The 57,671-nt window shown below is 42.4% G+C and carries 59 protein-coding genes (2 of these 59 running past the window's edge); 2 read left to right on the forward strand and 57 right to left on the reverse strand.

Annotated features, from left to right (window positions below):
• The 39 genes from nuoH to ACIQAA_RS09835 all read right to left on the reverse strand — a co-directional run.
• On the reverse strand, nucleotides 1-573 hold the 5' portion of the coding sequence (gene nuoH / locus ACIQAA_RS09645; RefSeq protein WP_402618212.1) for an NADH-quinone oxidoreductase subunit NuoH. 432 nt of this gene lie to the left of the window's left edge; the window shows 573 of its 1,005 coding nt (coding positions 1-573); it begins with the start codon at nucleotides 571-573; its stop codon lies beyond the left edge, outside the window.
• Nucleotides 573-1,673 carry an NADH-quinone oxidoreductase subunit D gene (locus ACIQAA_RS09650; protein WP_179598638.1) on the reverse strand — a complete coding sequence of 367 codons (1,101 nt, stop codon included), beginning with the start codon at nucleotides 1,671-1,673 and terminating at the stop codon, nucleotides 573-575. Before ACIQAA_RS09650 ends, nuoH begins: the two co-directional genes overlap by 1 nt.
• Before the next feature lie 3 nt (nucleotides 1,674-1,676).
• Nucleotides 1,677-3,176, reverse strand: coding sequence for an NADH-quinone oxidoreductase subunit C (locus tag ACIQAA_RS09655; protein ID WP_402618215.1), 1,500 nt, complete (start codon nucleotides 3,174-3,176; stop codon nucleotides 1,677-1,679).
• A 3-nt stretch (nucleotides 3,177-3,179) separates the two neighbouring features.
• Nucleotides 3,180-3,692, reverse strand: coding sequence for a NuoB/complex I 20 kDa subunit family protein (locus ACIQAA_RS09660; RefSeq protein WP_063254614.1), 513 nt, complete (start codon nucleotides 3,690-3,692; stop codon nucleotides 3,180-3,182).
• Entirely contained in the window at nucleotides 3,683-4,057 is a 375-nt protein-coding gene (locus ACIQAA_RS09665; RefSeq protein WP_179599056.1) for an NADH-quinone oxidoreductase subunit A, read from the reverse strand. Before ACIQAA_RS09665 ends, ACIQAA_RS09660 begins: the two co-directional genes overlap by 10 nt.
• 1,020 nt (nucleotides 4,058-5,077) lie before the next feature.
• Nucleotides 5,078-5,845, reverse strand: coding sequence for a GntR family transcriptional regulator (locus tag ACIQAA_RS09670; RefSeq protein ID WP_402618220.1), 768 nt, complete (start codon nucleotides 5,843-5,845; stop codon nucleotides 5,078-5,080).
• 130 nt (nucleotides 5,846-5,975) lie between these two features.
• Complete coding sequence (locus ACIQAA_RS09675) at nucleotides 5,976-6,803, reverse strand: PfkB family carbohydrate kinase (protein ID WP_402618223.1); 828 nt, start codon at nucleotides 6,801-6,803, stop codon at nucleotides 5,976-5,978.
• 7 nt (nucleotides 6,804-6,810) lie between these two features.
• A complete protein-coding gene (locus tag ACIQAA_RS09680) occupies nucleotides 6,811-7,689 on the reverse strand; it encodes a carbohydrate ABC transporter permease (RefSeq protein WP_402618226.1) in 879 nt (292 codons plus the stop codon).
• A 1-nt stretch (nucleotide 7,690) separates the two neighbouring features.
• Nucleotides 7,691-8,575 carry a carbohydrate ABC transporter permease gene (locus tag ACIQAA_RS09685; RefSeq protein WP_402618228.1) on the reverse strand — a complete coding sequence of 295 codons (885 nt, stop codon included), beginning with the start codon at nucleotides 8,573-8,575 and terminating at the stop codon, nucleotides 7,691-7,693.
• A 92-nt stretch (nucleotides 8,576-8,667) separates the two neighbouring features.
• Nucleotides 8,668-9,945: an ABC transporter substrate-binding protein gene (locus tag ACIQAA_RS09690; RefSeq protein WP_402618231.1), complete on the reverse strand. Its 1,278-nt coding sequence runs from the start codon at nucleotides 9,943-9,945 to the stop codon at nucleotides 8,668-8,670.
• A gap of 212 nt (nucleotides 9,946-10,157) precedes the next feature.
• Nucleotides 10,158-11,132 carry an SIS domain-containing protein gene (locus tag ACIQAA_RS09695; protein ID WP_402618234.1) on the reverse strand — a complete coding sequence of 325 codons (975 nt, stop codon included), beginning with the start codon at nucleotides 11,130-11,132 and terminating at the stop codon, nucleotides 10,158-10,160.
• Nucleotides 11,133-11,300: 168 nt separating this feature from the next.
• Nucleotides 11,301-11,942, reverse strand: a complete 642-nt coding sequence (locus ACIQAA_RS09700; protein WP_402618237.1) for an HAD family hydrolase — start codon at nucleotides 11,940-11,942, stop codon at nucleotides 11,301-11,303.
• A gap of 18 nt (nucleotides 11,943-11,960) precedes the next feature.
• Nucleotides 11,961-12,686 (reverse strand): GntR family transcriptional regulator, encoded by a 726-nt coding sequence (locus ACIQAA_RS09705; protein ID WP_402618240.1) that lies wholly within the window; start codon nucleotides 12,684-12,686, stop codon nucleotides 11,961-11,963.
• A gap of 553 nt (nucleotides 12,687-13,239) precedes the next feature.
• Nucleotides 13,240-13,404 carry a hypothetical protein gene (locus tag ACIQAA_RS09710; RefSeq protein WP_402618242.1) on the reverse strand — a complete coding sequence of 55 codons (165 nt, stop codon included), beginning with the start codon at nucleotides 13,402-13,404 and terminating at the stop codon, nucleotides 13,240-13,242.
• A gap of 16 nt (nucleotides 13,405-13,420) precedes the next feature.
• Nucleotides 13,421-14,569: a Ger(x)C family spore germination protein gene (locus ACIQAA_RS09715; RefSeq protein ID WP_402618245.1), complete on the reverse strand. Its 1,149-nt coding sequence runs from the start codon at nucleotides 14,567-14,569 to the stop codon at nucleotides 13,421-13,423.
• Nucleotides 14,570-14,598: 29 nt separating this feature from the next.
• Nucleotides 14,599-16,161 (reverse strand): spore germination protein, encoded by a 1,563-nt coding sequence (locus ACIQAA_RS09720; protein ID WP_402618248.1) that lies wholly within the window; start codon nucleotides 16,159-16,161, stop codon nucleotides 14,599-14,601.
• A gap of 28 nt (nucleotides 16,162-16,189) precedes the next feature.
• A complete protein-coding gene (locus ACIQAA_RS09725) occupies nucleotides 16,190-17,287 on the reverse strand; it encodes a GerAB/ArcD/ProY family transporter (protein WP_402618251.1) in 1,098 nt (365 codons plus the stop codon).
• A 142-nt stretch (nucleotides 17,288-17,429) separates the two neighbouring features.
• Complete coding sequence (locus ACIQAA_RS09730; RefSeq protein ID WP_402618254.1) at nucleotides 17,430-17,840, reverse strand: F0F1 ATP synthase subunit epsilon; 411 nt, start codon at nucleotides 17,838-17,840, stop codon at nucleotides 17,430-17,432.
• Nucleotides 17,841-17,861: 21 nt separating this feature from the next.
• Nucleotides 17,862-19,283 carry a F0F1 ATP synthase subunit beta gene (atpD, locus tag ACIQAA_RS09735; RefSeq protein WP_402618256.1) on the reverse strand — a complete coding sequence of 474 codons (1,422 nt, stop codon included), beginning with the start codon at nucleotides 19,281-19,283 and terminating at the stop codon, nucleotides 17,862-17,864.
• 162 nt (nucleotides 19,284-19,445) lie between these two features.
• On the reverse strand, nucleotides 19,446-20,303 hold the full coding sequence (atpG, locus tag ACIQAA_RS09740; RefSeq protein WP_402618259.1) for an ATP synthase F1 subunit gamma: 858 nt from the start codon (nucleotides 20,301-20,303) through the stop codon (nucleotides 19,446-19,448).
• A 134-nt stretch (nucleotides 20,304-20,437) separates the two neighbouring features.
• Nucleotides 20,438-21,946: a F0F1 ATP synthase subunit alpha gene (gene atpA, locus ACIQAA_RS09745; protein ID WP_402618265.1), complete on the reverse strand. Its 1,509-nt coding sequence runs from the start codon at nucleotides 21,944-21,946 to the stop codon at nucleotides 20,438-20,440.
• A 24-nt stretch (nucleotides 21,947-21,970) separates the two neighbouring features.
• On the reverse strand, nucleotides 21,971-22,507 hold the full coding sequence (locus ACIQAA_RS09750; RefSeq protein ID WP_402618268.1) for a F0F1 ATP synthase subunit delta: 537 nt from the start codon (nucleotides 22,505-22,507) through the stop codon (nucleotides 21,971-21,973).
• Nucleotides 22,504-23,031, reverse strand: coding sequence for a F0F1 ATP synthase subunit B (locus tag ACIQAA_RS09755; protein WP_402618270.1), 528 nt, complete (start codon nucleotides 23,029-23,031; stop codon nucleotides 22,504-22,506). Before ACIQAA_RS09755 ends, ACIQAA_RS09750 begins: the two co-directional genes overlap by 4 nt.
• Nucleotides 23,032-23,191: 160 nt before the next feature.
• Nucleotides 23,192-23,404 carry a F0F1 ATP synthase subunit C gene (gene atpE / locus ACIQAA_RS09760; protein ID WP_335457511.1) on the reverse strand — a complete coding sequence of 71 codons (213 nt, stop codon included), beginning with the start codon at nucleotides 23,402-23,404 and terminating at the stop codon, nucleotides 23,192-23,194.
• Nucleotides 23,405-23,480: 76 nt separating this feature from the next.
• Nucleotides 23,481-24,191 carry a F0F1 ATP synthase subunit A gene (gene atpB, locus ACIQAA_RS09765; protein ID WP_402618273.1) on the reverse strand — a complete coding sequence of 237 codons (711 nt, stop codon included), beginning with the start codon at nucleotides 24,189-24,191 and terminating at the stop codon, nucleotides 23,481-23,483.
• Nucleotides 24,192-24,214: 23 nt separating this feature from the next.
• Nucleotides 24,215-24,589 carry an ATP synthase subunit I gene (locus ACIQAA_RS09770; RefSeq protein ID WP_402618276.1) on the reverse strand — a complete coding sequence of 125 codons (375 nt, stop codon included), beginning with the start codon at nucleotides 24,587-24,589 and terminating at the stop codon, nucleotides 24,215-24,217.
• Between the two features lie 7 nt (nucleotides 24,590-24,596).
• The gene (locus tag ACIQAA_RS09775; protein ID WP_402618278.1) at nucleotides 24,597-24,818 is read right to left on the reverse strand and encodes an AtpZ/AtpI family protein; all 222 of its coding nucleotides are present in this window, start codon (nucleotides 24,816-24,818) and stop codon (nucleotides 24,597-24,599) included.
• A gap of 327 nt (nucleotides 24,819-25,145) precedes the next feature.
• A complete protein-coding gene (locus ACIQAA_RS09780) occupies nucleotides 25,146-27,335 on the reverse strand; it encodes a S8 family serine peptidase (RefSeq protein WP_402618281.1) in 2,190 nt (729 codons plus the stop codon).
• The gene (locus ACIQAA_RS09785) at nucleotides 27,332-28,345 is read right to left on the reverse strand and encodes a nuclease-related domain-containing protein (protein WP_402618283.1); all 1,014 of its coding nucleotides are present in this window, start codon (nucleotides 28,343-28,345) and stop codon (nucleotides 27,332-27,334) included. Before ACIQAA_RS09785 ends, ACIQAA_RS09780 begins: the two co-directional genes overlap by 4 nt.
• Nucleotides 28,346-28,614: 269 nt before the next feature.
• Nucleotides 28,615-29,244: a uracil phosphoribosyltransferase gene (upp, locus tag ACIQAA_RS09790; RefSeq protein ID WP_402618285.1), complete on the reverse strand. Its 630-nt coding sequence runs from the start codon at nucleotides 29,242-29,244 to the stop codon at nucleotides 28,615-28,617.
• 114 nt (nucleotides 29,245-29,358) lie between these two features.
• Nucleotides 29,359-30,600: a serine hydroxymethyltransferase gene (gene glyA, locus ACIQAA_RS09795; RefSeq protein ID WP_402618287.1), complete on the reverse strand. Its 1,242-nt coding sequence runs from the start codon at nucleotides 30,598-30,600 to the stop codon at nucleotides 29,359-29,361.
• A 197-nt stretch (nucleotides 30,601-30,797) separates the two neighbouring features.
• The gene (locus ACIQAA_RS09800) at nucleotides 30,798-31,364 is read right to left on the reverse strand and encodes a TIGR01440 family protein (RefSeq protein ID WP_402618289.1); all 567 of its coding nucleotides are present in this window, start codon (nucleotides 31,362-31,364) and stop codon (nucleotides 30,798-30,800) included.
• Nucleotides 31,365-31,373: 9 nt separating this feature from the next.
• Entirely contained in the window at nucleotides 31,374-31,814 is a 441-nt protein-coding gene (rpiB, locus tag ACIQAA_RS09805) for a ribose 5-phosphate isomerase B (protein ID WP_283865780.1), read from the reverse strand.
• A gap of 78 nt (nucleotides 31,815-31,892) precedes the next feature.
• Nucleotides 31,893-32,327, reverse strand: a complete 435-nt coding sequence (locus ACIQAA_RS09810; RefSeq protein ID WP_402618292.1) for a low molecular weight protein arginine phosphatase — start codon at nucleotides 32,325-32,327, stop codon at nucleotides 31,893-31,895.
• Between the two features lie 86 nt (nucleotides 32,328-32,413).
• Nucleotides 32,414-32,971 (reverse strand): manganese efflux pump MntP, encoded by a 558-nt coding sequence (locus tag ACIQAA_RS09815; protein ID WP_402618294.1) that lies wholly within the window; start codon nucleotides 32,969-32,971, stop codon nucleotides 32,414-32,416.
• 225 nt (nucleotides 32,972-33,196) lie between these two features.
• Nucleotides 33,197-34,240, reverse strand: a complete 1,044-nt coding sequence (locus tag ACIQAA_RS09820; RefSeq protein WP_402618297.1) for an L-threonylcarbamoyladenylate synthase — start codon at nucleotides 34,238-34,240, stop codon at nucleotides 33,197-33,199.
• Nucleotides 34,241-34,414: 174 nt separating this feature from the next.
• Nucleotides 34,415-34,861 (reverse strand): GNAT family N-acetyltransferase, encoded by a 447-nt coding sequence (locus ACIQAA_RS09825; RefSeq protein ID WP_402618300.1) that lies wholly within the window; start codon nucleotides 34,859-34,861, stop codon nucleotides 34,415-34,417.
• 154 nt (nucleotides 34,862-35,015) lie between these two features.
• On the reverse strand, nucleotides 35,016-35,957 hold the full coding sequence (gene spoIIR / locus ACIQAA_RS09830; RefSeq protein WP_402618303.1) for a stage II sporulation protein R: 942 nt from the start codon (nucleotides 35,955-35,957) through the stop codon (nucleotides 35,016-35,018).
• 140 nt (nucleotides 35,958-36,097) lie between these two features.
• Nucleotides 36,098-36,301 carry an alpha/beta-type small acid-soluble spore protein gene (locus tag ACIQAA_RS09835; RefSeq protein ID WP_402618306.1) on the reverse strand — a complete coding sequence of 68 codons (204 nt, stop codon included), beginning with the start codon at nucleotides 36,299-36,301 and terminating at the stop codon, nucleotides 36,098-36,100.
• Nucleotides 36,302-36,464: 163 nt separating this feature from the next.
• Here ACIQAA_RS09835 and ACIQAA_RS09840 point away from each other — a divergent pair, with 163 nt between their 5' ends.
• Nucleotides 36,465-36,590 carry a hypothetical protein gene (locus tag ACIQAA_RS09840; protein ID WP_257029233.1) on the forward strand — a complete coding sequence of 42 codons (126 nt, stop codon included), beginning with the start codon at nucleotides 36,465-36,467 and terminating at the stop codon, nucleotides 36,588-36,590.
• Nucleotides 36,591-36,664: 74 nt separating this feature from the next.
• On the opposite strand, the gene prmC is transcribed toward ACIQAA_RS09840, so the two are convergent.
• The 10 genes from prmC to ACIQAA_RS09890 form a co-directional block, all read right to left on the reverse strand.
• Entirely contained in the window at nucleotides 36,665-37,507 is an 843-nt protein-coding gene (gene prmC, locus ACIQAA_RS09845; RefSeq protein ID WP_402618310.1) for a peptide chain release factor N(5)-glutamine methyltransferase, read from the reverse strand.
• A complete protein-coding gene (prfA, locus tag ACIQAA_RS09850) occupies nucleotides 37,500-38,573 on the reverse strand; it encodes a peptide chain release factor 1 (protein WP_307193292.1) in 1,074 nt (357 codons plus the stop codon). The genes prmC and prfA overlap by 8 nt, the downstream gene beginning before the upstream one ends.
• Nucleotides 38,574-38,730: 157 nt before the next feature.
• Entirely contained in the window at nucleotides 38,731-39,174 is a 444-nt protein-coding gene (locus tag ACIQAA_RS09855) for a hypothetical protein (protein ID WP_402618313.1), read from the reverse strand.
• Nucleotides 39,175-39,275: 101 nt separating this feature from the next.
• A complete protein-coding gene (locus ACIQAA_RS09860) occupies nucleotides 39,276-39,887 on the reverse strand; it encodes a thymidine kinase (protein ID WP_402618315.1) in 612 nt (203 codons plus the stop codon).
• Between the two features lie 116 nt (nucleotides 39,888-40,003).
• A complete protein-coding gene (rpmE, locus tag ACIQAA_RS09865; protein WP_045515911.1) occupies nucleotides 40,004-40,225 on the reverse strand; it encodes a 50S ribosomal protein L31 in 222 nt (73 codons plus the stop codon).
• A gap of 345 nt (nucleotides 40,226-40,570) precedes the next feature.
• Nucleotides 40,571-41,836, reverse strand: a complete 1,266-nt coding sequence (gene rho / locus ACIQAA_RS09870) for a transcription termination factor Rho (protein WP_402618318.1) — start codon at nucleotides 41,834-41,836, stop codon at nucleotides 40,571-40,573.
• Between the two features lie 279 nt (nucleotides 41,837-42,115).
• Nucleotides 42,116-43,078 carry a class II fructose-bisphosphatase gene (glpX, locus tag ACIQAA_RS09875; protein WP_402618320.1) on the reverse strand — a complete coding sequence of 321 codons (963 nt, stop codon included), beginning with the start codon at nucleotides 43,076-43,078 and terminating at the stop codon, nucleotides 42,116-42,118.
• A gap of 79 nt (nucleotides 43,079-43,157) precedes the next feature.
• Nucleotides 43,158-44,447 carry a UDP-N-acetylglucosamine 1-carboxyvinyltransferase gene (locus tag ACIQAA_RS09880; protein ID WP_402618323.1) on the reverse strand — a complete coding sequence of 430 codons (1,290 nt, stop codon included), beginning with the start codon at nucleotides 44,445-44,447 and terminating at the stop codon, nucleotides 43,158-43,160.
• A gap of 470 nt (nucleotides 44,448-44,917) precedes the next feature.
• Nucleotides 44,918-45,775 (reverse strand): class II fructose-bisphosphate aldolase, encoded by an 858-nt coding sequence (locus ACIQAA_RS09885; RefSeq protein ID WP_402618326.1) that lies wholly within the window; start codon nucleotides 45,773-45,775, stop codon nucleotides 44,918-44,920.
• Between the two features lie 232 nt (nucleotides 45,776-46,007).
• Nucleotides 46,008-46,379 carry a response regulator gene (locus ACIQAA_RS09890; RefSeq protein ID WP_179598722.1) on the reverse strand — a complete coding sequence of 124 codons (372 nt, stop codon included), beginning with the start codon at nucleotides 46,377-46,379 and terminating at the stop codon, nucleotides 46,008-46,010.
• 167 nt (nucleotides 46,380-46,546) lie between these two features.
• Between ACIQAA_RS09890 and ACIQAA_RS09895 the strand changes: the two genes are divergently transcribed.
• The gene (locus ACIQAA_RS09895) at nucleotides 46,547-47,044 is read left to right on the forward strand and encodes a DUF2529 domain-containing protein (protein WP_402618330.1); all 498 of its coding nucleotides are present in this window, start codon (nucleotides 46,547-46,549) and stop codon (nucleotides 47,042-47,044) included.
• 218 nt (nucleotides 47,045-47,262) lie between these two features.
• Here the strand turns inward: ACIQAA_RS09895 and ACIQAA_RS09900 are convergent, their stop codons facing one another.
• The 8 genes from ACIQAA_RS09900 to ACIQAA_RS09935 form a co-directional block, all read right to left on the reverse strand.
• A complete protein-coding gene (locus ACIQAA_RS09900) occupies nucleotides 47,263-48,858 on the reverse strand; it encodes a CTP synthase (RefSeq protein WP_402618333.1) in 1,596 nt (531 codons plus the stop codon).
• Between the two features lie 237 nt (nucleotides 48,859-49,095).
• The gene (gene rpoE, locus ACIQAA_RS09905; RefSeq protein WP_402618335.1) at nucleotides 49,096-49,683 is read right to left on the reverse strand and encodes a DNA-directed RNA polymerase subunit delta; all 588 of its coding nucleotides are present in this window, start codon (nucleotides 49,681-49,683) and stop codon (nucleotides 49,096-49,098) included.
• Between the two features lie 130 nt (nucleotides 49,684-49,813).
• Nucleotides 49,814-50,023 carry a hypothetical protein gene (locus ACIQAA_RS09910; protein WP_402618337.1) on the reverse strand — a complete coding sequence of 70 codons (210 nt, stop codon included), beginning with the start codon at nucleotides 50,021-50,023 and terminating at the stop codon, nucleotides 49,814-49,816.
• A gap of 327 nt (nucleotides 50,024-50,350) precedes the next feature.
• Nucleotides 50,351-53,617, reverse strand: coding sequence for a fused isobutyryl-CoA mutase/GTPase IcmF (gene icmF, locus ACIQAA_RS09915; RefSeq protein ID WP_402618339.1), 3,267 nt, complete (start codon nucleotides 53,615-53,617; stop codon nucleotides 50,351-50,353).
• 26 nt (nucleotides 53,618-53,643) lie between these two features.
• Entirely contained in the window at nucleotides 53,644-54,300 is a 657-nt protein-coding gene (locus tag ACIQAA_RS09920; protein ID WP_402618342.1) for a TetR/AcrR family transcriptional regulator, read from the reverse strand.
• Nucleotides 54,301-54,439: 139 nt separating this feature from the next.
• The gene (locus tag ACIQAA_RS09925) at nucleotides 54,440-55,579 is read right to left on the reverse strand and encodes an acyl-CoA dehydrogenase (RefSeq protein WP_402618345.1); all 1,140 of its coding nucleotides are present in this window, start codon (nucleotides 55,577-55,579) and stop codon (nucleotides 54,440-54,442) included.
• A 221-nt stretch (nucleotides 55,580-55,800) separates the two neighbouring features.
• The gene (locus tag ACIQAA_RS09930; RefSeq protein ID WP_402618348.1) at nucleotides 55,801-56,931 is read right to left on the reverse strand and encodes an acyl-CoA dehydrogenase; all 1,131 of its coding nucleotides are present in this window, start codon (nucleotides 56,929-56,931) and stop codon (nucleotides 55,801-55,803) included.
• A gap of 15 nt (nucleotides 56,932-56,946) precedes the next feature.
• On the reverse strand, nucleotides 56,947-57,671 hold the 3' portion of the coding sequence (locus ACIQAA_RS09935; RefSeq protein WP_402618351.1) for a 3-hydroxybutyryl-CoA dehydrogenase. 127 nt of this gene lie beyond the right edge of the window; the window shows 725 of its 852 coding nt (coding positions 128-852); its start codon lies beyond the right edge, outside the window — the gene reads right to left on this strand; it ends in the stop codon at nucleotides 56,947-56,949.

The raw sequence follows: 57,671 nt of genomic DNA on the forward strand, positions 1-57,671 counted from the left end.
GCCATGCTCCTGCTGTAGTACGATATCAGATAAATTCAAGCTTCCTGTTAATAAAATGACACCCAAAACGGACATAACAAGCGGAATTTCGTAGGAAATCATCTGTGCGCCTGCACGCATGCCCCCTAGGAGCGCATATTTATTGTTGGACGCCCAGCCGCCGAGGACCATTCCAAATACGGTCATCCCAGAAACAGCGATATAATAGAGCAAGCCAACCCCGATATCGGCAAATTGAAATTTGTCAGTGAATGGGATAGTTGCGAGTACCATAAAGGCTGGAGTAAAGGCAATGATTGGCGCCAGGATAAATAACGGCCTGTCGGCTGCCTTCGGAATAACGTCTTCTTTTAATAAAAGTTTAAGAACGTCCGCTACCGTCTGTAATAATCCCCATTTACCGCCAAGCTGGTTAGGACCGTGACGGGCCTGCATGTATCCTAAAACCTTTCGCTCTGCTAATATGGCATAGGTTACGAAACCTAAGACTACTAATAGTAAGACAACGGCAAGTAAAAAGAAGATTCCAAAGTTCATCAAGCCTGGACTGGATTGGAGTAAATCCTCTACCATTAGCCGTCCACCTCCCCAAGGACAATGTCAACTGCCCCTAAAATCGCAATCAAGTTTGCAATATTTTCGCCTACTAATAATTTCGGAAGAATTTGCAGATTATAGAATGAAGGTCTTCTAAACTTCAAGCGATACGGTTCTTTTTTACCATCGCTTGAGATGTAGCAGCCGATTTCTCCACGCGGAGATTCAATTCTTACAAAAGCTTCCCCTTTTGGTGCTTTGATAATCTTTGGCACTTTAGCCATAATCTCACCTTCAGCAGGGAATTGTTCACATGCCTGCTCAAGGATTTTCAATGATTCTTCGATTTCTTCAAGGCGTACATGGTAACGGGCCAAACAATCCCCTTCGTCCCTTGTGACGACATTAAAGTCGAAACGGTCATAGATTGAATATGGCTCATCTTTACGAAGGTCCCATTTCACGCCTGTACTGCGCAGGTTTGGACCGCTGAGTGAGTAATTGATAGCGTCCTCTTTTGAATAAACGCCAACCCCTTTTACACGGTCTAAAAAGATTTCATTTCCAGAAACGAGGTTATGATAACCCTTCAGCTGTTCACGCAAATAAGGAACAAATTCCCTTACCCCGTCAACCCAGCCTTCTGGAGCGTCCCACTTTACCCCGCCAACACGCATATAGTTGAAGGTCAAACGAGCACCTGATAGTTCGTTTAGCATGTTAATGATCATTTCACGGTCGCGGAACGCATAAATGAACGGGCTTGTCGCACCAAGGTCGAGGATATAAGTTCCCCATGCTACCAGGTGGCTGGCAATACGTCCTAATTCCATCGCCATGACACGAAGGAAATCGGCACGTTCCGGAACTTGGATTCCCATCATGGTTTCGACGGCATGGCAGATGACATAGTTGTTTGTCATCGCGGACAAATAGTCCATCCGGTCCGTATAAGGGATAATCTGTGTATATTGCAGGTTCTCTGCCAATTTTTCCGTTCCGCGGTGTAAATAACCGATGACTGGGGTTGCTTCGGTAATGATTTCCCCATCAATCTTGACAACCAGCCGGAATACTCCGTGCGTACTTGGATGCTGAGGACCGACGTTTAGCAGCATTTCTTCTGTTCTGATCACTGGTTACACCTCCACATCAAACGGTTCATAATCTTTACGCAGTGGATGGCCAACCCAATCTTCTCCTAGCATAATCCGATGTAAATTCGGATGTCCGGTAAACTTAATTCCTAGTAAATCATAAGCTTCGCACTCAGGCCAGTTAGCGCCTGCCCAAATAGGCTGCAAGGACTCGATTGTTGGTTCATCGCGGTCAATCTTCACTTTTAACGCCACTGATTGGCGATTTTTGTATGAGAATAAGTGAACATATACTTCCATATGTGTTACAAAATCAGTTCCATGCAGCTCAGAGAGATAATCGAACCCTAGGAGCTCATTGTATTTTAAAAATTGAGCTACCTTGAAATATGTATCTTTCTTTGCAACAAGTGTTGGAACATCTTTCGATAATTTATTAATATAAGAATCTTCTAAAACATCAGAGCCTAAGTTTTCCTCAATAACCTTTCTGTACTTGTCTAAGAAAGGCTGATTTGGTGATGGTTGATCGACCGTATCGGCTGGCGATACGTCGCCACCTTTTGCAGTGCCTGCTGCTTTTGCCTTCGCTGCTGCTGCCGCTTTCGCTTTGGCAACTGCTGCTGCTTTCGCTTTCGCTTTTTCATCATCGCCAGTCGCCGCAGTGTCTGCCTCACCGGTTCCAGCTGCCTTGGCTTTGGCCGCTGCTGCTGCCTTTGCCTTCGCTGCCGCCGCTGCTTTCGCTTTGGCTGCTGCTGCCGCTTTTGCCTTAGCGTCATCTCCTGCAGGTTCTTCCGCTGATGCACTTTCACCTGCAAGCTCCATTGCTTTACGCTTCGCCGCTGCCGCTGCTTTCGCTTTTGCTACTGCTGCTGCTTTTTTCTTCGCAAGGTCGTCTCCATCCTCTGAGGCTTCTGCTGCTGGTGTTTCGTCTGCCGGCGCATTGCCTGCAGCTAACTCCATCGCTTTCCGCTTCGCTGCCGCCGCCGCTTTTGCCTTTGCTACTGCTGCTGCTTTTTTCTTCGCAAGGTCATCACTGTCATCGCTTGCTTCAGCTTCCGCTGCTGGTGTTTCTTCTGCCGGCGTATTACCTGCAGCTAACTCCATCGCTTTCCGCTTTGCCGCGGCGGCCGCTTTTGCCTTTGCTACTGCTGCAGCTTTCTGTTTTGCAAGATCGGCTCCATCCTCTGGCGCTTCAGATGCTGCTGGAGTTTCTTCAACTGCTTCAACAGGAGCAGGAGCTTCTTCCTCCACAATACCTTCACGCTTTTTCTTTGCGAGTGCAGCCGCCTTTGCCTTCGCCGCCGCTGCTGCTTTTTTCTTCGCAAGGTCCGCACCATCTTCTGCTGGTGTTCCCGCTGGCTGCTCTGGTTGGGCCGGCTTATCATCCTGATTAAGCGCTTGTTCAGCAGGTTTGTCCTCCTGTTTCGGAGTACCTTGAGATTCTCCTGCTGCCTTCGCCTGACGCTTCGCTAACGCTGCCGCCTTCGCTTTCTCAGCCGCTTCTCTTTTTAATTGATCGAGATCCTTCTCCCCGCTCATCGGTTAGATCACCTTCTTCCCAGTCTTCGCCTCATAGCGAATCTTTTCCTTTAATTTATTGATTCCATAAATTAATGCGGCCGGGTTTGGCGGGCATCCAGGGATATAAACATCAACAGGGACGATTTGATCGACACCCTTAACAACAGAATAAGACTTCACATACGGACCTCCTGCAGTTGCGCAAGACCCCATCGCAATAACCCATTTCGGCTCTGGCATTTGATCATACAAACGGCGGACAATCGGCGCCATCTTCTTCGTAACCGTACCGGATACAATCATGCAATCTGATTGCCTTGGAGACGTACGGAAGATGGTCCCAAATCGGTCAAGGTCATAGTTAGCTCCGCCCGTACCCATCATTTCAATCGCACAACAAGCCAGACCAAATGTCATCGGCCACAATGAATTACTGCGTGCCCATGCTTTAATTTGCTCCAGCGTCGCAAAAAACACATTTCTTTCTAACTCTTTCATTTCCTGTGGTGAAAGGTCATCTAGTTTTAAGTCCATCGTAGCACCTTCTTCTTCCAAGCGTAGATTAAGCCAATCAACAGCATAATGACGAAAATCAACATCTCAATTAACGCAAAAACTCCAAGCTTATCATAGGCAACCGCCCATGGATATAAAAATACAGTCTCTACATCAAAAATAACAAACATAAGGGCAAAAATATAATAGCGGACATTGAACTGTACACGGGAATCGTGAAATGGATCAATACCGCTTTCATATGTGGTATACTTCTCGACACTCGGCTTATGAGGACGCAAAAGCTTACCTAAATATAACGCCACCAACGGCAGCAGCACCCCAAGACAGAGGAACACAAAAACTATCAGATAATTATTCTGATATAAATTCAAAAGTTCCATGCCCATCCCCTCCAATGTTGTAAATTTTCATAACAATGAAATTTGTAACCGATAACATTATAGCATTGTTACAAACCTGTGTCGACAACACCCCCCCATTAAAATTGGAAATTCTATCGCCGCAAAACTTCCCATTGCAAGCGTTTGAGAGCTCGCTCTCAAAAACGCCTTGCAATGGGAAGTTTTGCAAGCTTACGCGACAGCGGAAGCGCAATGTGCGTTAGCACATGGCGATAGAATTTCCAATTTTGTCCGCAGCCTGGTTTTCCGACACAAGGGCCCCACCCCCTGAGCGTTGCGTGATCTCGCAGAAAAGACTCCCTGAAATCACTCCAGAGATGACGCAAAAGCGAATTGTAAAACCCTGAACTTCATGCACGTGATCTGCAGCGGAGCGAAAGATGACGTGCCTAGTCCCTGGCTCGCAAGAGCCATTTAGTCCCTCTATTCGACATTTAACAACAAAAACCTATTATTGTCAGTGAGAATTGTCATAAAAAATACACCAAATCGTACCCTTTCATACAAAACATCAATTTACCTCCAACTAAAACTCAATAACTAAATAAGAAATCGTACAACCCATCAACACCATCATATTCACAATATACCAAATCATTCTAAACTTTCTATTAAAAAGGAATAAATATAATCAACATCCTACTAAATTCCTATAAGTACCAGTCGCAAGACTGGCCAAGCTATTAAATCCTCCATATCCAAGAGATAATAAGCAAAATTTCCCCCGCCAAACCATAAACCTTAATTACGATTTTCAACTTACCTGCCAATTTGGTTCTCTTACCTGCCTGCCTCCCGATTTTACCTGCCAAAACCCTTTGTTTACCTGCCTAATCAATTCCATCAGTACCTGCACCACTGTCCCAAATTACCTAGCCTTATAGCCAAAACAAAACATAGCTTGCTCGCCAACTCCAAAAATATTAAGAAGTGAATCACAAAGTATATGTATAAAAACAACAAAGACCCATGCCACAAGCCAAAGGTCTTTGTTTTACATTATTTCGTTAAATCAAAATCACTGTCCATATCGACGTCAATATAGAAGTTTACTTTATTAGCAAGGAGGTAGTACACGGAGTAATGTACCGGTCTTTCATGATCATCCTTTATTACTTTCTTAACTTGAATGACGGTTTCCATTCGTGAGACTTGAAGAAGCTTGCTTAAATCTTGAGGAGGAAGTATAAACTCCATTTCCTTCCGAGCTTTGCCGAACTTTATTCCGTAATCACCATGTATAACTTTAAAGGTTGAAACATTATCCTTTATTTTTTCAGAAATGCCAGGGTATATATCACAAGGTAAATAAGCAAAGTCAACACTAAAGATATTGTTTCCATCCTTTATAAGTCGTACAAGCTTCACCACTTCAAATGGCTCATTACGTTCAAAATACTGCATAAGCTCTTTGTCAGCGGTTTCAATTTGATTGACCAAAATTTCTTTTGTGAAACTTCCATCCCCTGTTGCTACTGACAATTCCGAAAAGCCTTGCAAATTAAGAATATGGATTTTTTGTTTCACGTTTTTGACAAAGGTCCCTTTACCATGAATGATTTCAATAATCCCTTCACTTGCAAGTTCCTTTAACGCACGTCTAATTGTAATTCGACTCGTGTTGAAGGTTTCACATAATTCCTTCTCATTAGGTAGTTTCTGCCCAGAGACAATTTTTCCTGTAGTAATCATTTCCATAATGCCATGCTTTACCTGATCGTATAAAAACACCGGGCTCTCTGTTTCAACCGATTTTTCCTTATTCATAATTTACCTCTTCTGTAACTTTCCATATTTTTAGTAATTATAGTAATTATAATAAGAAAACGACTCAAAAACTAGTTCTCAAAGAAAATTAATAGCCTTTACCTGATGGCGTAAGGCTATAACATTTATGCTATTCCAAATCCTTCGGGTAGCCGAACCCGCCATAAAAACCGCAAGTAATACTTGCTCGTTTAGCGGCAAAATCTAAGGCATCCTTCATATCTTTATGATTGTAGAAGGCTGTCAAAAACCCAGCGATGAAGCTATCCCCTGCTCCCATCGTATCGACGATTTCAGTTTCATACACTTCTTGATAATACTTTGTACCTTGATGAATAAAAAGAGCAGGCTTTGAACCTCTAGTAATACCGATCGTTTCAAGAGAGTATTTTCCTAGCTCCTCTACTAAATTCTCCAGCTCCTCATCACTTAAATGAGCCCCAGAGAAAAAACCGTGTGTGATAGAAGGGCAAACCTTTTCAAGCTGGGCGGCATTATATTTATCCGAGAAATCATAGGATATGTTAATATGCTGCGCCATGCCCGGAAGTTCTTCTTCCATTGAACTATAGCAGCTAGTATGAGCAACATCAAACTCTTTAATATATTCATAGTCCTCAGGGGTAAGTTTTAACTTTAAGATATGTTGAACCGTATTCTTTGGTCCGCCTACAAATACACGATCGCCATCCTCAGTAAGATTTACTCGGGGTTGTCCACTGATCCCTTCTGCCACACGTGAGCGGTGATAAGGAATACCTTCCAGCTCAAGAACGCTTTTCAAATGGTCTGCTTTATCGTCTGTGGCAAAAATCCCAATATAACTGACATCTTCTGCTCCTGATCGCTTACAATTTACAGCGACATTGACACAGTTACCGCCAGGATAATACTTCCCCTGATCCAAGTAACAATCTACCACATTATCTCCAATTGCAATAATCTTCAACGTGCTCATCCTTTCTTTAACCTTTTACAGAACCTTCAGACAGTCCTTGAACTAGATACTTTTGCAAGAAGATTAACAGCGCAATCATTGGAAGCGAAGCGAGTACCATCCCCGCAAGGAGTACGCCCCAATCTGTACGTAAGGCATCTCTAAAGTTCATTAACCCTGATGGAATCGTTTTCAATACTTCCGAATCAATAAAGATCGTGGCAAATAAGAACTCATTCCATGCAAAGAAAGCAGTTAATACGATCGTTGTCAACAAAATCGGCACGGACATCGGCAAATAGATTCTTCGATAGATACCGAATTCCGTACATCCATCTATAATGGCCGACTCTTCCAGTTCTTTTGGAATACTTAAAAAATACCCTCTCAAGAGCAAAATCGTTAATGGCAATCGATAAGCGATATACGTTAAAATTAACGCCCAATGGGTATTGATTAAATCTAGCGAAGTAAGGATATTAAACAACGGAATTAAGGCAACCTGTGGATTCATCATCATTGCACCGATGGTAAAAATCAGCGCAATGTCAATCCATCTTGTCTTATATCTGGCCAGCACAAATGCCGACATCGAACCAATAATCAGAACCGCAATAATCGTTAGGCTTGTGACGAACAAACTATTCATAAAATAGCCGGAAATACCTTTTGACCAGGCAAGTGAGTAGTTTTCAACAATCCAAGTACTAGGTAAGCCCCAGACATCATTAAAGATTTCATTATAGCTCTTCATCGAAGAGATAACCATCCAAAGAAGCGGATAAAGGATGACGATTGCAAAAGCCGCTAACATTAACATGGTGAAAAATTGGCCGATACTAAATTTTCGTAGTTTCCGGGATGGTTTTATTACCTGCTCCACAGATGGTTTTATTACCTGCTCCATGTTAATCATCCTTTCCCGTGCGAGACAATTTAATTTGTATTAGCGCCAGCACCGCTGTCAAAATAAAGATAATAATCGCCAGTGTGGAAGCATAGCCCATGTTATCTTTCACAAATCCAGTCTGATACATATGTACAGACATAACCGTTGAACTAAAGCCTGGTCCGCCATTCGTCAGAATATAAGGTTCGTTGAAAACGAGCATAGATCCAGTAATCGTAATTAACGTGTTTACAAATATAGCTTCTCTTACTTGTGGTACTGTAATGCTAAAAAACTTTCTTATTTTTCCAGCTCCATCTATATCAGCAGCTTCGTAAAGCTCTTTCGGAATTTTCTGAATCGCAACAATAAATAAAAGGGTAACAAACCCAATACTATGCCATTGTGACATTGCAATGACGGAATAAATGGCTGTCTCAGCATTGCCTAGCCATACCTCTTTCAGGTTTTCCAAACCAATTAATTCAAAGAAACTGTTTAAAAGTCCCATTTGCGGGTTGTAAACAAACCCAAAAAGTAAAGCAACAACAGAAATGGAAATCATAACTGGCATGAAGTAAACGACCCTAAGGAAAGGGGCTACTCTGTGAAATAATTTATCTTCCAATATATAAGCTAACACTAAAGCAAATCCGACCTGTAAGATCACAGAAATGATTGCGTACTTAACGTTATTGAGAAGTGCAACACTTACTACTTTATCGGCTAATAGGTTTTTAAAATTGTCCAAACCAACAAACGTTTTTGTTTGAGAGAAAACTGAAAAATCAAAGAAGCTATTGTAAAAATTTTGTATAAGCGGAATATAGACAAATACGAGCAGCAAGGCGATGCTCGGCAATAAGAATAGTACAGGGATAATATTAAATTTCCTTCTTTGCATTGACTCCACCCCTAATATTTTTGACTCGTTTGTTAGATTTCCCCAAGACTCGAGGAACACTGTCCTCGAATCTTGGGGAAGGGGAATTCATTCTACTTTTTCAAACGTTTTGCTTCAGCTTGTACTTCCTTCATAATTTCTTCAGGAGTCGTTTGCTCATTTGCTAATGTCTGTCCGCCTCTCATGAAGATATCCGCAATATTGATATTAACAGCATTATCAAACCATGGTGTAGTTGCAGAAGCATTTGTGACGATTTCATAAGCTTCTAATCTGGCAGGAGAAGTATTGCCTTCATCAACAGCACCCTGTACGGCATTCAATTGTCCATCTGTTTTTGTGAAATCGTAAGCAGTTTCTTCAGATGTTAAGAACTTAAAGAATTCAACTGCTTCTTTTGGTGCATTTTTACTTAACATCCATCCTTCAGGTGCACCAGTAAGTGCCTTAGAATCACCTTTACCGCCCTCGATTTCAGGGAAGTCAAAGAAACCGAAATCTTTCATACCTTGATCTTCTACCATTTTAACTTCAGCAAATTGCATGTAAACGATTGGTGCCTCACCACTAGCAAACATATTTCTTGCAGCTTCGTGGTCAATTGCAGTTGAGAGATCTCCCATGTAATCAGTAAGTTCCTTGAAGATTTCTAAACCTTTAATATAACCTGGATCTGTAAATTCACCTGTTTCGACGTTATAATCTTTTGCTGTTACAGCAGGATCAACAACCCTTTGGAAAATAGTACCCATGTAATGAGAAATCGCCCATCCATTGGTTAAACCTTCTACTAACGGCGTTTCATAGCCAGCATCCTGTAATTTATCTAGAACTGCGATAAATTCTTTATAGGTTTTAGGGACTTCAAGATTATTTTTCTCGAAGGCTTCCTTATTATAGAAGAATGCCTTTCCGTCAACCGTAAATGGTACACCATACTTCTTTTCATCAAATGTAAAACCGGCAAACTGAGACTGAATGAATTTTCCTGCCCACTCAGAATCCTCTGCTAAAACATCATCTAACTCCATAATACGACCAGATGATACTAGATTAGCAGCAAATGAATCAGACCAAGATGAGAAAACATGTGGAAGATCGTCGTTGGAAACAAGGACTCTAATTTTCTCTTTGTAAGAATCGTTTAGAACGGAATTGACATTAATTTTAACACCTGGATTAGCGTCTTCAAATTCTTTGATTTTCTGATCATAGAAAGATTTCCGTGGTTCATTCGGCCATCTATGGAAGAAATCGATTTCCACTACATCTTTATCAGATGATTTTTTTTCTTCGTTTCCTGCTGAGGAGGAACAAGCTGTTAATGCTAATAAAAGAACTGTCATGAAAATGGCTAAAAATCTTTTCATTTTTTCACTCCCTTTAAAATATTCTGATTATAAATTTTAAAATAATGAAATGGAGTGAGTTCAATTAAGTGTCCTAGTCAACAACGTAGATTAGATTAACCTTCAACTGAACCTTGTCCACTTGTAAAATCGTGTCCCATAAGTATATTAGAAAATCTTTCTTATAATCTATCATGTTGAACCCGGGTTGTTAAGTGACTAATGTTGGCAGATTAATATTCCATTTTCCACATATAGCGTCTTACTGAAAGCGGGTGGCCTGTATGCTCTGCCAATCCATCTGCATATTGACGTAATACAACACCTGCAAGAGCTGGACCAAAATATTCTTTAAGATCTTCATCAATACCTGTGTAATCTAATTCCGCTACATCAACAACTTCAACTTTTTTACTGAATTTTTGTGCAAAGTTAATCGCTCTTTCATCTAATGGACGAGTAGCACCTTCTCCTTTAATAATTAGGAATGGAACATCAAAGTCAGTTGCTTCAAATGGTCCGTGGAAGTATTCGCCAGAATGAATCGCATTAGAGTGGATCCATAACATTTCCATTAACAAGCAGCTTGTGAACGAATATGCCTGGTGGTAGTAAGCACCGCTTCCCATTGTATAAATCAGTTTATCACGCTTGTACTCGCTTCCAAATTGGAATGCACGGTCATAAGTCAATTTTCTATTTGATTCAAAAAGGGTTTCCAAATTATTTAGTTGATTTAAAACTCTTTCGTATTTTTCATTCGGTGAAACCGCATTCAAAATACCGAAAATTAAGCTGTAATATACACCAGTTTCTCCGTCAATCGCATCTGAGCCATCCTTATAGTTGTAATGAACTGTATACTCGGCTTCTTGACATAGTGGAGAATCAACCTCCATGGAAATCGCAATCGTAACTGCGCCTTTTTCTCGGGCAAATTTAGCTGCTGCAACCGTTTCAGGTGTAGTCCCTGAATGAGATCGAAGGATAACTACACTTCCTTCACCAAGACCCGGTGGGTTCACATGAACAAATTCGTTTGAAGTGTAAACTCTGCTTGGAATGCTAATTTCTCTGTTTAAGAAATAATCCCCAGTTGCCAGGGATGCCATTGAACCTCCACAAGCCACAAAATATACGTTCTTCACTTCTGTTGCTTTAACTGCATTAATAGCAGCCGCAATTTGATTAACATGTTCAGTTTTCATTTCCTTTACCCCCTAGTGGTTATATGACATCATATGATGTCTTAATGAGATTATATAATCTTTAATCTAACAAGTCAAACACTTTTAAAGATTCTGTTAATTAATTTTCGACAACCCTAGCCCTGTCTCGACTCAAAAAAATATAAAGCCCCTTATTTCATATAAAGGCTATTCCAATAACGCGATCACTTTTTCTAAATCCTCTACAATCCTAAACGCCTTTTCCTTCATTTCCTCCGTCGGCTCAATCAAATCGGGCACCAAAACACAACGAATCCCTGCCGCAAACGCTGCCTTCAAACCATTAAATGAGTCTTCTAACACTAATGCAGACTCCACAGACTCCCCGGCGATCTTACACGCTTCTAAAAAGATGTCCGGATGAGGCTTACCATTTTTCACTTCATTGCCACTAATATAAAAATCAAAACGGTCTTCAAGTCCTGTCTGCTTCAAATATTCTGCAATTGTTTCCCGTGCACTAGAGGAAGCAATGCATTTTTTCATTTTCCGCTCATCAAGTGCATCTAGAAGTTGTATGGCACCCGGCTTGACACCGATACCCTCATTTGCCAAATTCTCCTTAAACCTCTCGCGATACTCCTCAATCATTTCCTCATATGGAAGTTTCCCTTCATACATTTGCTGCATGACTTCCCGTGACTTACCGTGCGGCAGCCCGATTAACTGCTTATAGTTCTCCATCGTAAATGCAAAGCCTCTCTTCTTAACCGCTTCCTGTAAGGCCTGAAACGAGGGCCATTCCGTATCAAATAACAAACCATCCATATCAAAAATCACTAACTTCATCTATTTTTTACCCCGCCCTCAAATAGTATTATTAAAAATAAACTTATAACTATCGCCTGCAATATATTGTTTTCCAATATGGATAGGCCGATCATTTTCGTCATACACAATACTCTCTAAATAAAATAACGGTTCACCACTGGCAACACTCAGGAGTTCCATTTCGTCTTCACTTTCCCTAACAATTTCCAAAGAAGTTTCACCAGCATGGGTCGGCTTTGTATTTAACTTTTTCTCCAACACCTGGTAAATTGATCCTTCTAAAGTTTCATTTAATAAAGTATGGTACTCTTTATACGAGAAATAGTTATTTTCGAGCATCATCGGTGAATCTGCTGCATATCTTACTCTCTGAATCAATAATAGCGCGTCACCTTCAACCAACTGCAGTAATTTTTGATCCCTTGGGGTCGGCTGGATAATTTCCTTTTTCGTGACGATACTGCTTGGCTTTAGACCATTTGCCTTACATGCATCACTAAAGCTCAAAAAATGGACAATTTTCCTCTCAATTTTTCGCTTATTCACATATGTTCCCTTCCCTTGCTTTTTCACAAGGTAGCCTTCCTCTACAAGCTCAAGAATTGCCTTTCGAACCGTAATCCTACTAATTTTGTGCTCTTCGCTTAACTCCAATTCAGTTGGAATTTTGTCCCCGTATTTTAAATGACCATTTATAATAGAGCTACGTATTGATTCCTTTAGTTGTATATATAAAGGAATTGAGATATCTTGTTTTAACATCTAATTCACCTGCCTAATTTTAAGAAAATACCGGGTTTCAAAACGCAGCTTTTTCCTTTGTAATACAATGATTTCATCTGGCTGTTCATCTATCTTTATGCAATTTACAAAATATTCAATCAAATATAACATCATAATACGTTATATGTCAATCCGGTGTAAATCAATAAAACTAATCTTCGAAAGAGACTGATAATTATCGAATCTGAATCCATACAACTAAAAATTAAAAGCCCCCGCCAGTCCGTCGACCAGCAGGGGTTCCATATATAACTATTATTGTTTTCCTGTAACCGATAAACGGTTGGTGGCACGTTGCAGGGCAGGCTCGGAACGACGGAAGTCGATGTCTTCCGCTTAGAACGCGTCCTTTGTTCATCGTTTTCCCTCCTATCTTACTTTTTCACAAAGTCCCTTTTGAAACGGAACCATGTGCATCACACTTTACTTGTTATAGTCCTGATATGCAGTCGGGAACGCTGAACCCATTCCCCAGGCAGGACTTATCAAGGCCGTCTGCAAGAATCACTCCAACAACCCACTAAAACATCACCTAAATAAACGAGCGTACCACCATTAAAATACTTAATGCCAATCCGATTAAAGCTAGAAATGAAAATACCACCAATTCTTTCATTTCCCCTTTTCGTACTAACTGTGGAATTTCCCATGCAAAAATTACCGCAAAGATGAAAATCATCATTAAAATCTTGAGCATTTTTCATTCCTCTTTATCATTTAATTAAACCGATTCTCCTTACAAAGGCTTTAGAATGGATGGCAACCTTTTTTTGGGCAAATTCGTTCTCCCAGTTCTCTTTATAATGTGTATTCCATTCCTTCGGATATTTCTTGTAGACTGATTGGCCAAAGCCAAAAATGTCTGACTCATACTCCTTTTGTGCCTTTTCTACGATCATTTCAATTCTCTTGCTAATTTCCTCCTCAGCATATGTTTGAATCTCCTCGATTACCTTTGTTTCAAAGAGGTTTAACTTTGAGTCATTCTCGATTACACTCAATTCTGTGACCACATCCACGTCCAGTTTTAATTCCCCTTGTTTGAGTATGGGAACAATGTTCGTTTCACCTCTTACGATTTCCATACTAATGTTTCCCCCGCCTTTTTCCTCAGGGATGTTGATGGTAATAACACCCGTTTTGATTTCATTACGCAGCCATAATAGGCCTCGCGTTTCAACCTCATCCATCCAGCCAACTAGCTTATCCCCTTTAAACACAGCGATTCCATTTACAGCCTGAGTTTCACCTGATTTATTTTTTGTATTCACCTCTAATGGCTTTAAGGTAAACTGTGAAGCAAAGGGTTCTATACCTTCTGTCAGAAGCATATTGAGAAAATCCCTGACATAAATTTTAAACCCCACACTCATTTTGGCCAGCTCTCTCATTTCCTCTGCCGAAACACTCTCAAATTTTGGCATACTATTGATGATTTTAGAGGCTTTACCCTTTGTGAACATAATAAAACTATTGATTCGGGGCTCAGCGTACCGTGTATGGAAATCAACAATATGAAAGACTCCCTTTTTAGCTAAATCCTCACCAATCAAAAGGACACGGCTTTGGGAAAAAAAGATCCGTCTTGACAGCTTTCCTTGTATATTACGGTATGCTTCCGATACCGATGCACCCGTTTCTGAAATGACAATGGTGCTTTTCCCACCGCTTTCACCTGTGCCTCCCGTTACTAACTTTGAGGGAACAGCCACTTGAAGTGTTAAGCGGAGTTGATCGTCCTCGACAAGGTCTAAGCCAATGGCTGTCACAATAGCAATATCATTAATTTCAACCCGGTTCCAACAACCTGTCAGCAAAATCAGTGTTATTCCCCAAATTAAAAGCATTCTCATTACTTTCATTAAGACCATCCTGTCCTGTGAAAAACGAACTAATATTTAGGTTTCCGGGAGCTTAACCGTTTCAAATTCCTTTTTCCTGTTTCATGTGGACGTTCATTTATTTTCCACCATGGAGCCCGAATAAATATATCTTTAAGATTATTAAAATGAAAGGGAGCGATTGGAGCCATATAGGGTACACCAAACGACCGAAGTTGGACGAGATGAACCAATATAAAGAAAATCCCAAGCAGAATGCCATAAAATCCTAGCGTCGCAGCTAAAAAAATCATAAAAAAGCGAAGAAGGCGAATCGCTCCTGTTAAGGGATAACTTGGAAACATAAACGACGCAATCCCTGTCGTTGCGACCACAATGACCAATGGAGCCGAAACAATTCCAGCTTCAACCGCTGCCTGCCCCACCACCAATGCACCGACAATACTGACAGTCGATCCGATCGGTCGCGGCAATCGGAGCCCCGCTTCACGCAATGCCTCAAAGGTTATTTCCATTAACAATGCTTCAACCACCGCTGGAAACGGCACCTTTTCCCTTGAGGCCGCGACACTAAATATCAGATTGGTCGGCAGTAATTCATGGTGGAAGGTGGTCACCGCAATATAAATAGAAGGAAACAATAAAGCAACAGCTAAAAATAAATAGCGGATAAACCGAATAAACGAAGTCATGATAAACCTTCCATAATAGTCTTCAGGAGAATTCATCATTTCAAAAAAAGTGACCGGAACAATAAGGGCAAATGGGCTGTTGTCTACCAAAATTCCGACTTTCCCTTCGAGAAGATTACCAGCCACGCGATCCGGCCGTTCCGTCTGCAGCACCTGGGGAAACAGCGAAAAGGGCTGATCCTCGATAAATTCGACAATGTAGCCGCTATCCTCAATGGCGTCAATCTCAATTCGCTTTAATCGGCTCCGAACCTCCTCTACAATCGAATGCTGGGCAATATCCTCAAGATAAGTAATCATCACTTCCGTTTGAGAAAGGCCTCCGAGCTTCATATATTCAAACTTTAGTTTCGTTGTTTTTAACCTTCTTCGAATCATACTTCCATTCGTTCGTATATTTTCGGTAAAACCTTCTCTTGGACCTATGACGACTGCTTCCGACGCTGGTTCATCAACCGAGCGCTGCTCCCATGACTGCTCGCTAATAAAAAGTGCACTTTTCGAGCCATTCATGAGTAAAATCGTTCCACCTGCTAAAATTTGATCAATCACTTCTTGAAAGGTTGCCCCTTGCTTTACTTGTGCTGAACTAAGAACCCCTTTTATATTATCTATGGTTATTTCAGCATTCCTCGGTAATTTCTCGTTAGCCTTTACTATTGGATGAATGACATGTAATTCCATCCTTTCTACATTGACTAACCCATCTAGGTATAAAATGTTTGCCGAGTAAGCAGCGTTGATCTTAATTTCCCGATAAGCAAAATCGGCAGCCCCTTCAAAAAGCTGTTTGATCCGCTGAAAATCTTCCTCAAGAATGCCCCTTAAACCCTCGTTGTTACCTTGCTCTTGAACGCTCTGCTCCCGCATATGAGGTTTATTTTTAGCACTTAATCTTTTCATCTGTCGAATAATTTTCAATGGCTGCACCACCTAATCATAAATGAACCTATCGTTGACCCCATTTTTTTCGGATAAATGCAATGCACAGGAATAGGATTGGTAGAATGATTTGTAAAAGGGTATGTACATAGGTAACATAATAGTTAAATCCCAATTCGATATGTTCAACAAAACTGGATGCGGTTACTAGTGATAGCGGGGGAATGATGGACCCAAGTCCAAGGCAGACCGACCGAGTCTGTTTTAACCTCAGTAATTGAGAAATTCCAACAGCCGCAGCAAAAGTAAACGCCCCTACCTTAAAAAACACTCCCGCCACCATCATTAAAATGACTAGTGCGTCAAAACGCTCGAGAAAATCGGCCACCGATACCATTTGCGTAGCGGATAGAAGGGAAAAAATATCCCTGTTGTAAATTTCCGGTCCTAAAACAGAAATCATCATAATCGAGTTGACCGTTAACAGCAGACCGCCGACAAGAATGAAAGACATCCCTATCCTTCTTGCATGCTTTTTATTGCTCAAATAAGGAAATAACATCATGATGACAATGGTTTCTCCAAACGGGAAATTGATTGCAACAGGAACGGCTTCTTTCAATACTGGCATTAACCCGTTTCCTAGTATAGGAGTAAGATTTTTAATATCAAATTGATCTACACTAAAGAGTAGAATCCAAATAAGAATAAGAGAAAAAATATAAATAGGAAACACGATTTCTGCCATTCGGGCAAACGTTTCCACCCCACCCCGCAAGCAATAAATCATCAGCACCATAAAACTTGCAATGACAACAAAAATCGGAGTTTCAGATAGAATCGTTGTTACAATAAGATCGCCTAATTCCCTGCTTGCTCTAGCAGCAGAATAGGTGAAATGCATAATATAAAGCAAAATGAACGGATAGGAAAGAAACTTCCCGATAATCTTAGGCAACATCTCAACCAGTGAATCCCCTGGATAATAGGCGACTAATTGGGTAAAAACAGCCATTAGGATAAAACTGCATGACATACCAACTAATATGAAAATCCATGCGTCCTGCTTTGAATTTAAGCCCAACCCTAAAATAATTGCCGTCCCTAACACATAACCAGCCATTAAATAAAAAAGTTGGAGTCCACTTATTTTTTCGGTATTCATCGGTATTCACCCTCAAGCAGGCTGAGCTATATTTTGGAAAAAGTCCTTCCAACACTTACTATTTTCTATTAAGCGACAAGTTATGCATACGTCAAAAAACCCCCGCCAGTCCGTCGACCAGCAGGGGTTTGATTGATAACTATTATTGTTTTCCTGTAACCGTTAGACGGTTGATGGCACGCTGCAGGGCTAGCTCAGCACGACGGAAATCGATGTCTTCCGCTTTCTGATCTCGCATACGCTGCTCGGCACGTTCTTTTGCTCTTAGTGCACGTTCCACGTCGATATCCTCTGATTTTTCAGCGGCTTGCGCAAGGATGGTTACTTTGTCAGGTCGGACTTCTAAAAAGCCACCGCTCACTGCCACAAGATCCTCTTCTTTGCTGCCAGACTTCAAGAGGCGTACAACGCCAATCTCAAGAGGAGCAACCATTGGAATATGTCCAGGTAAAATACCTAATTCACCGCTTTGAGCCTTGGCAATAACCATTTCCACATCTGACTCATAGACCGGGCCATCGGGAGTAACAACACTGACTTTAATCGTCTCCATTTTTTACCCTCCTGGTCGGTATTAGGCCTCTACACCCATACGTTTTGCATTTTCCACTACGTCCTCAATACGGCCGACTAAGCGGAATGCATCTTCTGGAAGGTGGTCATACTTACCTTCAAGGACTTCTTTGAAACCACGAACGGTTTCTTTTACAGGTACATAAGATCCCGGCTGTCCAGTAAACTGTTCAGCAACGTGGAAGTTCTGTGATAAGAAGTTTTGGATACGACGTGCACGAAGTACCACTAACTTATCATCGTCAGATAGTTCATCCATACCTAGGATCGCAATGATATCCTGTAATTCACGGTATCGTTGTAAAGTTGATTGTACTTGACGAGCTACATTGTAGTGCTCTTCACCAACGATTTCAGGTGACAATGCACGAGAAGTTGATGCAAGTGGATCCACCGCAGGGTAGATACCCATCTCAGAAAGCTTACGCTCAAGGTTTGTTGTTGCATCTAAGTGAGCGAATGTTGTAGCAGGAGCCGGATCCGTATAGTCATCGGCAGGTACATAAATCGCTTGAATTGATGTAACAGAACCTTTATTTGTAGACGTAATACGTTCTTGTAATTTACCCATCTCAGTAGCAAGCGTTGGCTGGTAACCTACGGCAGAAGGCATACGGCCTAATAGCGCAGAAACCTCAGAACCTGCCTGCGTGAAACGGAAGATGTTATCCATGAAGAAAAGAACGTCCTGTCCTTGCTCATCACGGAAATATTCAGCCATAGTCAAACCAGTCAGTGCAACACGCATACGTGCTCCTGGCGGCTCGTTCATTTGTCCGAATACCATCGCTGTTTGCTTGATAACGCCTGAATCCGTCATTTCATGATAAAGGTCATTACCTTCACGTGTACGCTCACCAACACCAGCGAATACCGAAATACCGCTGTGCTCTTGCGCGATGTTATTGATTAATTCTTGGATTAATACGGTTTTACCTACACCGGCACCACCGAATAGACCGATCTTACCACCCTTAATATAAGGAGCAAGTAAGTCAACTACTTTAATACCTGTTTCAAGAATTTCTACTTCCGTAGAAAGATTTTCAAATGTTGGAGCTTCGCGGTGAATTGAATCATGGCGCTCACTCGCTGGAATATCCTCTTTAAGGTCAATCGCTTCACCTAGTACGTTAAATACTCGGCCAAGTGTTACGTTCCCAACCGGTACAGAAATTGGAGCTCCTGTATCAACAACTTCCATTCCACGCATTACACCATCAGTGGAAGCCATTGCAATTGTACGAACCGTATCATCACCTAAATGAAGGGCTACTTCAAGAGTTAAGTGGATGTCAACTTCAGACTGATTTTGCGCTTTATATTCGATTTTTAAAGCATTATAAATCTCAGGAAGCTGGCCGTTTTCGAACTTAACGTCGATAACCGGACCCAAAATCTGAAGAACGCGTCCTTTGTTCATTTTTTTCCCTCCTATCTTACTTTTTCACACCATTCTTTAAAAAGGAACGATGTGAATCACACTTTACTAGTAATAGTCCTGATATGTAGTCTGGAGCGATGAACTCATTCCCTCAGCCAGGACTTATCAAGGTCCCCAAACGGGGTTCATTTTTAAAAAATACTACTCGAGTGCTGCCGCTCCGCCGACGATTTCCGCAATTTCTTGTGTAATCGCTGCTTGACGAGCACGGTTGTAGATAAGTGAATAATTTTTGATCATTTCTTTTGCATTATCAGTAGCATTTCTCATCGCAGTCATCCGGGCTGCATGCTCGCTCGCTTTACTGTCTAAAAGAGCGCCATAAATTAAGCTCTCAGCATATTGAGGCAGGAGAACGTCTAAAATTTCTTCTGCAGATGGCTCAAATTCATAAGATGTAAGCTCTGAAGAAGAGGTAATATCCGTTAGTGGAAGCAGCTTCTTCTCCGTAACTTCTTGTGTAATGGCACTTTTATAATGAGTGTAATATAAGTAAAGTTCATCGAAGGTTCCATCGGAGAACATACCTACCGTACTACTGGTAATGTCTTTCACGCTTTCGAAGCTCGGTTGATCGGAAAGCCCAATAATTTCGAGATCAACATTGATGCCTCGTTTAGCAAAAAAGTCACGGGCTACACGGCCGATTGCAATGATCGAATATTCATCTTTCGATTTGTGACGACTTTGGATTGTTTGAAACACACGACGGATCACGTTACTGTTAAAAGCACCAGCTAGTCCACGATCGGATGTCATAACAATATACCCAGTTTTCTTGACTGGCCGAGATTCAAGCATAGGATGATTCACTCCATTGCTGCCCAAAGCGACAGCTACCGTAACTTCCTGGATTTTCTCCATGTAAGGAACAAATGCTTTTGCATTCATAACTCCACGGTTCCATTTAGCAGCGGACGTCATCTCCATTGCCTTTGTAATCTGACTCATCTTTTTTGTAGAATTAATACTATTTTTTATATCGCGTAATGATGCCATAGGTTCTCACCACCCTCATTCAAAGAATGTTTTGGATGAAGTCTAGTTCGGTGAAGGGTAACAGGCACCCAAAACCGTGCCTGTCACCCTTCACCAACCCTTAACTCCACCCTACTGCCATTGTCAGACCCTACTTATTCGGAAACTGCGAACGTCTTTTTGAAGGCGTTAAGTGCAGCCGCCATATCGTCATCAGAAGGAAGATCCTTCGTTTTTGTAATATGGTCTAACAAGTCTTTGCGATTGTGGTCTAACCAATTAAGGAATTCTGATTCAAAACGACGGATATCTTCTAATGGAATATCATCAAGGAATCCGCGTGTTAATGCATAAAGGATTGCTACTTGCTTTTCAACTGAAAGCGGCTTGTGAAGATCTTGTTTAAGAACTTCAACGGTGCGGGCACCGCGGTTAAGCTTCGCTTGTGTTGCTTTATCAAGGTCAGAACCGAACTGTGCAAATGCTTCTAGCTCACGGTATGAAGCAAGGTCAAGACGCAGTGTACCTGCTACCTTCTTCATCGCCTTGATTTGCGCGGATCCACCTACACGAGAAACGGAAAGACCTGCGTTGATCGCTGGACGAACACCGGAGAAGAAAAGGTCGGATTGTAAGAAAATTTGTCCATCTGTAATGGAGATAACGTTTGTTGGGATATAAGCAGAAACGTCACCTGCCTGCGTTTCAATAAATGGCAATGCAGTGATTGAACCCGCACCTAGTGTGTCGTTCAATTTCGCTGCACGCTCTAATAAACGGGAGTGCAAGTAGAATACATCCCCTGGATATGCTTCACGACCTGGAGGACGGCGAAGTAATAGGGAAAGTTCACGGTATGCAGCCGCTTGTTTTGATAAATCATCATATACGATTAGGACGTGCTTGCCTTCGTACATGAATTCTTCAGCCATTGCAACCCCAGCATAAGGAGCTAAGAATAACAATGGAGCTGGTTGTGAAGCAGATGCAGTAACAACGATTGAGTACTCTAACGCACCATGCTTACGAAGGGTTTCAACGGCACCACGTACGGTTGATTCCTTTTGACCGATTGCAACATAGATACAGATCATGTTTTGACCTTTTTGGTTCAAGATTGTATCGATTGCAACAGATGTTTTACCTGTTTGACGGTCTCCGATAATTAACTCACGCTGACCGCGGCCGATTGGCACAAGTGCGTCAATCGCTTTAATACCTGTCTGTAGTGGCTCATGAACGGATTTACGAGCCATAACGCCTGAAGCTACTGCTTCAATCGGGCGAGTTTTAGTTGTATTGATTGGACCCATACCATCAACTGGCTGTCCTAAAGAGTTAACAACACGACCAATTAGTTCCTCACCTACTGGAACCTCCATGATGCGTCCTGTACGACGAACCTCGTCACCTTCTTTAATGTCAGTGAAAGGTCCAAGAATGATAATACCAACGTTATTAGCCTCAAGGTTTTGAGCCATACCCATAACGCCGTTTGAAAATTCAACAAGTTCTCCAGCCATGACATTGTCGAGGCCATGAACACGTGCGATACCGTCACCTACGGAGATAACTGTACCTACATCACTCACTTGAATTTCAGCCTGATAGTTTTCAATTTGCTGTTTTATCAGGGCACTAATTTCTTCAGCTTTGATGCTCATGAGTTTCACCCCTATCTACGAATCTTAGCTTAACAATTTTCGTTCTAAACGGTCTAGCTTTCCGCGCAAAGAGCCGTCGTATATACGGTTTCCGATTCGGAGCTTAACGCCGCCGAGCAGTTCGGAATCCACGATATTTTCAATTCTTAATGATTTCTTGCCAACTTTTGCAGCAAACGTTGCAGAGATTGCTTCACGTTCGGCTTCTGTAAGCTCACGCGTGCTGTAAACTTCAGCTTCCGCAACTCCCTTTTCATCATTTGCCAGCTCAAAGAATTGGTTCGCTACTTCAACGATCTCGTCTTCGCGGTGGCGGTCGATCAAGATCAATAGTGTATTCAGTACATATGGATTTACCGTTGAAAAAGCTGCTTTCAAAATCTCTTTTTTCTTATCAAGTGTAAGTTTTAAAGACTTTAAAACTGCTTTTAAATCGGTATTGTATACCATAACTTCCTTTACTACACGAAGTTCTTCTTCTACTACTTCAAGAAGCTGCTGTTCTTTTGCGATTTGAAAAAGAGCCAACGCGTAGCGTTTTGCTACCATGGAGTTGCTCATCGCTTTTCTCCTGCCTCTTGAATATATTCGTTAATCAGTTTATCTTGATCTGCTGCATTTAACTCTTTTTCAATTACTTTAGAAGCAATTAATACAGACAAGGAAGCAACTTGTTCACGAATAGCGGCAACCGCTTTTTCTTTCTGCTGCTCAATTTCAAGCTTCGCAGATTCTTTCATGCGTTCGGCTTCAGTACGAGCGACAGCAATGATTTCTTCACGCTGAATGTCGCCTTGCTTTTTCGCATTTTCAATTAAAACTTGTGCTTCTGAACGAGCTTCTTTTAAAAGAGAACGCTGCTCTTCTAATAGTTTCTTTGCTTCAGCGCGACTTTGTTCTGCCGCTGAAATTTCTCCAGCCACATGCTCTTCACGCTGTTTCATAATGCCCATTAAAGGGCCCCAAGCAAATTTCTTCAACAGCACCATTAGTACGATAAAGATGACAAGCTGGAAAATAATATCTCCCCAGTTTACACCCGAATGGGCTGCTGCTGCTCCTAATACAAAACTATTTGTTAACACCTGCGATTCACTCCCTTCAAGGTCTTTCCTTAAAACAACCTATATATCAGTCGAAATAATTGTCGAAATCAATCGTTTATGCACAGTATTGAACATAAACGAATGGCGAAGGTTCTCACGAATGATCTTCGCCATTTATATGAACACAAGAAGTGCTCGATTATTGACCTTGAACCATGAACGCGATAACAACCGCGATGATAGGAATCGCCTCAACTAACGCAACCCCGATGAACATTGTAGTTTGAAGCATACCACGAGCTTGTGGCTGACGAGCGATACCTTCTACTGTTTTTGATACGATAAGACCGTTACCGATACCAGCACCTAGTGCTGCTAAACCAATTGCGATTGCTGCTGCTAAAAGACCCATTTGAAAATTTCCTCCTTTAATGTATGAAAAAATGAATTCTTATTTTTTGTTCTTATTGAAAAGAACGGTTTTTATGCTAATGGTCGCTGCTCACTTTGTGAGCTAAGTACACCATTGTTAACATACAGAAAATAAATGATTGGATGGCACCGACAAAGATTGAGAATCCTTGCCATACTAACATTGGCAGTGCAGCGGCAAGTGTTCCGCCCACACCGGTTGCTAAACCAGCTGCGAGTAAGCTTAATAATATTTCCCCCGCATAAATGTTTCCGTAAAGACGGAGACCGAGAGTCAGAGTATTTGCAAACTCTTCAATAATTTTAATTGGGAACATAAACCAGAATGGTTTAAAGAATTCCCTTCCATATGCTCCTGCGCCTTTCATCTTGACACCGTAGAAGTGAGATAATCCCACTATCAATGTGGCTAACGTCAACGTAACGGCCGGATCTGCTGTTGGTGATTTCCACCAAAGAACGCCGTCTACTACGATTGAGAATGGAAGCCCAAGCATATTGGCAACAAAAATATACATAATGATGGTAATTCCGAGTATATGGAATCGTCCGCCATCTTTCCAATCCATCGTACTGTTAATAATGTTTTTAACAAAATCCATGACCCATTCCATAAAGTTTTGCATTCCGGTTGGTTTCATGGCCAGACTACGAGTGGATAGAACGGCTAACAAAAAGACAATTGCACTTGCTATGGTAATCATCAAAATGTTTGCCAAATTAAATTGGAGCCCAAGAAACGTAACTATTGGAGCTTCGTGATGCAACAGTATTCACCTCGCTTCCCCCGCTATTTATGTAAAAATAAATTTTGCGTAAAAAAATCTATCATAATGACAATGTAGGATGTCATTAATCCTATAACCACACTAATGAGATGAAATTGCTCGGGATATCTCATTGTGATGACAATCGCAAGAGCACCGGTTGCCATTCGTGAAAAAGATCCAAGTGAACGAACAGTTCTTCCTTCAGCTGCCGCTTGTCCAAATTTGTCGATTTTTCGAGCCATCAGCCACAAATTAAAGAGGCTCAAACTTGTCCCAAGAATCAATCCAAGAAAGATTGATTGCTGCGCAGTGAACCCCCAGCCAAGCACATAAAAAGACAATAAAAAAAACATCCACTTTCGCTGTCGGGCAAACATTGTTTGAAATTCTGGCATGGTTGGTTTAATCTCCTGAATAGAACTTGCGAATTGAAATGAGCATCGAGTAAATACCGGCCGCTAAACCTATAAACAGTCCAATTATTAAGAAAATTGGCTCTGTACCCCACTGTTTATCGAGCCATCTGCCTGCAAAAATACCGATTAGAATCGATCCAGCCAGGGATGCCAGAATAGCTGACATTAGGGCATAAGCTTTAAATGGATTGCGGTTTTCATTACGCATACTATCGCATCCTCGCCATAAGAGAATACATCAAAAATCGAGGTTTATGTACAAAAGGCAGATACGTAGAATTCCTGAGAATTCTGTCGAATTACATGAAAACCCTCTCATTCTACATCCTTTGTTAGCATACCTCAGCCTTTTTCCAATGTCAATGGATTTAGGTGAATTCATACACAAACTATTCTGCGTAATTTCTTCCATTTGGAAGTTTTAGTTAACACTATAATTGTAGTGTAATTACCCTGTATTTTAGCGTTGTAATTGTGTCTATTTTGTGAACATATTTGACAAAGAGTGGGTAAGTATGTCCCACTCCAGTTTGTTCTATCGAACCACTTCTCCGATTACGAGCATGGTTTCTATAAAGTCTTCCTTTCCAGCCTTTTTGGCGAAGACCTTGGCAAGATAGACTCCATCAGGAGGAAGGTTATCTTCCGTTATGGCCTTGCTGACCAATCCCTTCTTAACATTCTGATTGGTGTCTAAGAAGCCGACAAATCGGAAATCATCCGGATTGAAAAGGGCTATCCCAAACTCCTCGGCTCCGCCTGGCAGGTAAACCTCATATCGATAGGTCCCCGGCTGGTCTCCATCCTTAAAGTCAAATCCCATTACTCTCGGATAATTGGGTTCTTCAAGAACATAGATATAGGGAATTTGAATCGGATTGGAACCAGCATGGATGGTTAGATAACCATCATGAATTTTTCCTTTCAGTTCGACAGGATTTACTTCTAATTCAAGCTTTGCATCCCGTGTTTCTCCAGGCTGCAGTGTAAAGGCGAGCGGGAAACTCCATTTCAGGCCGTCTGCCTGCTTGGGTATGTCGAACGTATAGCGTACAGGTTTATCACTTAAGTTCTCAACATGTAAAAAAGCCTTGTGAATATCCCCTTCACTTTCAAACTTTCCGAATCGCAGTGAACTTGGACTGACAAGTGAAGTAGCTTTTACTGCTTCATTCACCTGAATTCTCCCAGCTCCCTGCTCATACGTCCGATATCGTTTTCCATTTTTCACTAACGGCTTGGCTGTATTCATTAAGGCAGCCTTAATTTGGTCCGGTGTCCACTCTGGATGCGCCTGTTTAATCAGTGCACATGCACCCGCCACATGCGGCGCGGCCATACTCGTACCCTGCAGCGATAGGTAGCCGCCAGGAATGGTTGAGTTAATCGCCACACCAGGTGCAACAATATCTGGCTTTACCTCCCACGTATCTGTAACAGGTCCCCTCGAACTAAAGTCAGCAAGCAAATCCTTCTCTTTGTTGACCTCAACTCTCACTAATGAATTCGTTTTACTTTTTAAAAGTTCCCCATCCTTCTTTGTGATTGAACCCACCGGTATATCAATCGGTGACTCTAGATTGCCCATAAAGCCGCCGCTTAAGTTATTGTAGATCATCACAGCCTTCGCTCCGGCATCACGCGCGTTTTTTGCCTTCTCGGAAAACGTTATTTTTCCTCTTTTAATAAGAACAATTTTTCCCGTAACATCTTTTAGATCTGCTGCTGTACCAAGACCGCCATCTACGATTGGATAGGAACGGTCAAGGCCCCAGCCAGCTGACCCCTCGAGCGGTTGAATCCGTAATTTTTCCCGCATTCCTTCTATTAATAGGTGAGGGACCTCGATTGTTGGGGTGGAAGCGCCAACCGATATCGCCTTTGAGGCCGTTCCTGGTGAACCCACCGTCCAAACATTCGGCCCAGAATTACCCGAGGCCGCAATCGCAACGATCCCCTTATCGACCGCTCTGTTCAATGCCAGGCTGATTGGCAGGTCTGGACCGTTGATATCATTTCCTAGCGAGAGGTTCATAATATCGACTTTGTCCTTGATTGCCTGCTCGATAGCTGCCAGTACATTCTCAGTTGTCCCCCCGCCGCCAGGTCCAAGCGCACGATAAGCAAGAATTTTCGCGTCAGGCGCCACTCCCTTTAATTTTCCGTTTGCTGCAATAATTCCAGCAACATGAGTACCGTGAACGGTCGCTCTTCCTAATGTTTTCGTTTCCATTGGATCAGCGTCGTTATCGACAAGGTCACGTCCGCCGGCAAAATTTCTTCTGAGGTCAGGATGGGTGTAATCCACACCGGTATCGATGACCCCTACCGTTACACCTTTACCCGTCAAGCGGCGGTTATTTTTATCAAAGAGTCCACGAATCTCTTCACCGCCGATAATTTTAACACTCTCCTCGGCCTGTGCCTTATATTGGTTTACAGGAGAAACGCTGATGATTTGCCTGCTGTTTTGCTGCGCCAGTTTTTCTATCGATTCAGGGTTCCCTTCTACAGAAAAGCCATAAATCGCTTCTTGAAAAACATGCCTTAGATGGATGTCTTTAAAAGGTTTGATGAGCAGCTGAATATCCTGGGGGGATTGCGGTTTATCTAGGACCACAATCGCAATCCGTTCTTTTGGAATCGGAGGTGTCTCAAGTGAACGAGCAGAAGTGGTCGTTTGGAGGGAGAAAACAAGTACGAATAAAAGTGTCCATTTTTTCATGTGAAAAATTCCCCTTTTTTCATATCGTTTTCATTTAAGGGGCAAAGTATGCAGTTTTTTGGAAGATAGTATTTGGTACCGCGTTTTGTGCCTGATGAGGGGAATTTTAACGAGAAAAGCAAATGTCTTGCTTTAACCGGTTCAATTTGAAGAAATTCAGCAAGTTGTTTCCTAGTAATCGTCGGATTTAAAATTAGGAAATAATCCTTAATAGCTGATAAATGTGCCCTCTTCGAAGTGAAATGACATTCATCGCACCGCCAACTGGCTGATATGTACTTCATTTTAAATGATCTGCAATTTGGACACTGAACACCTGGCTTTATGTCAGATTGGGAAAGGTTATATTTTTGGAGGACATCAGGAATGGAGATATGGTGCTCTTTCAGGAGGGTATCTGATAGTTGGGATAGAACTTTTTTGGTTATTCGAGGCTTCGTATATTTTGTTTCTAACTCCCTCATTTTATCCATCAATGATTCAGCATAAATCAATGTTTGAAAGATATGTAAGTTATCTGGGGTTGTTTCTATAATCGTAGACGTTTTACTGATCACTACTAGGCGCTCCACCGGTATCCCCTTAAATTGATGATACTTTAACCAATTATTGAATTGGAGATGGTGCCGTTTGACCTGTTGAATTGGGTTATCCATTCCTTCTTCCAGGTTATTTAATTCTCTAGTCATCAAGTCCGAACCCTTTTTAAACTTTAATTTACCCGATATATTCTTCACTTCAATAATTAAGGCAAATTTGGCTGATACCAGCAATAAATCCATTTGAAACGCCTTTTTATCCTTCAATCGCAAACCATGAAATATGTAATACTCATCTTCCGGTAAAAAGGATAGGTGGTAAGCGACATTCAGTTCTCCATAATACCCTTTCAGCCAAACACGTAAATCTTTTTCTACAATCGGTCTTACCGGGTGCCCTTTTGGCATCCTTTTCAACAAGGCTATACATTGTTCCGCCTGAACCGGAACAATTAGTTCTAATTTAATCACTTATTGTCACCTCTTTTTGGAATTTACTGTCTAAATTCTAGATAGATTGTCGAATTCCTCCGAGGATTATTAGAAGAAATGGTGAACATTATTGGGGGCTTTGAGTTTTGAACATTTTTCATGGGGTTTTGAACATTTTTTAGTTGGTTTTGTACACTTTCTGGGGGCTTTTGTACATTTTTCATACCCTTTTGTACATTTAGACAATATCTGGAAAAACCCCACAAAAAAAAACTGAGCAAACTAAAAGTCTACTCAGCCAAAAAATATTATTTCGTCCCAAACAATCGATCCCCAGCATCTCCAAGTCCTGGTACGATATAGCCATGATCATTCAACTTCTCATCTAACGCAGCAATATAGATATCTACATCAGGGTGTGCTACCTTAACAGCCTCCACGCCTTCCGGAGCCGCGATTAAGCACATAAATTTGATATGCTTAGCGCCGCGCTTTTTCAAACTTTCAATCGCCACATTTGCGGAACCGCCTGTTGCGAGCATCGGATCAACGACGATGAATTCACGCTCTTCCACGTCACTTGGCAGCTTGATGTAGTATTCCACAGGCATTAATGTTTCTGGGTCGCGGTATAACCCGACATGTCCTACTTTCGCAGCCGGAATTAACTTCAAAATTCCATCAACCATACCAATTCCCGCACGCAGAATCGGTACAATTCCCATTTTCTTTCCGGATAACACCTTTGATTTAGCCGAGCAGACTGGTGTTTCAATTTCGATATCTTCAAGCGACATATCTCTTGTGATTTCAAATGCCATGAGTGTTGCAACTTCGTCCACCAATTCACGGAATTCTTTTGTTCCTGTATTTTTATCACGGATGTATGTAAGTTTATGCTGAATTAGTGGATGGTCGAAGACGTATACCTTTGCCACAATGATCGCCCCTTTTATTAAATTTAACTCCGTCTCATTTTACAGAAAAAAATCACAATGAGCAACTCAAGACCAAAAAGAAATCGACCCTTTCGAGTCGATTTCACTTGTTGTTTAATATTCAGGATAAAGCGTAAATTTACCTGTTAAAGCTTCAACACGAGCTGCAGCTTCCTTCAGCTTTGCTTCGTCTTCATGATTTTTCAAGGTAAACGCAATAATTGATGCGATTTCATCCATTTCTTCTAAACCAAAGCCACGGCTCGTAACAGCAGCTGTACCAATACGGATACCGCTTGTTACAAACGGACTTTGCGGATCAAATGGAATCGTATTTTTATTAACGGTAATACCGACTTCATCAAGGACTTTTTCTGCCACTTTACCAGTTAAACCAAGTGTCTGCATATCTAAAAGAAGCAAGTGGTTATCTGTACCGCCAGAAACAAGTCTGATGCCCTCTTTTTGCAATCCGTCAGCTAAACGCTTTGCGTTTGCAATAATCTGACCAGCATATTCTTTAAAGCTGTCTTGAAGAGCTTCCCCAAATGCTACCGCTTTTGCAGAGATCACGTGCATTAATGGACCGCCTTGAATTCCAGGGAAGATTGATTTATCAATCTTTTTGCCCCATTCTTCTTTACAAAGAATCATTCCGCCGCGAGGTCCGCGAAGTGTTTTATGTGTTGTAGTCGTAACAAAATCAGCATATGGAACTGGATTTTGATGAAGTCCAGCAGCAACTAGACCCGCAATATGAGCCATATCGACCATTAAGTATGCGCCCACTTCATCTGCGATTTCACGGAACTTGGCAAAATCGATTTCACGCGGATATGCACTCGCTCCAGCCACAATCATTTTTGGCTTGTGCTCACGTGCTTTTGCTAAAACATCATCATAATTAATGCGATGAGTGGTTTCGTCTACACCATATTCAACAAAATTATATTGAACACCACTAAAGTTTACTGGGCTTCCGTGTGTTAAGTGACCGCCATGTGAAAGGTTCATACCAAGAACTGTGTCGCCTTGTTCAAGGACCGTAAAGTAAACAGCCATGTTTGCCTGAGCGCCAGAGTGTGGCTGCACGTTCACATACTCCGCACCAAAAATTTCTTTCGCACGCTCACGAGCAAGATCTTCAACAATGTCCACGTATTCACAACCGCCATAGTAACGGCGGCCTGGATAGCCTTCTGCATATTTATTGGTCAACACAGATCCCTGTGCTTCCATTACCGCTTCACTTACAAAGTTTTCTGAGGCAATTAATTCGATTTTTCCGCGCTGACGGCCTAATTCCTGTTGAATCGCTTCAAATACCTGCTTGTCCTGATTAGACAAATGCTTCATGGTAATCCCCCCTGTATGTATGAACCTGAATTAACTTTTTGAAAATTCCCTCTATATAATAGCATGTTTTTCTCTAAAAGAGAAATGGGGATTCGTAAAATCCCCGTTTTTTATATTTTACCCTATAAAAACGATAAAGAAAACAGCCTATTAACGAACGTTAAATTAAATTTTTCATAAATTGTTCGTGTTATCAATCAACTACAGCTGGAATTCCCCGGCGTCTTTTCATATACCGCTCTAGCCCCGCCAATTAATTTTGGCCGTGTCTTCGCCAACGTTACATGTGCATGTCCTATTTTTTTCTGTGTTACCCTTATTGGTACAGCAACATGCTTCAAATGCATGCCAATGAAGGTCTGGCCAATATCAATTCCGGCATCCGCTTTTAAAAATTCAACGACAACGGCATCCGAAAATTTTTCAAATGCATAGGTCGCCATCGCCCCGCCAGCACTTCTAACCGGAACAACAGATACTTCTTCCAATCCTCGTTTCAGAGCCTCTGCACTTTCAATTACAAGCGCACGATTTAAGTGCTCGCAGCATTGAAATGCCAACGCAACACCTGTGTCCTTGGCAAAACCGCTTAATTGACGGAAAATCATCTCAGCAACTTCACTTGTACCGGCTGTTCCGATTCTCTCACCCACTACCTCACTTGTACTGCAGCCGACAACAACCAGCTGGCCTGGCTTTAAGGAAGCCTGGTTTTGAAATTCAAAAAGAATGGTTTCAAGTTCTTTTTCCCACACTTGAATCATCGTCTCATCCTACTTATTCTCGTATTCGCTGATTTTACCAACGCGAGTAGCATGACGGCCGCCTTCAAATTCTTCTGTCAGCCAAATTTTTGCAATATCACGTGCAAGTCCTGGACCAATTACACGCTCACCCATTGTCAGCATATTGGTATCGTTGTGGGCACGTGTTGCCTTTGCACTAAATGTATCGTGCACAAGTGCACAGCGGATTCCCTTTACCTTATTTGCGGCAATGCTCATTCCAATCCCGGTACCACAGATTAAAATACCTCTGTCAAACTCACCACTAGCCACCTTTTCTGCAACCGGCAGCGCATAATCCGGATAATCTACAGACCCTTCACACTCACAGCCGAAATCTTGGTACTCAATACCAAGCTCATCCATTAAACTAGCGATTTCCCTGCGAATATTAACCCCGCCATGATCAGACGCTAATGCTACTTTCATCATTATAACCTCCCTATTAATCCTTCCTTAATATTGACATACCCATAAAAAAATATAAAGCCCTCAACACTGAGAGCTTTACATTTTTTCGATTGCTTTTGTTATTAATTTATCGAGCTCCTGATAGGTCTCCTGGTAAATCGCCACACTTCCTCCAAATGGATCAACCACATCCATATCATATATCTCTCCTGTAAACTCTTTTAAGGTGAACACTTTACCCGCTGTTTCGGGATATTGTTGAAGAATCGCATTCTTGTGGGAACCCGTCATCGTTAAGATTAAATCTGCCCAATGAACAGATTCTAAAGTCAGCATATTGGATAAATGATTATGTTCGATCTGATTTTGATCGAGGACTTTTTTGGCATGAGCAGATGCCTCACTTCCTGTTGCTGCATAAATCCCCGCAGACTTCACTTCAAGACCGTCAATCTTTTTACTTTTTAAAATCGCTTCGGCCATAGGGCTCCTGCAAGTATTACCTGTACAAACAAATAAAATGCGCTTCATGCGGCATGCCCTCCTTTTCATTATGTATCTATACTATCATTTCTCCATCACCAATGAAAAAACCTTTCACTGTTATGAGGAAAGGTTTATAAAAAAGGATAAAGTAATTTGATCCCAAATGCGAGCAGGATACTTCCTCCAAGCGCTTCGCTATAGGAGCCAATCCAGCCTTGAGCCTTTCTCCCTAACAGCAAGCCCGCCCACGTTAATATCGTTGCAACAACTCCAAAGCAAATAATCACCAAAATGGTTTTTGCTCCATATATCCCTAACGTAAGCCCGAGGGAAAAACTATCGAGACTCACACCAGTCGCAAAGATTAGCAATCCAAATCCCACGGGTGTCATCACCGATTCCTCACTTTTCCTGAGGCTTGACCAAATCATTTGCACCCCGAGGACAATCAGAAGCAGCCCGCCGACCACCGACGCAAAGGCACCGAATTTATCAGATAAAAATCTCCCGGCGAGCATGCCAACCAGTGGCATCCACACATGAAATAATCCAATCGTAATTCCAATTTTAAAAATTTGCCGTCGCCTTAACTTAAACATGCCCATTCCTAAACCAACAGAAAAGGCATCCATTCCTAATGCAAACGCCATTAAAAGCAGCGTTACAATTTCACCAATCATCCCATACACCTATCTCAACCCCCTCGGACTTGCCCTGATTTAACATATGCACGTCCAAAGGGATTTAGAATTAAGAAAAGCGCAAGGCGCCCGCATATCGGCGACAAGCAGAAGACGAGCCGGCCGGAAGGTTGTTCTTTAACCTTCTGGACGGATTGACTTCTGACCTCGAGCCGATGGCGCCTGGAGCTGGACAATTCAAAAAAACAGGCCTCCTTCAAGGAGAACCTGCACCTACTCATTAATCATTTTGTTCCCAGCAGCCTTTTGCAGTCGATTCATGATCGCATGACCTACACCGGTATTCGGAAACATTTCACTAAAGATGATATCCACTTTTTCCTGATTGAACTTTCGTAATGTCTCATAAAGCGCTGCAGCTACACTTTCAAGCTCGCTCCTTTTCCCGCAAGCAATGGTAACATCACTAGGAAACCACTCCACACTTTCTTCGGTTGCGAGCACGCCGACACGCAGCCCTTCCTTCTGCTTTTCTTCTATTAAATGCTGCAGGAAAGACCGGCTTCCATTGACTAAATAGAGCGGTGCGTTCGGAGCATAATGCTGATACTTCATTCCTGGCGCTTTCGGCTTTGATTCTTCATCAATCAGCGCAGCGTCGAGATGAACCTCACCAATAACAGCCTCTAGCTGCTCCTTCGTCACCCCGCCCGGTCTTAAAATAACAGGAATGTCCTCCGTGCAGTCTAAAACGGTTGACTCTACCCCAACTCCCGTCGAACCGCCGTCTAGTACACCAGCTATTTTCCCATTCAAATCCTCTATCACATGCTGGGCATTTGTTGGACTTGGCTTACCAGAGCTGTTCGCACTAGGTGCTGCAATCGGCAGCTGGCATTTTTTCAACAGCGCCAATGCCACCGGATGATCCGGCATTCTAACACCGACCGTTCCCAACCCCGCCGTCGCTTTATCCGAAAGAACGCCGTCTTTCTTTTTAAAAATAATCGTCAAGGGTCCTGGCCAGAACCTCTCCATCAATATTTCAGCTTTTTTCGGGATCTCCGTAACAAACGCATTGAGCTGCTGTTTATCCGCAATGTGGATAATCAGTGGATTATCGCTTGGTCTGCCTTTGGCAGCAAAGATCTTTTCCACAGCCACATCACTTTCCGCATTTCCCCCTAAGCCATAAACCGTTTCCGTAGGAAGTGCGACCACTTCATTTTCTTTTAAAAATTGAGCGGCATCCACAACCTGTGGATTATTTTCAAGGTTATCCACATATTTATCCACTTTCCAAACTTTTGTGTTCATCGTTATCCACCTTTATCAAAAGCGCAAATGATATCGAAATTTGCCGAATTTAGGCTCTTTGTCTCATATTCCATTTGAAAGTATAGTAGAAGGTGGGGATAAACACAACCCTTTGTCCACAATTTGTGTATAACTATTCCGAAAAAGTGGATAACTTTGTGGATTAATCCACAATTATAGTGAAAATTTCAAAAATAACGAGTTATCCACATTAAATACATGTCGAATATGCTCTAAGCTATACATTTCCACAGGCAATTGGTCCCGCTCCACCTTCTCAAAACCCAGCAGCTCAAAAAACGGTAATGCGACTCCTTTATTTGTCGCCAAAAACAAACTTCTCAACCCTTTTTCTTTCGCTAATTGCATCATCTGCGTGATCAACAGAACAATATCCTTTTCTGCTTGTCCCGGCGATACCACCAACGAGCGTAATAATCCACACTCTGCGAACACTTCCATTCCAAGTGTACCCTTAATCGCCCCATTCTCATCCTCCAGCAATAAAAAGAACTCTACCGTTTCCTCTGTTAGGCCATCACATCCAAGGTTCGCCCTCGTCAGAAACTCTCTCAAAACGTTCAAATCCTCTTTAGCCGCGCAACGAATAACTGCTTGCATCCCCATCACCTCTTATATTTGATACTCTATTACTATGAAAATTCGAGAGAGTTAGAACTAGAAATGCTAGTAAAGTTATCGAAAAATGAAATAGCCAGTCCCGCTATCAGGACTGGCCATCTACTTTTTTCTAGATATCTGCGATACCCCGCTCTTATTTAAAGATACTCTCAAACATTTCTACCACAAAGAATTTCACTTTAACTGGTTCTTCGTCCTCTGCAGTGTAAACCGGTGCATCCTTTACGGGTTTCTTTTTAACAGATGTTTGTTTTCCCTCTACTACTTCTTCCTCAACCGGCTCTTTTACTTCTACTTGCTTTTCTACAACAACTTGCTTTACCTCTTCAACTTCCACTTCTTCTTCAACTTCCACTTCTTCTTCAACTTGTTCTTCTACTTCCACTTCTTCTTCAACTTGTTCTTCTACTTCAACTTGCTCTTCTACTTCAACCTGTTCTTTCTTAGCGTTTACATTCTTAACCGGAGTCGTCACTTTCTCTTCTACTTTTTCTAGTTCTTCCGCAGCTTCTGCCACTTGTTCTTCCTTCTCAGCAGCATAAGCTTTATCCTCAAAACCATCACTTTGAACTGCTACTCCATTCGAGAAATCCAAGAAACATAACGGCGGATAAAGTACGCACCACCAATTAGCGCCTGTCCCTTCCCCCAAAGTAATCAAGATTGCTTGGTACTCCCCTGCTGGGTATAAAAACTCACCATACAATTTTGTCGGAAACTGAACTTTGCCAAACTCGACATAGACACTTTGAGTTGACCCTTGCTCTGCAACAACCTTTTCTGCAATAGCTTGAACTTCTGGAAGCTTTGACGTAATCACTGTTTTTGCTTTTTCCAGTGACGTTAAATCTTGAACCCATAACGTGATTTGTTCATTAACAGCGTCACGGACCTTACGTTTAATCTCTTGATCCTGTGCACTATCACTATTTGCTAGAATTCGAAGGCGAATCGCCTCTGCTGGAATGACAACCGAATCCTTCGCCACCGCTTCCGTTTTTGGCATATATAAGTTTAAAATCGTTCCTAACGATAAAATGATTAAATAAGACCAAACTAATACTTTACTGTTCATATTCTCGCACCGTCCCTTCACTATCCTCATTGTGGACAAATGCCAAGAATCTTAAACTAGTAAAATTAAAAAAACTAGATTTTCTTTTTCGAGGAAGAAGAAAAATAAAACCCGCTGCCATGAGCGGGTTATTATGTGTATTAACGGAAGGTTCCGCCTAATTGCTGCTCAGCCATACTTACTAAACGCTTTGTAATTTCGCCTCCGACAGATCCGTTGGCGCGTGAAGATGTATCGGCTCCAAGCTGTACTCCAAATTCTTGTGCAATTTCATACTTCATTTGTTCAAGTGCCTGTTCTACTCCTGAAACTAAAAGCTGATTGCTGTTGTTGCTTCTTGCCATTTTGTATCATCTCCTATAGTGTAATTGTTTTACACTTATAGTTTGGAAGGAGATAGCCTAGATTATTCGTAATATAACGCTGGTAAGTTTTGGATTCATAGCCTTGCAAAAAGAAAGCAAACTAACAGAGATGTTGGCATCTTTTTTAGGAGGTGGTGAAATCATGTCTAAACAGAAAAATAAGAAAGTACAGCATAACCCTGCTATGCCCAAAACAGATGTGGAATTTGCGCATACTGGACTTGAAAAAGTCGCTTTAAAAGCCCAGGAACGACAACACAATAAGTAATCACATGATTAGGCGGTGCTTCGGTCACGAAGGATCGCTTTTTTCATAAAAAAACAGAGCGATTCCGGCTAGAATCACTCTGCGATTTCTGCAAACACCATCCGGTCCTTGCCGTTCATATCATTAAGAACTTCTACCTTCACATTTACAAACGCTTTTTTAAAAAGGTCGGCTACCGCCTCCCCCTGACCGGCCCCAATTTCAAAGCCAACCATTGCCTTTGGTGCTATCACTTCCGGGAGCTCCACCATAAAACGGCGGTAAAAATCGAGTCCATCCTCACCAGCAAATAAAGCCCGGTGCGGCTCATGCTCCGTTACCACTTCAGACATGGTTTCGATGTCACTTACAGGAATATACGGCGGGTTTGAAATAACCACATCAAACTTTTGCCCGCGAAATGGCTGCAGTAAATCTCCTTGGACAAATTCAACCTCAGCGCCCAGCAGGCCGGCATTTTCTCGTGCCACCTTCAATGACTCTTCTGCAATGTCAGACGCATATACCGTTAACGAGGGCTGTTCAAGCTTTAGGCTAATCGCAATCGCCCCGCTGCCTGTACCAATGTCGACCACCTTTAGTTCTCGCTTATTGATACGTTTTAATGTTTCATAAACGAGCTCTTCGGTTTCAGGCCGCGGAATCAGGACCTCTTCATTGACCATAAACTTGCGGCCATAAAACTCTTCGAAGCCGATGATGTATTGTACTGGCGTTCCCTCCATATGTTCGTGGACTGCTTTTTCAAATACATCCCATTGGTCCTGCGGCAGGTCATCACGGACATTAGCAAAGAGCTGCGCCCGTGACATGTTCGTGAAATGACGGAGCAGCAGCTCACCGGCGTTTTCGTCCCGATTTGCTTTTTTTAAAAAAGAAGAAGCCCATTGCAGAGCTTCATACACTTTCTTACTCATCTGAACCACTTTCAAGCTTGCTTGTTTGATCTTCTAGCGTTAACGCATCGATGATTTCGTCAAGCTTACCTTCGATAATCTGATCAAGTTTCTGAAGAGTTAAACCGATACGGTGGTCGGTCACACGGTTTTGCGGGAAGTTGTAAGTACGAATACGTTCAGAACGGTCACCCGTACCAACCGCAGATTTACGAACCTGATCATACTCGGCCTGTGCTTCCTGCTGGAACTTGTCATACACACGCGCACGTAATACCTTCATCGCTTTATCTTTGTTTTTGTGCTGCGATTTTTCGTCCTGGATAGATACCACGATTCCAGTCGGAATATGGGTTAAACGAACGGCTGACATCGTTGTATTAACGGACTGTCCGCCGGCGCCGCTTGAAGCAAACGCGTCAAAACGGATATCTTTATCATGAATTTCAACTTCAACATCTTCTGCTTCCGGTAAGCAAACAACCGTAGCCGTTGAAGTATGAATCCGTCCGCCAGACTCGGTTTCCGGTACACGCTGAACACGGTGAGCGCCATTTTCAAATTTCAATTTAGAATAAGCACCCTGCCCATTGATCATAAAGCTGATTTCTTTGTAGCCGCCAAGACCGGTTGGGTTGGCGTCAATCAGTTCTGTTTTCCAGCCCTGGGCTTCCGCATAACGGCTGTACATACGGTAAAGCGTTCCCGCAAATAGAGCTGCTTCCTCGCCGCCAGCAGCGCCGCGGATTTCAAAGATAACGTTCTTGTCATCGTTTGGATCCTTCGGAATCATCAGGAACTTCATTCTTGCTTCTAGTTCCTCGATTTGCTTTTCAAGCTCATTGACTTCTTCCTTGACCATATCACGCATATCGTTGTCGAGCTTTTCCTCAAGCATTGCCTTTGCATCCTTAAGTTGTTCACGGACCTCTTTATATTCACGATACGTTTGTACGGTCTCTTGTATATCAGATTGTTCTTTTGAATATTCACGAAGTTTCTTTGAATCATTAATAATGGTCGGATCGCTCAAAAGTTCATTTAATCTTTCATAGCGATCTTCAACGGATTGAAGACGATCAAACACAGTTATTCACCTCTAGTTTTTGTCCATAACATTCTAATTATAGTATAGGTGAAAACCCCCGTCAAAACCAAATTCATCCGGAAAAATTTTTTGAGGGATGTTTGGAGGTCAGCCGTGGGCAATTAAACGAAAAAACATGCCCTGAAGCCAGAGCATGTTATCGTTCTCTTATTTCGAATGTATAACGCGGCAGGGACTGCTGCAGTTTTGTACGAAGCTTGGCGATGGCAACATCTCGGTCTCGGCCATTCAGCCCTCCTCTAGTATCAACTGTAACGGTCATTCGATCACCAGCGTTGTTAATCCATATCGATTCCGATCTAAAATGACCAGTATCATTTACAATATCTCTGGCTATGTCTATATCTCTGCCGGTATTGTTTCTATTTGAGGCATCGTTCATTCTAGTTCCTCTCAAATTGAGGAAGTTCGGGTTTTGGTCGGACATCGGACCCACATCTTGATTTACACTGTTTGACATATAATTCGGGTTCATCGTGTCTTTACGCAAATCGTAGGCGGTATTCTCGGTGTCATTTCCTTGCATACAGGCGGTTAGCATGAGAACAGACAACAACGAAGGAATTATCCACTTTTTCAAAGCTTACACCTCCTACAACTATCATTCCCAAGCAGTTGAAGGAACGTTCTAGTAAGATTATTCCAAAACAAAAAAGCGTAAGAAGACGTCGCCTCTTACACTTATTTCACCACAGGTTCTTGTATGCGGTAGGATGCAGTTTTAGGTACTTCATGATGGTGACGGCATCGTGGCTCATAGGCCTCTGAAGCACCAACTAAGATAACAGGATCATGATAAGATGCCGGTCTTCCGTCGATTAAGCGCTGTGTCCGGCTTGATGGCGAACCGCATACACTGCAGACAGCCTGGAGCTTTGTTACCGTTTCAGCAACCGCCATTAAAGCTGGCATTTGCCCGAAAGGCTCGCCGCGGAAGTCCATGTCCAGCCCCGCTACGACCACGCGATGTCCGCTGTCCGCAAGCTGCTGAACCACTCTTACAATACCCTCATCGAAAAATTGCACTTCATCAATGGCGATAATGTCGATATCCGCCTCTACATGGTGTAAAATCTCTATCGAATGGGAAATCGGTTTCGCATGAAAAGAGTTACCATTATGAGAAACGACAGATTGTTCGCTATAGCGATTGTCTATTTTCGGCTTGAAAACAGCTATTTTTTGTTTAGCAAATTGAGCCCGTCTGACGCGGCGAATCAATTCCTCTGATTTTCCTGAAAACATACTGCCGCAGATAACCTCAACCCATCCGAGTTGCTTCATTAAATACATAAATCGGCGTCTCCTTCCTATGTACGAAACCTATTACGTCTATATTTTTAAAATTCAACCTGTTTTATTCAATTAAAAAACAGGCAAGTAAGTTTCTGCTTGCCTGTTTTGTGAAATTATTGTTGTTGCGCGTTTGGATCTTTAAGGCCGTATTTCTTATTGAAACGGTCTACACGTCCACCAGCTTCAGCGAATTTTTGACGACCAGTATAGAATGGATGACATTCTGAACAAGTTTCAACACGAATTTCTTTCTTCACTGAACCAGTTTCAAAAGTGTTTCCGCATGCACAAGTCACCTGTACCATTTTATAATTTGGATGAATTCCTGCTTTCATTCTTTTCATCTCCTTCCGCCCTGAATCATTCGAAACAGAGTTATATACATGCCTGTCTAAAAACAAGCATCAAATACTAAAAACACACTGTTCACATTATAACAAGGTGAACCTATTTTGGCAAGTTGGGTTTTTATGGATTATCATAATAATCTGCATAGACTAGTCTGTTGATTTCCGCTCCAGGCACTTCGCTTTCCGCGGGCGGTCCGGTGAGCCTCCTCGGCGCTTTAGCGCCTGTGGGGTCTCCCCAGCCCCGTACTCCCGCAGGAGTCTTCGTGCCTTCCGCTCCAATCAACAGGTTGTCAAATCCACTTAGCCTTACTACAGACTAGTTATTAAAAATTAAGATCTTCGTCCCTTTAATTCTTCCCCAATTTGGGCGAAGAACTCTTCGTTGGATTTGGTTTGTTTTAGTTTTTTCAAGAAGCGCTCGGCAAAGTCTGGTGAGTCGGACATGGATTTTCTGATTGCCCATAGCTTGTCCAGATGATCTTTTGGAAGCAGCAGTTCTTCTTTCCTTGTGCCAGAGCGGCGAATATCGAGCGCAGGGAAGATACGGCGTTCTGCAAGCGAACGGTCAAGATGCAGTTCCATATTACCTGTACCTTTAAATTCTTCATAAATGACATCGTCCATACGTGAACCTGTATCCACTAACGCTGTCGCAAGGATCGTCAAGCTTCCGCCTTCTTCAATGTTACGGGCTGCCCCGAAGAAACGCTTTGGACGGTGGAAAGCCGCTGGGTCAATACCACCAGAAAGGGTACGGCCGCTTGGCGGAATCACTAGGTTATAGGCACGAGCCAAACGCGTGATACTGTCCATTAAAATCACGACATCGCGTTTATGCTCAACGAGGCGCATCGCGCGGTCAAGCACAAGCTCTGCCACTTTAATATGGTTTTCTGGAACCTCATCAAACGTCGAGCTGACAACATCGCCTGCAACGGAGCGCTCGATGTCCGTAACCTCTTCAGGACGCTCATCGATTAAGAGTACGATTAATTCCACATCAGGATGATTGGTTGTAATGCTGTTAGCGATTTCTTTTAACAGCATCGTTTTCCCTGCCTTTGGCGGCGCAACAATTAAGCCCCTTTGTCCAAAACCAACTGGAGCAACTACATCCATAATTCTTGTAGAGATATATTTTGGAGTGGTTTCAAGTTTCATGTGTCGATTTGGATAGAGAGGAGTTAATGCTGGGAAGTGAACGCGTTCTTTTGCTGATTCTGGGTCTTCACCGTTAACTGCTTCTACATGTAAAAGTCCGTAATAACGTTCATTTTCCTTTGGAGGCCGAACCTTACCGGATACTTTATCCCCATTTCTTAAATCGAAACGACGGATTTGCGATGCAGAGATATAAATGTCTTCCGAACTTGGTGAGTAGTTGATCGGGCGTAAAAATCCAAATCCTTCAGACTGGATAATTTCCAGTACACCTTCCATGAAAAAGTAACCTTGCTGCTCGGCACGTGATTTTAAGATAGCAAAGATAAGTTCTTTTTTCGATAACTTACTGTAATAGGTCACCTTAAATTCGCGCGCAAGCTCATAAAGCTCTTTTAGCTTCATGTTTTCTAAACTTGATATTGTTAATTCCATAGTACACCACACTTTAAAATTTTTACTCTATTCCGTTCCCGGAGTTACATTAAGTATAATAGAGGGTTCTCATAACTATAAAAAATTGAGGAAATAAGTAGAAATGAATAGAATAGCAGAATCTTTTTTCATAAAACACTATAAAACACTATCTATTGTACCCTTTGTGTAAAAAAATAATCAACTGGAAATTTTCTATATGCGGGGGATAATAGATACTCATGGAGATAAGAGACTAGACGCAAATCTAGTCTCTTATATAGTATTTGCTATAAAAAATTATCTAATCACTAAATTCGGTTTCTTTTTCAAGCTATGACGGCCTTCAACAAAACGAACGGTTCCGGATTTGGCACGCATAACGATTGAATGGGTAGAGCCATAAGACCCCTTAAATTGAACACCACGCAGTAATTCACCATCTGTTACACCAGTTGCTGCGAAAATGGCGTCGTCTCCTTTAACAAGGTCTTCCATGCGAAGCACCTTATTAACATCTAGTCCCATTTTCAAACAGCGCTCGATTTCGGCATCACTTTGAGGAAGCAATTTACCGATGATCTCACCGCCAAGACATTTTAAAGCAACAGCTGAGATGACGCCTTCCGGTGCACCGCCAGAGCCGAATAAAATATCAACACCTGTATTATCAAAAGCGGTATTGATGGCCCCTGCTACATCACCATCATTGATCAATTTAATACGAGCACCGGCTTCTCGTAACTGAGCTATAATATGCTCATGACGCGGACGGTTTAAAACCGTTGCGACAACGTCTTCGATATCCTTGTTTTTCGCTTTCGCTACTGCCTTTAGATTATCGAGTACGGAAGCGTTGATATCAATTTGACCAACTGCTTCAGGACCGACTGCGATTTTTTCCATATACATATCAGGTGCATGCAGCAGGTTGCCATTGTCAGCAATCGCTAAAACGGCCAGCGCGTTCCAGCCGCCGGCAGCTAGAATATTGGTACCTTCAAGTGGATCAACAGCCACATCTACACGAGGTCCAAATCCCGTTCCAAGTTTCTCACCAATATAAAGCATCGGAGCCTCGTCCATCTCGCCTTCACCGATGACCACTGTTCCCTTCATCGGGATGGTATCAAACACATCGCGCATTGCTGAGGTTGCAGCTCCATCCGCTTCATCCTTTTTCCCGCGTCCCATCCAGCGTGCAGAAGCAAGTGCAGCAGCTTCCGTTACGCGGACAAGCTCCATTGATAGACTTCTCTCCATGTTCTCAATCCCCCAGATTTTCTATTATACATCGTCAATATCATTAGTATAACAGATTTGAAAGATTAGTATAGCATATTTACGTATTCTTTAGTTGTTCTACTTCTTCTTTTGATAATGCTTCACGCCAAACCGTTGCACCGAGCCCATTTAATTTTTCGACGAGCTGGCTGTACCCCCGGTCAATGTGCTCGAGACCAGTGACTTCCGTGATTCCCTCGGCCATAAGACCGGCAATGAACAACGCAGCTCCTGCCCGCAGGTCACTCGCCTTCACTTTTGCGCCTTGAAGCTTCACAGGTCCGCTAATAATCGCTGAACGGCCTTCCACTTTAATGTTCGCATTCATTCTTCTTAATTCATCAATATGTTTAAAACGGGCACCATAAATTGTATCGGTTACCACGCTCGAACCTGCTGCTCTCGTTAACAGCGTGGTAAATGGCTGCTGCAAATCAGTTGGGAAACCAGGATAAACGAGTGTTTTAATATCGACAGACTTCAGCTGATCTGAACCGTTGACAAACACCTGATCGTCGCTTGTTTCAATTTTCACACCCATTTCCCTGAGCTTGGCAATCAACGACTCTAAGTGCTGTGGAATGACATTATCAATTAATACACCCTCACCAACAGCTGCACCTAAAATCATATAGGTTCCTGCTTCAATTCGATCAGGAATAATCGTATGACGGCAGCCATGAAGATGATCGACACCATCAATACGGATAACATCCGTTCCAGCGCCTTTTATTTTCGCACCCATATTGGTAAGCAGGGTTGCGACATCGATAATTTCAGGTTCTTTTGCAGCGTTTTCAATAATGGTCCGGCCTTTTGCTCTAACCGCGGCTAACATAATATTAATGGTAGCCCCAACACTGACAACATCCAGGTAAATCCGTGCGCCGCGAAGCTCGTCCGCACGCAAATAAATAGCTCCCTGCTCATTGGTTACCTGTGCACCAAGTGCTTCAAAGCCTTTAATATGCTGATCAATCGGTCTTGGACCTAGATGACATCCACCCGGCAACCCAATGACGGCCTTTTTAAAACGGCCGAGCATCGCGCCCATGAGATAGTAAGATGCACGAAGCTTCTTTACTTTTCCGTTTGGCAATGGCATTGAAATCATCGTCGATGGGTCAACCGTCATATCAAAATCGTCCGAAAGCTCGACTTTCCCGCCAATTTCTTCGAGCAGGCTCTTCAAAATTTCCACATCGGAAATATCCGGCAGCCCTTCGATTGTTACCGGTGATTCTGCTAAAATGGTTGCTGGTATCAACGCAACTGCACTGTTTTTTGCACCACTTATTCTTACGGTTCCTTTAAGCGGATATCCGCCCGCAATTTTAAGTTTTTCCATTTTCGACTCCCTTCTATGCCATTGGGATGGAATGTAACCTTTTATTAAACAACTAAATTGATAATCCACTTGTCTTTAGGTAATTATTTCCAACAGCAAATTACATAATCCGACAGTTTGTCTATCATCTAGTTTACACCAATATTTTATTTTCATGTATCAATATGAAAAAAAGTTTTAAAAAATGGTAAATTTCCCTATCCTTTAAGGAATTTTTCAAATTTTCAGTTTTCTTACTACATTTTGAAACCGCCCATTGCGTTAAGGGGCGGTTTCAAATGTACTATCAAATGCACAAACATTTAATAGTTTTTTCGAGAGGACAATGTCCCTGAAATATTTCTATGTCTAGCTCCAGCGCCTAGGGGCTCGGGGTCATAAGCCAATCCGGCAAGAAGGTTAAAGAGCAACCTTCATGCCGGATCGTCTTATGCCTGTCGCCCCTGTGCAAGGCGCTTCCGCTTTTCGTTTTACGCTCTGCCTGATGAACCGAATTCGCGCATTTTGCCAATAACCGTTTCTTTGATGGCATCGCGAGCTGGGCCTAAGTATTTACGTGGATCGTACTCTTCTGGCTTCGCTGCTAATGTTTCACGAACTGCTTTTGCAGATGCAATTTGGTTTTCAGTGTTTACGTTAATTTTTGCTGTACCAAGTGAAATCGATTTTTGGATATCATGTGTTGGAATACCAGTACCACCATGAAGAACTAACGGCAGGCCAGTAGCTTTTCCGATTGCTTCCATTTCAGGGTAACCAAGCTTTGGCTCACCTTTGTAAGGACCGTGTACAGAACCTAATGCAGGAGCAAGGCAGTCGATACCAGTACGCTTAACAAGCTCTTCACACTCTTTAGGATCTGCGTAAATAACGCCTTCAGCGACAACATCGTCTTCTTGTCCGCCAACAGTACCTAATTCTGCTTCAACAGAAACACCTTTTGAATGAGCGTACTCAACCACTTGAGAAGTAGTTGCTACGTTTTCTTCAAACGGATGGTGAGAAGCGTCAATCATAACAGAAGTGAAGCCTGCGTCGATTGCTTCTTTACACTTTTCAAAGCTTGAACCGTGGTCCAAGTGAATTGCTACAGGAACCGTAATTTTGTAATCTTCTAGTAAACCTTCTACCATTTTTACAACGGTTTTAAAGCCGCCCATATAACGAGCTGCCCCTTCAGAAACACCAAGAATAACAGGTGATTTTTCAGCTTCTGCTGCTTGTAAAATAGCTTGTGTAAACTCAAGGTTATTTAAGTTGAACTGCCCAACTGCATAGCCTTCCGCTTTCGCTTTGATCAGCATTTCTTTCATTGAAACTAAAGGCATTTTATTTCCTCCTTGGTATTGTTTATATCTCCTCGAATTAGGGCTTTCCTATTAAGGATTTCCTACCATTTTACTGATTATGTATACTCGAGAAAGATGAAGTGACCAGTAAAAGTTCATAAGTTATCATACCAAACTACAATCTAAAATGCCATTAAAGAAACGCTGTTTTATAAACGTTCACAATGAAAGCGGAACCAGTTTTCGACAACTATTTTTTATTTAAAAATGCCTAATTTGTTTTTTGAGGAATGTGTTTTCTTACCGCTGCACGAATGTCATCAATATCAAATGGCTTCGCAAAATGAGTGATGGCACCTAGATTTCTTGCCTCTTGAATCATATCGAGTTCACCGTAAGCGGTCATAATAATCACGCGAATATCCGGGTCTATTACTTTCATTCTTTTTAAAATCTCAATACCATCCATACCCGGTATTTTCATATCCAAGAGGACGAGATCTGGGTCATGCTTCGTAACAATATCAAGTGCCTGTATTCCATTTGCTGCCTGGAAGGTTTGATACCCTTCCTTTGAGAACACCTCATTTAATAAAATGCGGATCCCAAATTGGTCGTCAACAATTAAAATTTTCTCTTTCATAACTCCACCTCTTCCACCTTAATTTTATCTATAAATGATTCCTATTTCTTCCACTAGTTAATCTTCGACATTCCTGCTAAAAATCCTCTATTTTCTTTAAGGTATTTTATGGTAATTGTCTTTTATTTTCAAAAGGCTATAATAACCTTGTGAAGGAGGGGTTTTACTTGTTAAAAATGTTTACGACCCAATTGACCGGATTATTTAAAAGAATAGAAGAAAAAGAAGAGTTTTCCTTCGAAGACGGTGCCCGCCTGCTCGCCCAGGGTCAGAGTATTTATGTTGTTGGTTTCAAGGAAATGAAGGGTGTGGAATTTGAAGCTTTAGAGGGTGCCGAACCATTAAAAGGTGCGTTAACAAATGTGGATGCTGCGACGAGTGCCGATAGGGTGCTTCTGTTTACACGTACCTCCGCTGACCAAGAAGCTGTTGAATTGGCTGAAAAGCTTCTGGAAAAAGAAATTCCTTTTGTAGCCATATCAACTTCGGTTTCCGACGGAAAACTTGAAGAGTTGGCTGATGTCCATATTAATCTACAGCTGACAAAGGGTTTGTTGCCCGATGATTTCGGCAATCGCTATGGATATCCGTCTTCGATGGCAGCTTTGTATGTCTATTATGGCTTAAAATTTACAATTGATGAGATTTTAGCTGAATATGAGTGATGCTGAACGGCCTTGATGGGGTCGTTTTTTTGTTTTGTACATTTTTAGGATGGTTTTGTACACTTTTCTTAGAGTTTTGTACATTTTCTATAGGGTTTTGTACATTTATCTGGATATTTTGTACATTTTTTAATAGGTTTTGAACTTTTAGACAATATATGGAAACTAACCCCTAGTAAATAAGCCAGTCCTCCACAAAGAGAACTGGCTCAACTATCTTATTTTTGCAAAGAAGCTTTAATAAAGTCACGGAAAAGCGGCTGTGGACGTGTTGGTCTTGAGACAAATTCCGGATGGAACTGTGACGCAACAAACCATGGATGGTCTTGAAGCTCAATAATCTCAACCAAACGGCCGTCTGGGCTTGTACCAGAGAAGACAAATCCTGCTTCTTCCATTTCTTGACGGTAATGATTGTTAAATTCATAACGGTGGCGGTGACGCTCATACACTACTTCATCTTCATAAGCTGCGAACGCTTTTGTACCCTCAACCACTCGGCATGGATAAAGACCAAGTCTTAATGTTCCGCCTAAATCTTCAACATCCTTTTGTTCAGGAAGTAAATCAATAATTGGATGCTTCGTTTCAGGGACAAACTCTGCAGAATGCGCATCTGAATAACCAAGTACATGGCGTGCATATTCAATCGTAGCCAGCTGCATGCCTAAGCAAATACCAAGGAAAGGCTTTTTCGTTTCACGCGCATAGCGTGTTGCTTGAATCTTCCCTTCGATTCCACGGTCACCAAAGCCGCCAGGAACAAGGATTCCATCCACATCATTTAGAAGCTCGGCAACATTTTCTGCTGTCACATGTTCCGCATTAATCCACTTAATTTCCACATCCGCATCAAACGCATAGCCTGCATGCTTCATCGCTTCGACAACAGAAATATACGCATCCTGAAGTTCCACATATTTACCTACAAGACCAATACGCGTTTTACTTGAAAGATTAAGAACCTTATCAACTAAAGCTTTCCATTCGGTCATTTCTGGTTCTGGTGTTGTAAGCTTCAAGTGGTCACAAACAATTTGATCCATATGCTGCTCTTGAAGAGCCAATGGAATCGAATAAAGCGTATCTGCGTCACGGCATTCAATAACCGCTTTCGCATCGATATCACAGAACAAAGCAATTTTATCCTTCATGTCCTGTGAAACCGGCATCTCCGTACGAACGACGATGATATTTGGCTGAATACCTAGACTGCGAAGCTCTTTTACACTATGCTGCGTCGGCTTCGTCTTCATTTCGCCCGCCGCTTTAATATAAGGAATTAATGTACAGTGAATGTACATCACATTGGAGCTTCCGATATCGCTCTTGATTTGACGGATTGCTTCTAGGAATGGAAGTGACTCAATATCCCCTACTGTTCCACCAATTTCAGTGATGACAACATCTGCATTTGTTTCATTGCCGGCACGGAAAACACGTTCTTTAATTTCATTGGTAATGTGCGGGATAACCTGAACCGTTCCACCTAAATAATCGCCTCGGCGTTCCTTACGCAAAACAGTAGAATAGATTTTCCCAGTAGTCACGTTGCTGTACTTATTTAAGTTAATATCGATAAAGCGTTCATAGTGACCTAAGTCTAAATCGGTCTCCGCGCCATCACCGGTCACGAATACTTCACCGTGCTGATACGGACTCATTGTTCCTGGATCCACGTTAATGTATGGGTCAAATTTTTGAATCGTAACGTTCAGTCCACGATTTTTCAACAAACGGCCTAATGAGGCTGCGGTAATTCCTTTTCCTAACGATGAAACCACACCGCCAGTTACAAATATATACTTCGTCATAAAAAAATCCTCCTCTATTTCAGTTTGTGCAATCTTCTTGCTGTTTAAGGCTTCTTTTATAAAAATTTTTAAAGAAGTCTCGGTCAATGCCGAAAGAGCTATGTATCATCGACTGACAAAATAAAAAAGCACTCCGCTTACGCAATGTAAGGGAGCGCTCTATAAGCAAATTATGATCCGTTCCTTTTAAAAGGAGCCCAAAAAAGATTGTACAAGTGCAGAGATAAAAAGTCAAGCCTATAATAGGTCGTCTTCATCCTCTGTATCATCTAAATCTAAATCTTCTTCCTCTTCATCAAGTACCTCGTCAAGGTCTTCTTCTTCATCAAGATCGAATTCATCGTCATCATCGATTACATCATCATCATCGTCTATATCATCGACATCGTCGAGGTCATCAAGTAAATCATCCTCTTCGTCATCGAGGAGATCATCTTCATCGACAAAGTCATCCAGCTCATCGTAATCTTCGTCAATATCATCGAAGTCTTCGATTTCGTCTTCATCGACAACCTTTTTCGCCTTTTTCTTCTTAGGCTTAATAACGGTAACCACTTCTTCTTCCTGTGTATCGACTGGATACCACACGCGAAGACCCCAGCGGTTATCACCTAATGAAAGAAAACGGCCATCGATATTTATGTCTGTATAGAATTGAGCGATTCTCGATCTAATTTGATCCTCTGTGATTTCTGTAGCTGCAGCAATTTCTTTAATTAAATCGTGGAAGGAAATTGGCTGTTTGCTGCCTTTTAGAAATTCATACGCCATCTCAATGAGGGATAACTCTTTTAATTGCTCTTTTGAGTAACCTTGTAAACTCAATATCGGCACTTCCTTTCTCTATTTAACACTCTATATAAATGAGTGATAACGGGCAAAAATTTTAGCACCAGAGTGCTAGTTTTTTGACATATTCTTCATTATAAACAATATTCTCCCGTTTATGCTAGTTCTATCTGCTGTTTTGCTTGATTTTTTCCTGTTTAGACTTGTTATCATCCGGTTTTTTCTCTTTTTTTAGCATTTTCAGCTCTTTCATTGCCTTTAACATGAAGAAAATCGCCAATACTAAAAAGGAAATGGCACCTAATTGGTGTTGATAGAGATAGTATAACGGCCAGGCAAAAATTATAAAAAACAAGAACGTATAGTTTATCTTCATTGTCAACACCTGCCCCGGGACCCATTGATGTTTGCTCATCTATTATATAAGAAAAATAGCCAAGATTATTACAAGTAAAAAAAATAATTTTGTTGGCTGCAACTGGACTGTTGATTTGCGCTCCAGGCACTTCGCTTTCCGCAGGCGTTGCGGTGAGCCTCCTCGGCGCTAGCGCCTGTGGGGTCTCACCTGCTCCGTACTCCTGCAGAAGTCTTCGTGCCTTCCGCGCAAATCAACAGGTGCCAATATCAATATTTTGCCTTAACACAGCCTTATAAAAAAACAATGGCTTAATAGCTGTTGCTTATTAAGCCATTGTAATAAAATTTACATGTTTCTTCTATATTGCCCGCCTACTTCGTATAGTGCTTTGGTGATTTGTCCGAGGCTGGCTGTTTTTACGGTTTCCATTAGTTCTGCAAAGATATTCTCGTTTTTAACAGCTGCGGTTTTCAAGCGATCTAACGCTTTTGCAGTTTCTGCTGCATGTGCTTGCTGGAAGGCACGTAAGTTTTGAATTTGTAATTCCTTTTCCTCATAGGACGCTCGTGCCAGCTCCATGCTGTCGATGTCTTCTTCTGAAGGAGGATTTGGATTTAAATACGTATTGACGCCGATAATTGGCAGCTCGCCGGTATGCTTTTTCATTTCATAGTACATCGATTCGTCTTGAATTTTTCCGCGTTGATACTGAGTTTCCATCGAACCTAGGACACCACCGCGGTCGTTTAAGCGTTCAAACTCTTGAAGAACCGCTTCCTCCACAAGGTCCGTAAGCTCTTCAACAATAAAGGAACCCTGGAGTGGATTTTCATTTTTCGTTAAACCATGCTCTTTCGTAATAATCATCTGAATCGCCATCGCGCGGCGAACCGATTCTTCTGTTGGTGTTGTAATTGCCTCGTCATACGCATTTGTATGAAGGGAATTACAGTTATCGTGTAAGGCCATCAATGCCTGCAAAGTCGTACGAATATCATTAAAGTCAATTTCTTGCGCGTGGAGCGAACGGCCGGATGTTTGAACATGGTACTTCAGCTTTTGACTGCGCTCAGCCGCACCATATTTATCACGCATAACCGTCGCCCAAATACGACGCGCCACCCGTCCAATAACGGTATATTCCGGATCCAAGCCATTGGAGAAGAAGAATGATAAGTTTGGCGCAAAATCATCAATTTTCATTCCTCGGCTTAAATAATACTCAACATAGGTAAACCCGTTTGAAAGCGTAAATGCCAGCTGCGAAATGGGGTTAGCGCCTGCCTCGGCAATATGATAGCCAGAAATCGAAACAGAATAATAATTACGCACCTGCTGGTCGATGAAATATTGTTGAATATCGCCCATCATACGTAAGGCAAACTCCGTTGAAAAAATACATGTGTTTTGTCCTTGGTCTTCTTTTAAAATATCGGCTTGCACCGTACCGCGGACGGTTTTTAACGTATATGCCTTGACTTGGGCAAATTCCTCAACTGTCAACACGCGGCCAAGCTCTTCCTCCTTTTTCTTCACCTGCTGATCAATCGCCGTATTCATAAACATCGCTAAAATAATTGGTGCAGGACCATTAATCGTCATCGACACCGATGTAGATGGATGACAGAGGTCAAAGCCATCATATAGCTTTTTCATATCATCAAGCGTACAAACATTCACGCCGCTTTCGCCAATTTTCCCAAAAATGTCTGGACGATAGTCCGGGTCCTCACCATACAATGTCACCGAGTCAAATGCGGTGCTTAAGCGTTTTGCTGTATCATCCTTTGATAGATAGTGGAAGCGGCGATTCGTTCTCTCCGGCGTTCCTTCCCCAGCAAATTGACGTTTCGGATCTTCTCCCTCACGTTTGAACGGGAACACTCCAGCTGTAAACGGATACGAACCTGGTACATTCTCGCGATACACCCAGCGGAGGATCTCGCCGTAATCTTTATATCCCGGTAAAACCACCTTCGGAATATCAATGCCCGAAAGACTCTTTGTTTTTAAAACGGTAATGATTTCTTTGTCACGAATTCTCGTTACAAATTTATCGGCTTTATACGCATCCTTAGTTTTCTCCCAGCCGTCGAGTATTTTTTTCGACTCTGGTGTTAATTTCTCTTCTGTTGCCTGCTTGATACCTTCTAAGGAAGCGAGAACTTCAGCGTTTGCATCTGTTTCTTTGACGGCAGCAATTGCGCCTTCAAGCTGAAATAATTTCCGGGCAATATTCGCCTGCTCTTCAGCCTTTTTATGATAGCGGCGGACTGTTTCCGATATTTCCCGGAGATAATAGCGGCGGTCTGTTGGAATAATTACATTTTGCTTTTCTACTAACGCGTGTTTAGTAAAAGATGTAACCCAATTGGTACCCATTTTTTCATTTACTTTTTCAATTAACGCCGCAAATAACGCATTGGTGCCCTGATCATTAAACTGGCTCGCAATGGTACCGTAAACAGGCATTTCACTTGTGTCTTTTTCAAACAGCATATGACTGCGCTGGTATTGCTTTTGAACCTGACGAAGTGCGTCCTCAGAACCCTTGCGCTCAAATTTATTAATGACAATTAAGTCAGCAAAGTCAATCATATCAATTTTTTCAAGCTGTGAAGGTGCCCCGAATTCACTGGTCATGACGTAAAGGGAGACATCACAGATCTCCGTGATCTCTGCATCGCCCTGACCGATACCGCTCGTTTCCACAATTACCAGGTCAAAGCCAGCTGCCTTCACGACAGATACAGCATCTTTAATCGCCAGTGATAGTTCTGATTTTGAAGATCGGGTAGCAAGACTCCGCATATAAACATTTGGATTAAAGATAGCATTCATTCGAATCCGGTCGCCTAATAGTGCTCCGCCCGTTTTTTGCTTGGTCGGGTCAACCGATAGAATTGCCACTTTTTTATCCGGCAGTTCATTGATAAAACGGCGAATCAATTCATCGGTTAATGAACTTTTCCCAGCACCACCTGTACCGGTGATTCCGACAACAGGAATCTCCTGGGTTAACGACTTTACCTTTTCAAGGAGACTTTCGGCAGCAGCCGCCGCTTCCCGGTTGCTGTCAACATGAAGCTCGGCAAGGGTAATCAATTTTGATATTGCATTGACATCCCCACTCGGCAGCTTTTCGATATGCTCCGCATGATCAGCCGTAACCGTCGGGAAGTCGCATTCCTCCAGCATACGGTTAATCATTCCCTGAAGTCCCATTGTCCGGCCATCCTCAGGCGAGAAAATCCAGGCTATCCCGTAATCATGAAGCTCCTTAATCTCACGCGGAATAATGACGCCGCCGCCACCGCCATAAATGCGGATGTTCGGCGCACCCTTTTCCTTTAACAAATCATACATATACTTAAAGTATTCCACATGACCGCCTTGATAAGAAGAAATCGCAATTCCCTGCGCGTCCTCTTGAATCGCCGCATTGACAACCTCTTCGACCGAACGGTTATGACCAAGATGGATGACCTCTGCCCCGCTCGCTTGCAGGATTCTTCTCATAATATTAATCGAAGCGTCGTGACCATCAAACAAACTAGATGCCGTTACAAAACGAATATGATGCTTCGGCTGATAAACCTCCGTCGTGCTCATTTGTCTCCCCCTTTGTTTGGAAAAATTCACTTCGTAATCGTCCCTTTTTGCAGTGACTGACTAACCCCGTTAATCCCCAAAAATAAATACTCTGTTTGCATTTCAATGTATTCTTCTAAGGTAAATAATTTTTGCAGTGTCCAGCGGCGGAAGCTCCACATCTGTCCCTCGACAATTATCGTGTGAGAAAGGATTTTGATTTGCATTTCTGTTAGGTTTAATTCCCCATTTTCCACACACAGTGTGATGAGTTTTTCGAACATCGCCGCCATTTCATTTTCCTTTTTCAACACATATGGAAGGGCGTCCTTGGTGAGCGATTTGGCCTCTTGGTACATGACCAAGATTTCCTCCTGCATTTCATCAATAACCCGAAAATAATTGGCAATCCCATGCTTCAAGCTATCCAGTGTGCCTTGCTTATGCTCAAGGTCCTCCTGAAGCAGCTCGCTTACGTGGTCATAAATACTATCACAAACGAGGTAAAGAACATCTTCCTTTGTACGAATATATTCATATAAGGTCCCTATGCTAAAACCTGCGGCCTTCGCAATTTCCCTGGTCGTCGTCCGGTGGAACCCTTTTTCTTTAAAAAGTGATACAGCCCCTTTGATCATCTGATCCCGTCTTCTTTGTACAAGGCGTTCATCTTTCACTGAAGCCTGCACTTCCCGCTTTTTCATCCCCGATTCCACCTCTTGCTAGCTCCAGCGCCTAGGGGCTCGGGTCATAAGCCAATCCGTCAAGAAGGTTAAAGAACAACCTTCTCGCCAACTCGTCTTATGCCTGTCGCCCCTAAGCAAGGCGCTTCCGCTTTAATATTTACTTTGTTATCATTCTCGAGATAACGAGGCGCTGGATTTCCTGTGTTCCCTCATAGATTTGTGTGATTTTTGCGTCACGCATAAATCTCTCTACTGGATAATCCTTGGTATAACCGTATCCGCCAAATACCTGCACCGCTTCCGTTGTAACTTTCATCGCCGTATCGCCGGCAAATAATTTTGACATCGCAGATTCCTTGCCGTAAGGCAGACCCTGCGACTCAAGCCATGCAGCTTGATAGGTTAATAGTCTTGATGCTTCAATGTTTGTCGCCATATCCGCAAGCTTGAAGGCGATTCCTTGGTTCGCAGCTATTGGCTTGCCAAATTGCTGACGCTCTTTTGAATAGTCCACCGCAGCGTCAAGCGCCCCCTGTGCAATTCCAACCGCCTGTGCCGCGATTCCGTTACGGCCGCCATCAAGCGTCATCATCGCAATTTTGAAGCCCTCGCCTTCTTCACCTAATCTATTGGTGACAGGCACCTTGCAATCTTCAAAAATAATTTCAGTAGTCGGTGAAGAACGAATGCCGAGTTTCTTTTCTTTTTTCCCCACAGAGAAGCCTGGGAAGTCGCTTTCGACGATGAATGCGGTGGTCCCTTTTTGTTTGCTGGTTGGATCCGTTAAGGCGAAAACAACATAGATATCAGCAACGCCGCCGTTTGTGATGAAAATTTTTGATCCATTGAGGATGTAATGATCGCCTTCACGCCTTGCTGTTGTTCTCATCCCGCCTGCGTCAGAACCGCTGCCTGGTTCTGTTAACCCGTACGCTCCAATTTTAGAGCCTTCCGCCATCGGACGAAGGTATTGTTGCTTTTGTTCTTCGGAACCGAATTTGTATATCGGCCAGCCTGCTAATGAAGTGTGCGCGGACAATGTTACGCCTGTTGATGCGCAAACCCTTGATAGCTCTTCAATCGCTATACAATACGCAAGGTAATCGCTGCCAATGCCGCCGTACTCTTCCGGCCACGGAATCCCTGTCAATCCAAGCTCCGCCATCTTGTCAAAAATTTCACGATCAAAACGTTCTTCCTCATCACGCTCAGCCGCAGTTGGAGCTACCTCATTTCTAGCAAAATCGCGAACCATTTTCCGAATCATTTCATGTTCTTCCGATAAGCGAAAATTCATTTTATACGTCCTCCTTAAGGTAACTACTCTCTTTAAACCGTACAGTTTTTACGAAAAAGCATACAGTTTCTACAAATATCCATACAGCTTCTACATAAAACCATACGGTTTCTACAAAAAACCATACAGTTCCTACAATTGGCTTGGGTATCTACACATTCCAGTCTGATATCAACACAAATCTCAAATATATCTGCACAAATCCGTAACGTATCTACAAATTATAGATATTTACTAATCACAATCCGCTGAATCTCACTGGTTCCCTCATAAATCTCGGTCACTTTTGCATCACGGAAGTAGCGCTCGACTGGATAGTCCTCTGTATAGCCATATCCACCAAACACCTGAATCGCTTCTGTCGCAGTTTCCACAGCCGTTTTCGAAGCAAATAACTTTGCAATCGAAGCTTCCATGCCACATTTTAGACCCTGTGCCCGTAAATCGGCCGCACGATAGAGTAATAGTCTAGCAGCTTCAACATTTGTCGCCATGTCGGCCAATTTAAACCCAATTCCTTGCTGTGCCGCAATGGGCTTTCCAAACTGCTGACGTTCTTTTGCATACTCCACCGCCGCACCAAGTGCCGCTTCTGCAATCCCTAATGCCTGAGCGGCAATCCCGATTCGTCCGACATCCAGGTTGGCCATCGCAATTTTAAAGCCTTCTCCTTCTTGCCCCAACAGATTCTCTACAGGCACACGCATATCTTCAAAAGTAAGCTGTACCGTTCTTGAGCCATGAAGTCCCATCTTATGTTCATCCTTGCCAATAACAAGACCAGGTGAATTTTTTTCAACAATAAACGCCGAGATTCCTTTGCTGCCTAATTCAGAATTGGTAGAAGCAAATACGATGTAAACATCCGCTTCCCCGCCATTGGTGATAAACATCTTCGAGCCGTTGATCACATAATGGTCATCCTTTTTAACCGCGCGGGATTTCATGCTTTTTGCATCCGATCCTGACCCCGCCTCTGTTAAGCAAAACGCCGCCAAATACTCCCCTGACGCCAGTTTCGGCAAAAACCGCTGCTTTTGTTCATCCGAGCCAAAATACAGGATTGGATTGGTTCCGACCGATGTATGAACAGAAAGGATGACGCCTACGGTCGCGCTGACCCGTGATATCTCATTAATCGCGATGATATAAGAGACAAAATCCATCTCTGCACCGCCGTATTTTTCCGGAACCGGAATCCCCATCAAACCCAGTTCACCCATTTTACGGAGAAGTTCACGTGGAAATTCGCCCTTTTCCATCCGCTCAACAAACGGGGCAATTTCGTTTTCGGCAAAATCGCGAACCATTTTCCGCATCATTTCCTGCTCTTCTGAAAATCTAAGATTCATAGTTTCATCCCCAAATCATTCGTATGTGTAGAAGCCTCGACCTGATTTCTTCCCAAGCCAGCCTGCTTTAACATACTTACGCAGCAGCGGGCATGGACGGTATTTTGTATCTCCAAAGCCTTCATGGAGGGTTTCCATAATATAAAGGCATGTATCAAGTCCGATAAAATCCGCTAAAGTCAGCGGCCCCATCGGGTGGTTCATCCCAAGCTTCATCACTTCATCGATGGCTTCCTTCGTTGCCACACCTTCATACAGCGTATAAATCGCTTCATTGATCATCGGCAGTAGAATTCGGTTTGAAACGAAACCAGGAAAGTCATTTACTTCAACAGGAACCTTACTCAATGTCTTGGTCATATCCTCAATTACTTGGTAAACTTCATCTGCAGTAGCTAAGCCGCGAATGATTTCCACCAGCTTCATAACAGGTACCGGATTCATAAAGTGCATTCCGATTACCTGTTCCGGACGTTTCGTCGCAGCCGCAATTTCCGTAATAGGTAGGGATGAAGTATTGCTCGCCAAAATCGCATGTGCTGGCGCAATTTGATCTAATTGCGCGAAGATTTTTGTTTTGATTTCCATATTTTCAACCGCTGCTTCAATCACGAGGTCGACCGCACGGGCATCATTTAGATCCGTTGAAGCTGTAATGTGATTCAGGACTTCTTGTTTTTGCTCATCTGTCATTCTGCCTTTATCCACGTTTCTGGATAAATTTTTGCTGATGACCCCTA

It is taken from the genome of Neobacillus sp. NPDC093182 (assembly GCF_044754045.1).

Bases quoted from the DNA above. Each gene is read 5' to 3' on its own strand.
- ACIQAA_RS09655 (WP_402618215.1), bottom strand. From the start codon at position 3,176: ATGAGCGGGGAGAAGGATCTCGATCAATTAAAAAGAGAAGCGGCTGAG.
- ACIQAA_RS09660 (WP_063254614.1), bottom strand. From the start codon at position 3,692: ATGGACTTAAAACTAGATGACCTTTCACCACAGGAAATGAAAGAGTTA.
- ACIQAA_RS09665 (WP_179599056.1), bottom strand. From the start codon at position 4,057: ATGGAACTTTTGAATTTATATCAGAATAATTATCTGATAGTTTTTGTG.
- ACIQAA_RS09670 (WP_402618220.1), bottom strand. From the start codon at position 5,845: ATGAATAAGGAAAAATCGGTTGAAACAGAGAGCCCGGTGTTTTTATAC.
- ACIQAA_RS09675 (WP_402618223.1), bottom strand. From the start codon at position 6,803: ATGAGCACGTTGAAGATTATTGCAATTGGAGATAATGTGGTAGATTGT.
- ACIQAA_RS09680 (WP_402618226.1), bottom strand. From the start codon at position 7,689: ATGGAGCAGGTAATAAAACCATCTGTGGAGCAGGTAATAAAACCATCC.
- ACIQAA_RS09685 (WP_402618228.1), bottom strand. From the start codon at position 8,575: ATGCAAAGAAGGAAATTTAATATTATCCCTGTACTATTCTTATTGCCG.
- ACIQAA_RS09690 (WP_402618231.1), bottom strand. From the start codon at position 9,945: ATGAAAAGATTTTTAGCCATTTTCATGACAGTTCTTTTATTAGCATTA.
- ACIQAA_RS09695 (WP_402618234.1), bottom strand. From the start codon at position 11,132: ATGAAAACTGAACATGTTAATCAAATTGCGGCTGCTATTAATGCAGTT.
- ACIQAA_RS09700 (WP_402618237.1), bottom strand. From the start codon at position 11,942: ATGAAGTTAGTGATTTTTGATATGGATGGTTTGTTATTTGATACGGAA.
- ACIQAA_RS09705 (WP_402618240.1), bottom strand. From the start codon at position 12,686: ATGTTAAAACAAGATATCTCAATTCCTTTATATATACAACTAAAGGAA.
- ACIQAA_RS09710 (WP_402618242.1), bottom strand. From the start codon at position 13,404: ATGCTCAAGATTTTAATGATGATTTTCATCTTTGCGGTAATTTTTGCA.
- ACIQAA_RS09715 (WP_402618245.1), bottom strand. From the start codon at position 14,569: ATGAAAGTAATGAGAATGCTTTTAATTTGGGGAATAACACTGATTTTG.
- ACIQAA_RS09725 (WP_402618251.1), bottom strand. From the start codon at position 17,287: ATGAATACCGAAAAAATAAGTGGACTCCAACTTTTTTATTTAATGGCT.
- ACIQAA_RS09730 (WP_402618254.1), bottom strand. From the start codon at position 17,840: ATGGAGACGATTAAAGTCAGTGTTGTTACTCCCGATGGCCCGGTCTAT.
- atpD (WP_402618256.1), bottom strand. From the start codon at position 19,283: ATGAACAAAGGACGCGTTCTTCAGATTTTGGGTCCGGTTATCGACGTT.
- atpG (WP_402618259.1), bottom strand. From the start codon at position 20,303: ATGGCATCATTACGCGATATAAAAAATAGTATTAATTCTACAAAAAAG.
- atpA (WP_402618265.1), bottom strand. From the start codon at position 21,946: ATGAGCATCAAAGCTGAAGAAATTAGTGCCCTGATAAAACAGCAAATT.
- ACIQAA_RS09750 (WP_402618268.1), bottom strand. From the start codon at position 22,507: ATGAGCAACTCCATGGTAGCAAAACGCTACGCGTTGGCTCTTTTTCAA.
- atpE (WP_335457511.1), bottom strand. From the start codon at position 23,404: ATGGGTCTTTTAGCAGCAGCAATCGCAATTGGTTTAGCAGCACTAGGT.
- ACIQAA_RS09770 (WP_402618276.1), bottom strand. From the start codon at position 24,589: ATGCCAGAATTTCAAACAATGTTTGCCCGACAGCGAAAGTGGATGTTT.
- ACIQAA_RS09775 (WP_402618278.1), bottom strand. From the start codon at position 24,818: ATGCGTAATGAAAACCGCAATCCATTTAAAGCTTATGCCCTAATGTCA.
- ACIQAA_RS09780 (WP_402618281.1), bottom strand. From the start codon at position 27,335: ATGAAAAAATGGACACTTTTATTCGTACTTGTTTTCTCCCTCCAAACG.
- glyA (WP_402618287.1), bottom strand. From the start codon at position 30,600: ATGAAGCATTTGTCTAATCAGGACAAGCAGGTATTTGAAGCGATTCAA.
- ACIQAA_RS09800 (WP_402618289.1), bottom strand. From the start codon at position 31,364: ATGATTCAAGTGTGGGAAAAAGAACTTGAAACCATTCTTTTTGAATTT.
- rpiB (WP_283865780.1), bottom strand. From the start codon at position 31,814: ATGAAAGTAGCATTAGCGTCTGATCATGGCGGGGTTAATATTCGCAGG.
- ACIQAA_RS09810 (WP_402618292.1), bottom strand. From the start codon at position 32,327: ATGAAGCGCATTTTATTTGTTTGTACAGGTAATACTTGCAGGAGCCCT.
- ACIQAA_RS09820 (WP_402618297.1), bottom strand. From the start codon at position 34,240: ATGAACACAAAAGTTTGGAAAGTGGATAAATATGTGGATAACCTTGAA.
- ACIQAA_RS09825 (WP_402618300.1), bottom strand. From the start codon at position 34,861: ATGCAAGCAGTTATTCGTTGCGCGGCTAAAGAGGATTTGAACGTTTTG.
- spoIIR (WP_402618303.1), bottom strand. From the start codon at position 35,957: ATGAACAGTAAAGTATTAGTTTGGTCTTATTTAATCATTTTATCGTTA.
- ACIQAA_RS09835 (WP_402618306.1), bottom strand. From the start codon at position 36,301: ATGGCAAGAAGCAACAACAGCAATCAGCTTTTAGTTTCAGGAGTAGAA.
- ACIQAA_RS09840 (WP_257029233.1), top strand. From the start codon at position 36,465: ATGTCTAAACAGAAAAATAAGAAAGTACAGCATAACCCTGCTATGCCC.
- prmC (WP_402618310.1), bottom strand. From the start codon at position 37,507: ATGAGTAAGAAAGTGTATGAAGCTCTGCAATGGGCTTCTTCTTTTTTA.
- ACIQAA_RS09860 (WP_402618315.1), bottom strand. From the start codon at position 39,887: ATGTATTTAATGAAGCAACTCGGATGGGTTGAGGTTATCTGCGGCAGT.
- rpmE (WP_045515911.1), bottom strand. From the start codon at position 40,225: ATGAAAGCAGGAATTCATCCAAATTATAAAATGGTACAGGTGACTTGT.
- rho (WP_402618318.1), bottom strand. From the start codon at position 41,836: ATGGAATTAACAATATCAAGTTTAGAAAACATGAAGCTAAAAGAGCTT.
- glpX (WP_402618320.1), bottom strand. From the start codon at position 43,078: ATGGAGAGAAGTCTATCAATGGAGCTTGTCCGCGTAACGGAAGCTGCT.
- ACIQAA_RS09880 (WP_402618323.1), bottom strand. From the start codon at position 44,447: ATGGAAAAACTTAAAATTGCGGGCGGATATCCGCTTAAAGGAACCGTA.
- ACIQAA_RS09885 (WP_402618326.1), bottom strand. From the start codon at position 45,775: ATGCCTTTAGTTTCAATGAAAGAAATGCTGATCAAAGCGAAAGCGGAA.
- ACIQAA_RS09890 (WP_179598722.1), bottom strand. From the start codon at position 46,379: ATGAAAGAGAAAATTTTAATTGTTGACGACCAATTTGGGATCCGCATT.
- ACIQAA_RS09900 (WP_402618333.1), bottom strand. From the start codon at position 48,858: ATGACGAAGTATATATTTGTAACTGGCGGTGTGGTTTCATCGTTAGGA.
- ACIQAA_RS09910 (WP_402618337.1), bottom strand. From the start codon at position 50,023: ATGAAGATAAACTATACGTTCTTGTTTTTTATAATTTTTGCCTGGCCG.
- icmF (WP_402618339.1), bottom strand. From the start codon at position 53,617: ATGAGCACGACGGAGGTTTATCAGCCGAAGCATCATATTCGTTTTGTA.
- ACIQAA_RS09920 (WP_402618342.1), bottom strand. From the start codon at position 54,300: ATGAAAAAGCGGGAAGTGCAGGCTTCAGTGAAAGATGAACGCCTTGTA.
- ACIQAA_RS09925 (WP_402618345.1), bottom strand. From the start codon at position 55,579: ATGAATTTTCGCTTATCGGAAGAACATGAAATGATTCGGAAAATGGTT.
- ACIQAA_RS09930 (WP_402618348.1), bottom strand. From the start codon at position 56,931: ATGAATCTTAGATTTTCAGAAGAGCAGGAAATGATGCGGAAAATGGTT.